We start from the raw sequence: 57,671 nt of genomic DNA on the forward strand, positions 1-57,671 counted from the left end.
CAGGCCTTCGTCGGCCATCAGCTGCAGGGTCGGGTAGACCGAGCCGGGGCTCGGCCGCCAGAAGCCGCCGCTGCGCTCGGCGATCTCGCTGATGATCTCGTAACCGTGCCGGGGCTGTTCGGCCAGCAGGGCGAGGATGGCGGCGCGCACGTCGCCTCGTCGTCCCCGCCGCCCGCCGTGCGGGCCGCGGGGACCGCGTCCCCGGAACTCGCCGCGCGGACCGCCCGGGCCCCAGCCCGGGGGGAACTCTCCGAAACCACCGCGGGCGAACGGGCCGAAAGCGGGCCGCCCGTGCGGCGGGGGGAAATGTCCGTGTCTCATGTCGGTTCTCCTTCCGTACTGTTCCGACATTCTCACGATATATCGGAAACAGTCGTAAGGCAACCCGGCTGTCGGTCCGCCGGGTCGTCGACCTGGATGACCTGTGGAGACGGTGTGGCGCCAGTGGCCAGTGCGGCACCCCGGCGCGGGTTCCCCGGGCGGTGGCGTGGGACAATGTGTGGTTGTGTCGACATTGCCGCTGCTCTTCGAGGCTCCCCGGCGTGGGATGCCGCCTCGCCACCTCGCCGATCTGACCGCCGCCGAACGCGCGGCGGCCGTCAGCGACCTCGGCGAGAAGCCCTTCCGCGCCAAGCAGCTGTCGAACCACTACTTCGCCCGCCTGACCGCCGACCCGGAGGCGATGACCGACATCCCGGCCGCGTCCCGGGAGCGGCTGGTGTCCGAGCTGATGCCGCCGCTGCTGACCGAGGTGCGGGCGCTGGCCTGCGACGACGGCACGACGCGCAAGACGCTGTGGCGGGCGCACGACGGCACGCTGCTGGAGAGCGTCCTGATGCGCTACCCGGACCGGGCGACGCTGTGCATCTCCAGCCAGGCCGGCTGCGGCATGGCGTGCCCGTTCTGCGCCACCGGCCAGGCCGGGCTGACCCGGAACCTGTCGACCGCGGAGATCGTCGACCAGGTGCGGTCGGCTGCCGCGGTCATGCGGGACGGGTTGATGCCCGGCGGCCCGGGGCGGCTGTCGAACATCGTGTTCATGGGCATGGGCGAGCCGCTGGCGAACTACAAGCGGGTGGTGGCCGCGGTGCGCCGCATCACCGACCCGGCGCCGAACGGGCTGGGCATCTCGCAGCGGTCGGTAACGGTGTCCACGGTCGGGCTGGCCCCGGCGATCCGGCGACTGGCGGACGAGAAGATGCAGGTCCGGCTGGCGGTGTCGCTGCACACCCCGGACGACGAGCTGCGCGACACGCTCGTGCCGGTCAACAACCGCTGGTCGGTGGACGAGGTGCTGGAGGCGGCGCGGTACTACGCCGACTCGACGGGCCGCCGCGTGTCGATCGAGTACGCGCTGATCCGGGACGTGAACGACCAGCCGTGGCGGGCGGACCTGCTGGCGAAGCGGCTGCGCAAGCACCTGGGCCAGCTGGTGCACGTGAACGTGATCCCGCTGAACCCGACGCCCGGTTCGAAGTGGGACGCCTCCCCGAAACCGGTCGAGAGGGAGTTCGTGCGGCGCGTCAACGAGGGCGGCGTGGCGTGCACCGTGCGGGACACGCGGGGCCAGGAGATCGCCGCCGCGTGCGGGCAGCTGGCGGCCGAAGGCTGATCGAAGGCGCGGCGAGACGGGGGGATTTCGCTGGTGCGGACTCGTCCACCGGACTTCTCGGTTCCCTTCCGGGCGGCCGGTTTTCCCACCGTAACGTTCCGGGCGAGCGCGTCGGCCTTCCGGGGCGCATCGCCGAGCGGCTTCGCCGGGCCGAGTCCGGTCGTGTGGACGGGTTGTTCGAGGGCTGAGCAGCAAAGAAGGGGCCCCTCGCCGAGGGGCCCCTCCTCACGTCGCCTGCGTCAGCGGCGCCAGGCCGTGCGCTTCTTCCGCATCTCCCAGAGCAGCCCGAACGCGATGCCGGCCGCGATGCCGACCAGCCACACGTTCTCGGTGTTGTTCTCGTGGTTGTTGTAGATCATCGCCAGCAGCACGACGACCGTGACCCAGCCCGCGATGCGCCCGCCCTTCGGGAACCCGCCGTGCCAGCCCCACTCGGCCGACGGCTCGTCCCGCGGGTCCACCTTCGCCGGAGCGGCCTGCCGCCGCTTCTCGACCGCCTTGCTCGCCACGATCACTCCTCCAGGCCCTGCTGAACGTCCAACCGGATGATTCCACACCGCGACCGGCCCCGCGCCGATGACCCGCTCGGACGGGTTCGCGACAATGACCCCGATGAACGCACCCCGCACCGTCCTCGTGCTCGGCTCGACCGGCTCGATCGGCACGCAGGCCCTCGACGTCGCCGCCCGCAACCAGCACCTCTTCCGCATCGCGGGCCTCGCCGCGGGCGGGTCCGATCCGGCGCTGCTGGCCGCGCAGGCGCTGGCCCACCAGGTCGACGCGGTGGCCGTGACGAAACCCACGGTCGTCGAGGACCTGCAGCTCGCGCTGTACGCCGAGGCCCAGAAGCGCGGCTACTCGCGGGGCGAGTTCAAACTGCCGCGCATCTTCGCCGGCCGGGACGCCGTCGTCGAGCTGATCAACACGGTCCGGGTCGACGTCGTCCTCAACGGCCTGCCCGGGTCCCAGGGCCTCGAACCGACGCTCAAGGCCCTGGACACCGGCGCGACGCTGGCCCTGGCGAACAAGGAGTCGCTCATCGCCGGCGGGCCGCTCGTGCTCAAGCAGGCCAAGCCCGGCCAGCTCGTCCCGGTCGACTCCGAGCACTCGGCGATGGCCCAGGCACTGCGCGGCGGCCGCGCCGAGGAGGTCGACCGCTTCGTGCTGACCGCCTCCGGTGGGCCGTTCCGCGGCCGCAAGCGCGCCGATCTGGCGAACGTCACAGTCGAAGACGCGCTGGCCCACCCCACCTGGGCGATGGGCCGGCTCATCACCATCAACTCGGCCACCCTGGTCAACAAGGGCCTGGAGCTGATCGAGGCGAGCCTGCTGTTCGGCGTCGCGTGTGACCGGATCGACGTGGTCGTCCACCCGCAGTCGATCGTGCACTCGATGATCACCTTCACCGACGGCTCCACCCTGGCCCAGGCCAGCCCGCCGGACATGCGCCTGCCGATCGCGCTCGCCCTGAACTGGCCGGACCGGGTGCCCGGCGCGGCCCCGGCCTGCCGCTGGGACCAGGCCGCCCAGTGGACGTTCGAACCCCTGGACAACGAGGCCTTCCCGGCGGTCGAGCTGGCCCGGCACGCCGGTACCGTGGGCGGCTGCCTGCCCGCGGTCTACAACGCGGCCAACGAGGTGTGCGTCGAGGCGTTCCTGACGCAGAACGCCGGCTTTACGGCGATTGTGGACACTGTTACCCAGGTGGTGGAGGCCGCCGACGAGTGGCGTCGCGAGCCTGGCGACGTCGCGGAGGTACTGGCGGCCGAGCAGTGGGCACGAGCCCGGGCCGCGGAGATCTTGACCGGAGGGAAGTAGCGGGTGGCCTACGTTTTCGGAGTCGTGCTGTTCGCGCTGGGCATCTGCGTGTCCGTCGCGCTGCACGAGGCGGGGCACATGCTGACCGCCAAGGCGTTCGGCATGAAGGTCCGCCGCTACTTCGTCGGGTTCGGCCCGACGGTGTTCTCCTTCCGCCGCGGCGAGACGGAGTACGGCCTGAAGTGGATCCCGCTGGGCGGGTTCTGCGACATCGCGGGCATGACCGCGCTGGACGAGGTGAAGCCGGACGAGGCGCCGCGCGCGATGTGGCGCTTCAAGACCTGGAAGCGCACCGTCGTGATGGCCGCCGGCTCGGTCACGCACTTCATCCTCGGTTTCGTGGTGCTCTACCTGATGGCCGCCACGATGGGCCTGCCCAACGCGGTCGGCAAGCCGCAGATCTCCACGGTGTCGGAGTGCGTGCGCAGCGCGACCACCGACGAGGAGTTCGCCAACCCGGTGTGCCGGCCGGGCGACGCGGCCCCGGCGAAGAGCGGCGGCATCCAGCCGGGCGACGAGATCGTGTCGGTCAACGGCACCCGCACCCCGACCTACTCCGACGTCACGGCGGCGATCCAGCAGCTGTCCGGCCCGACCCGGTTCGAGGTCGAGCGCGACGGCCGGATCGTGCCGCTGACCGTGGACGTGGTGCGGGTCGACCGCCCGGTCACCGACCCGGCCAACCCCAACGGGCCGGAGAAGGTCGTCTCCGTCGGTTCGATCGGCGTCACCTTCCAGCGCATGTTCGAGTACAACGCGATCACCGCGATCGCCGGCGCGGCCGGCTTCACCGGCGACATGTTCGTCCAGACCTGGCAGCGCCTGCTGGAGTTCCCGGAGCGCATCCCGGCCGTGGTGTCGTCGATCTTCGGCGGCGAGCGCGACCCCAACACGCCGGTCAGCGTGGTCGGCGCGAGCCGCATCGGCGGCGAGGCCGTCGAAGCCGGGCTGTGGTCGCTGTTCCTGCTCCTGCTGGCGAGCCTGAACTTCTTCGTCGGCGTGTTCAACCTGCTGCCGCTGCTGCCGCTGGACGGCGGGCACATCGCGGTCATCTGGTACGAACGGGTCCGCGACTGGATCCGCAAGCTGCGCGGCAAGGCCGCGGGCGGCCCGGTCGACTACTCGAAGCTGTCCGCGGTCACCGTCGTGCTGGTGCTGATCGGCGGGGCCGTAACCCTGCTCACCGTCACCGCCGACATCGTCAACCCGATCAGGCTGCAGTAGCAGTACGTTTCACCAGGTCAGGGCCTTGTGCGGGGGAACTCGCTCCGGCCGGTCGCCACCGTGCCGGGCCCGGCCTGTGAGTAAGCTGGACAACGTCAGCAGCCCGTCTCACGCCGTAGAGGATTCGATGAGCGTCGAGCTTGGTATGCCCGCCCTCCCCGCCCCCGTGCTGTCCGAGCGCCGCAAGACGCGCCAGCTCATGGTGGGCAACGTCGGTGTCGGCAGTGAACACCCGATCTCGGTGCAGTCCATGACGACCACCCTGACCGCGGACGTGAACGCGACGCTGCAGCAGATCGCGCAGCTCACCGCGGCCGGCTGCGACATCGTGCGCGTGGCCTGCCCGTCCGCGGACGACGCCGAGGCGTTGCCGGCGATCGCGAAGAAGTCGCAGATCCCGGTCATCGCGGACATCCACTTCCAGCCCAAGTACGTGTTCGCCGCGATCGAGGCCGGCTGCGCCGCGGTGCGGGTGAACCCGGGCAACATCAAGAAGTTCGACGACAAGGTCGCCGAGATCGCCCAGGCGGCGAAGGACCACGGCACGCCCATCCGGATCGGCGTCAACGCCGGTTCGCTGGACCCGCGGCTGCTGAAGAAGTACGGCAAGGCCACCCCGGAGGCGCTGGCCGAGTCGGCGCTGTGGGAGGCGTCGCTGTTCGCCGAGCACGACTTCCACGACATCAAGATCTCGGTCAAGCACAACGACCCGGTGGTCATGATCCGGGCGTACGAGATCCTGGCCGAGCAGTGCGACTACCCGCTCCACCTGGGCGTCACCGAGGCGGGCCCGGCGTTCCAGGGCACGATCAAGTCGGCCGTGGCGTTCGGCGCGCTGCTGCGGCAGGGCATCGGCGACACCATCCGCGTGTCGCTGTCCGCGCCGCCGGTCGAGGAGGTCAAGGTCGGCATCCAGATCCTGCAGTCGCTGAACCTGCGGCCGCGGAAGCTGGAGATCGTGTCGTGCCCGTCGTGCGGCCGGGCGCAGGTGGACGTCTACAAGCTGGCCGACGAGGTCACCGCGGGCCTGGAGGGCATGGAGATCCCGCTGCGCGTCGCGGTGATGGGCTGCGTGGTGAACGGCCCCGGTGAGGCGCGCGAGGCCGACCTCGGCGTGGCGAGCGGCAACGGCAAGGGCCAGATCTTCGTCAAGGGCGAGGTCATCAAGACCGTGCCGGAGCACCAGATCGTCGAAACGCTGATCGAAGAGGCGATGCGCATCGCCGAGGAGGCGGGGGACGCGGAAGGAAGCGGTTCTCCCGTCGTCACGGTGAGTTAGGCTCCCTCACCGAGGGCACATCCGGGCCCTCCGGCCGCTATCCTTCGGGACGGCGCGTGGACGGCAGGAACGGGGTGGGTCGATGAGCACCGCATTCGCGGGTTCGGCGATGACCTGGGAACGGCTGCTGGACACCTGGCGCGAACTCCAGGTGCCGGAGGGCTGGCGCCCGGAGCTCACCGCCGAGGGGATTCAGATCACGCCGCCGCCTGGGGGAAAGCACAACCTGATCGCAGATCTGGTGGACGATGCACTGCGCCGGGCACGCCCTGCGGGGTGCGGCATCGTCCAGACGCTGGGTGTCGGTATTCGCGCGATCGGGAGCATCTACGTGCCGGATCTCTGCGTGGTGCCGCGCGACGTTGTGCCGGAGAACTCCGATCCGGTCCCGGCCGAGCACGTGCTCCTGGCCGTGGAGATCACCTCGCCGAGCAACGGTGAGCACGACCGGAAGAAGAAGTGGGCGTACGCCCACGGCGGCATTCCGCAGTACCTGCTGATCGACGCCTACGACGAGGACGGCCCCGCGGTCTCGCTGTTCACCGAGCCGGTTCAGGGCGTCTACAGCCGGACCGTCCGGGTCCCGTTCGGGCAACCCGTCGAGATCGGCGAGCCGTTCGGGATCCGGTTGGAGACCACCGGGTTCTGAGCCCGTGACGGCCGAGTGGGTTGTTCGTGCGCCGCACCCGCAGTTGCGGCCCGCGATCACGCGGTACATCGGCTACACGCAGCACGGCGTGACCCTCGAAACCCACCGCGGGCTGCCCTCGCGGCACGTCACGCTCGTCATCAGCCTCGCCGAGCCGATCCGCTTCACCGGCCTGCCCCGCCCCGGCCAGTCGCCGGGCCGCTACACCGCCGCGCTCGGCGGGATGCACACCGCGCCCGCCCTGATCGCCCAGGACGCCTTCCAATCGGGCGTCCACGTCGAGATCGACCCGCTCGCCACGCCCGCCCTGTTCGGCGTCCCGGCCACCGAGCTGAGCAACCTCGTCGTCGACCTCGCCGAGCTGGGGCCGAAACACCTCGCCGAACGCCTCGCCGACGCCCCCACCTGGGCCCACCGCTTCGCCATCCTCGACGACGTCTTCCGCCGCGCCCGCGCCGACCGCGAACCGGCCCGGGAGGTCGCCTGGGCGTGGCGCCGCCTCACCGCGGCCGGTGGGCTGATCCGCGTCGAGGACCTCGCCGCCGAGGTCGGCTGGAGCCGCCGCCACTTCGCCGAACGCTTCCGCCGCGAGCTGGGCCTGCCGCCCAAGCAGGCCGCCCGCGTCCTCCGCTTCGAGCGCGCCATCGCCAGGCTCCGCCAGGCCCCCACCGACCTGGCCACGCTCGCCGCCGACTGCGGCTTCTACGACCAGGCCCACCTGTCCAACGAGTGGCGCGCCCTGGCCGGGTGCTCGCCGCGCACCTGGATCGCCGAGGAACTCCCATTCCTCCAAGACCAGGACGCCTCGGCGGGCCCAGACTCGGGGACATGACCGAGAACCCACCCACCGTCTGGCCCGCCTTCCGCTACGACGACGCGCACGCCGCGCGGAAGTTCCTCACCGAGGTGTTCGGCTTCCGCGAGACGCTCGTCGTGCCGGGCGAGGACGGGCAGATCGCCCACGCCGAGCTGCGCTGGCCCGAAGGCGGCGGCTTCATGTTCGGCAGCACCGGCCACACCACAGGCGTCCACGGCGAGACGAAGAACGCCGGCTCCGCGTACGTGGTCACCGACCACGTCGACGAGATCCACGAGCGGGTGCGCCAGGCCGGTGCGGAGATCGTCGAGCCCCTCCACGACACCGACTACGGCTCGCACACCTTCACCGCCCGCGATCCGGAGGGCAACCTGTGGACCTTCGGCACCTACCGCGGCGCCGCCTGATCCCCCACGATTTCCCGATCCACCACTCCATCTGGCAATCTGGTGGACGTGTTGCGGCTTGCCGGTGCACGGCTGCTCAGTGATCGGGACGATGCCGTGGTCCGTGCCGTGCTCGCGGCGGACCCGGTGGCCAGTTGCATGGTCAGCGCGCGCGTCGAGGTGGCCGGTCTGGACCCCTGGCGCCTCGGCGGGGAGCTGTGGGCCGCCGACTACCGGGGCGCCCGCGGCGGCCGCCTGCCCGGCCTGTGCTTCTCCGGCCCGAACCTGATCCCGTTGCGCGGCAACGCGGCGGCCCTGCGGTCGTTCGCGGACCGGGCCCTGCGCAAGCAACGCGTGTGCTCGTCGCTGGTCGGCCCGGCCGAGCAGGTCCTGGGGCTGTGGGACGAGCTGGCGGGGGAGTGGGGCCCGGCGCGCGAGGTGCGCGACGACCAGCCGCTGATGGCGATGGACGCCCAGCCCGCGGTGAAGCCGGACCCGCTGGTGCGCCCGGTGCGTCCGGACGAGCTGGAGCGGTACCTGCCGGCGGCGATCGCGATGTTCATCGAGGAGGTCGGCGTCGACCCGCGCGCCGGTGACGGTGGCGCGAGCTACCGCGCCCGCGTCGCGGAGCTGATCTCCAGCGGGCGCGCGTTCGCCCGGTTCGAGAACGGCGAGGTCGTGTTCAAGGCCGAGATCGGGGCGATGTCCCGCAGCGTGGGCCAGATCCAGGGCGTCTGGGTGCGGCCGGACCGGCGCGGGCACGGTCTGGGCGCCTCCGGCACGGCGGCGGTGGTGAGCCGGCTCGTCAACGGGCTCGGCCGCACGGCCAGCCTGTACGTGAACAGCTTCAACAGCCCCGCGCTGGCCGCCTACCGCCGCATCGGGTTCAGCCAGGTGGGCCGGTACGCGACCGTGCTGTTCTGACCGGGCTCACAGCCGCCGCGCCCGTCGGGGGTCGTAGGGTGGAGTCATGTCCCAGCGTGCTCCGTTGACCCCTGGCGTCCAGACGCCGCGCCGCCCCGTGCCCGCCAGCATTCCGCGCCCCGAATACGTGGACAGGCCGGCGCCGAAGCGGGACACCGGCAACGGCGTGCGCACGCCCGAGGTCATCGAGGCCATGCGCGTGGCGAGCAAGATCGCCGCGCAGGCGCTGGAGGAGGGCGGCAAGGCCGTCAAGCCGGGCAACACCACCGACGACGTCGACAAGGTGGTGCACGAGTTCCTGCTCGACCACAACGCCTACCCGTCGACGCTCGGTTACCGCGGCTTCCCGAAGTCCTGCTGCACCTCGCTGAACGAGGTCATCTGCCACGGCATCCCGGACTCGACGGTGATCCAGGACGGCGACATCTGCAACATCGACGTCACCGCCTACATCGGCGGCGTGCACGGCGACACGAACGCGACGTTCTGCGCCGGTGACGTGTCGGAGGAGGTGCGGCTGCTGGTCGAGCGCACCCACGAGGCGACGATGCGCGCGATCAAGGCCGTGCGGCCCGGCCGCCAGCTGAACGTGATCGGCCGCGTGATCGAGTCCTACGCGAAGCGGTTCGGCTACGGCGTGGTGCGGGACTTCACCGGCCACGGCGTCGGCCCGGCCTTCCACACCGCGCCGACCGTGCTGCACTACGAGGACCCGTCGGTGACCACGGTCATCGAGGAGGGCATGACGTTCACGATCGAGCCGATGATCACGCTCGGCTCGATCGACTACGACATCTGGGACGACGACTGGACGGTCACCACGAAGGACAAGAGCTGGACGGCCCAGTTCGAGCACACCCTGGTGGTGACCGCGGACGGCGCGGAGATCCTGACGCTGCCCTGACCACGGTCGGCCCGCGGAGCCGCGCGCCGGGGCGGGCCGCGCACCACGGTGGGTTCGTGCGGGGCTGTCGCGCAGCCCCTGGCGATCGCACCGTGACTACGCTCGCCCCGCCGCCGGTCAGGCGTCGGCGATCAGGTTGTCCAGGAAGCCGGCCGCCTCGGTCATCGCGCGCTCGGTGTCCCGCGCCGCGATGGCCTCCAGCAGGCCGCGGTGGCCGATCGCCTCGGTCTCGGGCAGGCGGGTGTCCGTCGTGGCCGCGACACTGGCCGTCACGGCCTCGAGAATCCCGCGGTACAGCTCGGTGAGCAGCGCGTTGTGGCTGGCCCGCACGACCGCGAGGTGGAACTCGGTGTCCGCCCGCACGTACGTTTCGATGTCCTCGCCCCGGTAGGCCTCGTCGCGCTGGTCGAGCAGCTCGGTGATCGTCGCCAGCTCCTCCTCGGTGCGGACGGTCGCGGCCAGCCGCGCGGCCTCCACCTCCAGCGCCCGCCGCACCCCCAGCACCTCGCGCAGCTCGGAGCCGCACAGCCGGCGGATCGCGCCGGAGACCTCACTCGTGGCGCGGACGTACGTGCCGTCGCCCTGCCGCACCTCCAGCAGCCCGCTGTGCGCGAGCGCGCGTACGGCCTCCCGGACCGTGTTGCGTCCCACCCCGAGGCTCTCGGCGAGTGCCGCCTCGGTGGGTATCCGCTGGCCGATGGCCCATTCGCCCTCCGCGATGGCGTCCCTGAGCTGCCCGATCACCTGGTCGACGAGACCGGTCCGGCGAGTAGTGGCGAGTGGCACGGGGATATCCCTTCACCCGATCATCCTATGTTTGTCATACTAGCCGCTGTGACCGTCAATGATGAAGCATCGGTGGAGGAGAAGACGCGCGTCCCCGCGCCTCGCGTGCTCATCGGCAGCGGGCTGCTCGCGGTGGCGGTCCTGCTGGCGGCGATGAACCTGCGCCCCGCGGTGACCAGCGTCGGCGCGGTGCTCGACGAGATGCAGGACACGCTGGGCGCGTCCGCCACCTGGGCGGGGGCGCTGACGACCATGCCCGGCCTGTGCTTCGCGCTCGCCGGCCTGACCGCGCCGGTGGTCGCCCGGCGCCTGGGCATCGCCACGGCCGTGTCGCTCGCGCTCGTGCTGCTGGCCGGTGGCCTGGTGCTGCGGGTGCTGGACGGGCCGCTGGTCGTGCTGGGCGGGACGTTGATCGGGACCGCGGGGATCGCGCTGGCGAACGTGCTGATCCCGGTCGTGGTCAAGGAGTCCTTCGCGACGCGGATCGGCCTGATGACCGGGCTCTACACCGGCGCGCTGCAGGCCGGTGGCGCCCTCGGCTCGGCGCTGACCCCGCCGCTGGACAGCGCGTTCGGCGGCTGGCGTCCCGGGCTCGCCAGCTGGGCGGCCCTGGCCGTCGCGGCGCTCGTGCTGTGGCTGGCGTCCGCGCGGACCCGTCCCGGCGGGGCCGCCTCGGGCGAGAACGCGACCGCCGCGCGGTCGCTGTTCCGCAGCCCGCTGGCCTGGATCGTGACGGTCTTCTTCGGGATGCAGGCCTGCCTGGCCTACATCGTGATGGGCTGGCTGCCGCAGGTGCTGATGGACGCGGGCGTGACCCGCGCCGACGCCGGCCTGATGATGGGCCTGGTGTCGCTCCTCGGCCTGCCGGTGAGCCTGATCGTGCCGCCGCTCGCCGCGAAGCAGGGCAGCCAGAGCGGGTGGATCCTGCTGCTGGGTGTGTTCGGCATCGCCGGCGTGACCGGCCTGATGGTCGCGCCGAGTGCGGCGCCGCTGCTGTGGTCGATCTTCATCGGCATCGGGATGGCGGTGTTCTCGCTGGCGCTGACGACGATCGCGCTGCGGGCGCGCACGGGCGCCGAAACGGCGAAGCTGTCGGCGATGGCGCAGGGGATCGGCTACCTGCTGGCCGCGGTGGGCCCGTTCCTGTTCGGCCTGCTGCACGACGTGACGCACGGGTGGACCGTGCCGTTCGCGATGCTGCTGGCCGTGGTGGCGGGGCAGATGGTGTTCGGCTTCTTCGCCGGCCGGCCACGCTACGTCTGATTCCCGCCAGCGCTCAGCCGCGCCGTGATCCACAGTAGCGATCATGGAAACCAGTGATCTGTCGGTGCTGCGCGGTATGTACGCGGCCGAGGCCGCGTACCTGGCCGCCGGTGGTCCCGGCCGCGCCTCGTTCGAACCGCTTGCCCCGTTCTTCGCCCCGGACGTGGTCCTCCACCAGGCGGAGGCGCTGCCCTATGGCGGGGTTTGGCGCGGGCACGAGGGACTGGAGCGGTTTTTCGCCGCGATGAGCGGTGCGTGGGAGACCTTCGAAATGGTGGCCCAGGAGTTCCTCCGCACCAGCAGTCCGCTCGTCGTGCTCACCCACGTCCACGCCCGGGCCCGGGCAACCGGGCGCGAGCTGCGGTTCCCGATCCTGCAGACCGTCGCGATCGTGGACCGGCGGATCGCCGAGGTGCACCCGTTCTACTGGGACACCTCGGCGATCGCCGGCGCCTGCTCGCCCCGCTGACCGGTCCCGCTACGGCTGACCGCTCACAGCGGCAGGTTCAGCAGCGCGTTCTCGATCAGCTCGGGCATCGCCGGGTGGATCCAGTACTGGCCGCGGGCCATGGACTTCGCGTCGAGGCCGAAGCTCATCGCCTGGATCAGCGGCTGGATCACCGTCGACGCCTGCGGGCCGATGATGTGCGCGCCGATCAGCTGCCCGGTCGACGGGTCGGCCAGCAGCTTCGCGAACCCGCTGGTGTCCTCCATCGCCCAGCCGTAGGCGATGCCGGCGTAGTCCTGTGTGGACGTCACGTACTCCACGCCCCGCGCCCGTGCCTCCTGCTCGGTCAGGCCGACCGAGGCGATCTGCGGCGAGGTGAACACCGCGTGCGGCACGAACCGGTGGTCGGCCGTCATCGGCGAGTCCGGGTTCAGCAGGTTGTGCTGCACGACCCGCGCCTCGTGGTTGGCGACGTGCTTCAGCTCGTACGGCGACGAGATGTCGCCCAGCGCGTAGATCCCCTCGACCACCGTTTCCTGGTGGTCGTCGACCACCACGTGCCCGCTCTCGGTCGTGGTCACGCCCGTCGCGGCCACGTCCAGCAGGTCGGTGTTCGGCCGGCGCCCGACCGCGATCAGCAGCTCGTCCGCCTCGACGGTCTCCGCGCCGCCGGGGCCCTCCAGCTCCAGCGCGACCCCCGTCCCGGACGGGCGCACCCGCACGGTCTTGCGGTTGAGCCGCACGTCGAACCGGCGCTCGGCCAGCTCCGTGAACCGCTTGCTGAGGTCGAAGTCCTCGCTGCGCAACAACGCGCCGGACCGGGCCACCATCGTGACCTCCACCCCGAACGAGCGGAACACGTGCGCGAACTCCGCCGCGATGAACCCGCTGCCGACGATGACCATCCGCGCGGGCAGCACGTCGAGCCGCATCACGGTGTCCGAGGTGTGGTAGCGCACGTCCTCCAGGCCCGGCAGGTCCGGCACCACCGGACGCCCGCCCGCGGCGAGCACGAACCGGTCCGCGGTGACGACCTCGTCCGGCCGCCCGTCCGCGAACGACACCGTCAGCTCCTTGTGCCCGGTGAACCGCCCCTGGCCCTCGTACACGGTGACGCCGGCGTTGTCCTCGTGGTTCTTCCGGTACTCGCGCCCGCCCTCGGCGATCGGGTCGATGCGGCCGAAGATCCGGTCGCGCACGTCGGTCCAGCGCACCTTGTCCAGCGTCTCGTCCACGCCGAACCGGCTGGACACCGACGGGGTCGCGGCCACGTCCGCGGCGTGCACGAACATCTTGGTCGGGATGCACCCGACGTTCAGGCACGTGCCGCCGAACACACCCTTCTCCACGATCGCCGTCTTCCAGCCCGCGAACCGGGGGTCGAGGATCGAGTTCCCCGAGCCGGTTCCGACGATCACCAGGTCGTAGTGGGGCACGTGCGGTTACCTCCCAAGTAGTCCGATCCGGTACAACCGGTCCGGACCCGAAATCTGTTCCCGTTACTACCCGCCGGTCGCGGTGAAATGCATCCGGTCCTTCGGCTCCCGCCAGGCCCCGCCCCAGCTCCAGCCGGCCGCGGCGAACGCCCGCACCGTCGCGTCACCGGCCTCCACCATGCCCGGCCGCACCCACGAGCGGTCCAGGTACGCCGAGGAGAGTTCCGGCAGCACCAGATCGTCCTTGGTGTAGGGGTTGCAGAACGGGTTCAGGTCGATCGCCAGGCCGTACGCGTGCGCCGACCAGTTCGTCTGGCCGCGCACCGGGCGGCAGACGAACGCGCTGGTGTTGTTGCCGTCCCCGGTCGGCGGAGCGTCGAGTTCGGCGGGCGAGGTGACCCGCATCTCCTCGATCGGGAACCGCGCGGCGAACAGCTGCCCGAACACGCGCGTGACCTCCCGCGCGACCGAGGCGCCGACGAGCATCTCACCGGTGTGCGGCTTCCCGTCGAAGCCCCAGAACGACATCGTCAGGTAGCGCAGCTCGGACGCGGCCACCGGACACGCGGGCCGCCAGGTGCTGCGCGTCAGCACGTCCGCCGGGACCGCGCTCACCGTCGAGGCGTAGCGGCCGTCCGCGGGCGGCGGCAGCAGGTCCGTCGTCGGGAGGCGGCGGTCGCGCAGCACGGCCGGGGTCGGCCGGATCTCGCCGAAGCCGTCCGGGCGGCGGGGCAGCGGGGTGGCGCCGACGGTCCAGGCCGGTGCCGTGGACGTGGTGGGCGGCGGTGCAGGGGGCGTGGTGGTTGTCGTGGTCGCCGGGACCGTGGGCGAGGGCACGGGTGCGGGTGGCGGCTCGGGTGGGGCGCCGCACGCCACGAGCCCGAGCGCCAGCAGGAGCGCCACGATTCCTCGCACGTCTCCAGCTTCGCAGAACCGGATACCACCCGATTCAGTGACACCGGTTCCGGGTCCTTGTCGATTACTGTATGTGCGGCAATCTCACGCCCCGAAGCCGGTTTTTCGACCATCGGGTGTGACACCGGGGGATTCATCGAGCTCTTCCGAAAGGAGCGCGCGCATGGCGAAGCACCGTCGACGCGACCGCAAGTTCCGCCTGGCGCTGACGGCGGTCATCGCCGCCGCCGCGTTCCTGCCGGTGGTGGCCGCGGCCGTGCCGAGCACCGGCGCCCGTCCGAACATCGTCGGCGGTACGGAGGCGTCCACCAGCAGCTACCCGTACGCGGTGTACCTGACCGACAAGAGCGGCAACCAGTTCTGCGGCGGGGTCATCGTCAGCTCGACCGCCGTGGCCACCGCGGCGCACTGCGCCGGCGCCGTGAAGCGGGCGGACCTGCGGGTCGTGGCGGGCCGCACGGACAAGCGCACCAACGAGGGCAAGACCGTGTCCGTGCGCGAGGTGTGGATGCCGGACTCGTTCTCCGACCCGGGCAAGGGGGACGACGTCGCGGTGCTCAAGTTGTCGCAGAGCCTGCCGTACCAGCCGGTGAACCTGCCCGGCGACGACTCGCTCTACGCCGAGGGCACCCGCGCGACGGTGCTGGGCTGGGGCCGCACCTCCGACGGCGGGGCGCGCTCGGACGTCCTGCGCAAGGCCGAGGTGCCGGTCATCAGCGACTCCGGCTGCCGGGCCAGCTACTCGAACTACGACTCCCGGTCGATGGTCTGCGCCGGTTACCCCGAGGGCAAGGTGGACGCCTGCCAGGGCGACTCGGGCGGGCCGCTGGTCGTGGGCAACACGCTCATCGGGCTGGTGTCGTGGGGCGACGGCTGCGCGCAACCGGGCAAACCGGGCGTCTACACCCGCGTGATCACCTACGTGAACGAGATTCGCAGCGAAGCCGAGTCGTCGCGGGTCGTGTTCTGGTAGTCAGGAGTCCGTGAACCCCGACAGAGGCGTCCGCGGACCGGACCTGACCACGCAGCAGCTGTACGACATCCTCCGGCTCCGGGTGGAGGTGTTCGTCGTGGAGCAGAACTGCCCGTACCCCGAGCTGGACGGGCGTGACCTGCACCCGACGACCCGCCACTTCTGGATCGACGGCCCCGATGGCATCGAGTCCTACCTCCGGGTCCTCGACGACGGGGACGGCGTCCAGCGCATCGGCCGCGTGGTCACCGCGAAGCACGCCCGCGGCAAGGGGCTCGCCGCCCGCCTGATGACCGCGGCGCTGATCTCGGTCGGCGACGCGGACAGCGTGCTCGACGCGCAGACCTACGCGCGCGGCTTCTACGAGAAGTTCGGCTACGTCGCCGAGGGCGACGAGTTCGACGAGGACGGCATCCCGCACATCACGATGCGACGCCGGCTGGCGCCGACTCGCTGATCACCTTCACCGCGGTGTCCACATCGGACTCCGTGAGGTCGGCCCTGGCGGTCAGGCGCAGCCGCGAGACGCCGTCCGGGACCGACGGCGGGCGGAAGCAGCCGACCCGCACCCCCTGCTCGGCGCAGCGGCCGGCCCATTCGGCGGCCGACTCGGGGGAGGGCGCCTGAACCGAGATCACGGCCGCCTCCGGGTTGCTCACCCGGAACCCGGCCGCGCGCAGTCGGCTCGACAGCGTCACCGCGTTGGTGAGGACCTTCTCCGGCAGGCCAGGCTCGGACTTGAGCACCCCGAGCGCGGCCAGTGCCGCGGCCGCGCTGGCCGGGGCGAGGCCGGTGTCGAAGATGAAGCTGCGCGCGGTCTCCACGAGGTGCCGGATCACCCGGCGCGGCCCGAGAACGGCGCCGCCCTGCGCGCCGAGCGCCGTGGACAGGGTGATCGTGGTGACCACGTCCGGCTCGCCCGCCAGCCCGGCCGCGTGCACCGCGCCGCGGCCGCCCTCGCCGAGCACGCCGAACCCATGCGCGTCGTCGACCAGCAGCGCCGCGCCGTGCTCGCGGCAGACCTGGGACAGCTCACGTAGCGGGGCGAGATCGCCGTCGACGGAGAACACCGAATCGGTGACTACCAGCGCCCGCGGTTTGCGGCGGGTCGCGAGCGCGTGCTTGATCGCCGCCGGATCGCAGTGGTTGATCGCCGCGACGTCGGTGCGGGACAGGCGGCAGCCCTCGATCAGCGACGTGTGCACGTACTTGTCGGTGACGATCGCGGATTCGGCCCCGGACAGGGCGGTGACGGCGCCGAGGTTGGCGGTGAAACCCGAGGAGAACACCAGCGCGGCCTGCGCGCCGCAGAAGCGGGCCAGCTCGTATTCGAGTTCGGTGTGCAGCTCGGTGGAGCCGGTGCCCAGGCGCGACCCGGTCGCGCCGGCGCCCCAGCGGAGCGCGGCCGCCGCGGCGGCCCCGGCGACGCGCTTGTCGCGGGCCAGGCCGAGGTAGTCGTTGCCGGCGAGGTCCAGCTCGGTCGAGGAGGCTCCCCGCGGCCGCAGCCGGCGGGTCAGCCCGGCCGCCGCGCGCTTCTCGGCCGCGGTGTCGAGCCAGTCGAAAACCTGCTCTGGAGAGGAGGAAGCCGGTAGGTTCACGTCACGCAGTGTCGCACCGAGCCCGCGCTGGGCAGTGGAGGGGCCATGACCGACCCGAGACCGGCCGCGATGCCGGAGGACTGGAACCGGGCGCTCGCGGTGGTCGCGCACCCGGACGACCTGGAGTACGGCGCGGCCGGGGCGATCGCCCGGTGGACGGGCCAGGGGAAGTCGGTGGTGTACGTGCTCGCCTCGCGGGGCGAGGCCGGGATCGACAGCCTGCCGCCCGAGGAGGCCGGGCCACTGCGGACGCAGGAGCAGCTGGCCGCGGCCCGGGTCGTCGGGGTCGAGGAGGTCGAGTTCCTGGACCACCCGGACGGCCTGATCGAGAACGGGATCCCGTTGCGGCGGGACATCGCGGCGGCGATCCGGCGGCACCGCCCGGAGCTGGTGGTGACGCTCAACCACCGCGAGTCGTTCCCCGGCGGCGGGTACAACATGGCCGACCACCGCAACGTCGGCGTGGCGACGCTGGACGCGGTCCGGGACGCGGCCAACCGCTGGCTGTTCCGCGACCTCGGGCTGGAGCCGTGGAGCGGCGTGCGGTGGGTGGCCGTGTGCGGCTCGCCGGTGCAGACCCACGCGGTGGACATCACGGACACCTTCGACGCGGCGGTCGCTTCGCTGCGGGAGCACAAGGCGTACCTGGCCGCGCTGGGCGGTGACATGGCCGAACCGGAGCCGTTCCTGCGCCAGTTCGCCGCCCAGGCCGGCGAGTCGTTCGGGGTGCCGCTGGCCTGCACGTTCGAGCTGTTCCCGATCTAGCGCCGGACGCGGTAGGTCACGTGGGTGGCCAGCGTGGTGGTGCGTGACGACACGGGTTCGAGGTCCAGGCTGGTCACACCGGCGAAGAGCCGGGCGCCGTCGCCGAGCACCGTCGGCGCGATGGTCAGCCGCAGCTCGTCGATCAGCCCGGCGTCCAGGTACTGGTCGATCGTCGCCGCACCGCCCATGATCGCCACGGACCGCTCACCCGCGGCGGCACGCGCCTGGTCGAGCGCCGGCTCGATGCCGTCGGTGACGAAGTGGAAGGTCGTGCCGCCCGCCATCTCGATCGGCTCCCGCGGGTAGTGGGTCAGCACGAAGACCGGCGCGTGGTACGGCGGCTCGTCACCCCACCAGCCGTGCCACCCGGGGTCGTCCCACTCGCCGCGGATCGGGCCCAACATGTTGCGTCCCATGATGTAGGCGCCGTGGCCGAGGATCGCGTCGCGCTCGGCCCGGTTCTCCTCCGCGGCTTCGAACATCCACCGGTGCAGCCGCTCACCGCCTTCGCCGAGCCCGAGCTCGCGGCTCTGGCGGGGACCGGCCAGGTAGCCGTCGACCGAGATGGTGGGGCTGCTGATCACCGTGCTCATCGCGGCTCTCCTGACTGAGTCGGTTCTGGGAATGCCGACCAACCTGTCAGTCGAGGTCCCGGGTGACAAGTGGTCATGGGGGAGCCGGCCGCCCCAAGCCGAGCGGAGCGCAGGAAAAAAACCGCCGCGACCCCGGGCTGGGATCGCGGCGGTTCTCGGTTTCAGCGCGTCAGCTGGCGGACGGCGTGCTGCGGCGCGGGCCGCGGCCCGGACGCCCCTGCCGGTAGCCGGCACCGTGCCCGCGGTCGCGGTCACCGTAGCCGTAACCGCCGCCCCGGCGCGGCCGCGGCGGCCCGCCGAAGCCACGCGAGCCGCCACCCCGGCGCGGGGCGGTGTCACGCGGCCGCTCCACGAACGGCACCCCGCTCGGCTCGCGAGCACCGGTGATGTCGGACAGCTTCGCGTCACCGGGCCGCACGACCAGCTGGTCGGCGCGCACGCCGGCCTTGTCGGTCATCCGGCGCACGGTGCGCCGCTGGTCCGGCGTGATCAGCGTGACCACGACACCCGACGCCCCGGCGCGCGCGGTGCGGCCGGCGCGGTGCAGGTAGTCCTTGTGGTCGGCCGCCGGGTCGACGTGCAGCACCAGGCTGACGTCGTCGACGTGGATGCCGCGCGCGGCGACGTCCGTGGCGACCAGCACCGTGGTGTGGCCCTCGCGGAAGTCCTGCAGGACCCGGTTGCGCTGGCCCTGCGACTTGCCGCCGTGCAGCGCACCGGCCCGCACACCGCGCTCACGCAGCCGGTCGGTCAACCGGTCCACGTGGTGCTTGGTGCGCACGAACATGATCGTGCGGCCCTCGCGGGCGCCGATCTCGGTGATCACCGTCTGCTTCTCCTGGCGCGAGACCTGGAACACGTAGTGGTCCATGGTGTCGACGCTGGCGGTGGCCGGCGCGACCGAGTGCTCGACCGGGTCGTGCATGTACCGGTTGACCAGCTGCCCGACGTCGCCGTCGAGCGTCGCGGAGAACAGCAGCCGCTGCCCGTCGCGCGGGGTCAGGTCCAGGATCTCCCGGACCTGGGGCAGGAAGCCCATGTCCGCCATCTGGTCGGCCTCGTCGATGGCGATGAACTGGACCTCGCTGAGGTCCGCGGTGCCCTGCCGGACGTGGTCGGACAGACGGCCCGGCGTGGCGATCAGCAGGTCGACGCCGCGGTGCAGCGCCTCGGCCTGCCGGGGGAAGGCCATCCCGCCGACGGCGGTCCGGCACCACAGGCCCAGCGCGCGGGCCAGCGGGGTGAGCGCGTCGCTGACCTGGAGGGCCAGCTCACGGGTGGGAACGAGGACCAGGCCGCGGGGCTTCCGCGACCGGGCCCTGCCGCCCTCGAGGCGGGCCAGCAGGGCCAGCCCGAAGGCGAGGGTCTTCCCGGACCCGGTCTGCGCCCGGCCGAGCACGTCGCGCCCGGCGAGCGCGTCCGGCAGGGTCGCCGACTGGATCGGGAAGGGTGCGTCGATGCCGGCCTTGCGCAGAGCCCCGAGCAGGGGCTCCGGCAGGTTCAGGTCGGCGAACGACTGCACGGTGGAAGTGGACTCAAGGGTGATGCTCACGCATTGCCTCTCGGACGTGGTGGTACGTCGCAAGGGAGGCCCGGTGTGCCTGCGCGCAGGCAGGCGAAAGACATGTTCGGCGGGCTTTCACAAGGACGAACCCGGCGCGGCTGCGCCATCGGTGGTTAGTGCCGCGTTCCAGGAAGGGGGCGACCCGAATTCACGTCGCCGGTCGCGGACTGTGATCAGACTACCTGAAGACCGTCCGGTACTTCACGCCAGCCCCGCCCGCTCCAGCAGGTCCCGAGCCAGGTCATCGGCTCCGACCTGCAATCCCCGCGCGGCAAACCACGCGGAGATGTTGTGGACGTCACGGGTGAGGTACTCCGCTCCTCTCGGATTGGCCACCACATCCACGACCTGTGGCAGATCGATGAGCACGATCCGGCCGTCGTGGACGAGGATGTTGTAGGCGGACAGGTCTCCGTGCGCGAGCCCCTCCGACGCCAGGACGTCGAGCGCCCCGACCGTCTGGAACCACAGTTCGCGTAGTTCCTCCGGTTCGGGCCGCAGCTGTGCCAGGCGTGGCGCCGCCGTGCCGTCGGGCTCTCCGATGAACTCCAGCAGGAGTTCCGTGCCGTCCCGCTGCACCGGGTACGGCACCGGCACGCCGATGGTCCACAAGCGACTGAGCGCGGCGAACTCGGCGACCGCCCACTGCTCGGCGATGAGATTGCGGCCGAACGAGGTCCGTTGTGCCATGGCCCGGTTCTCCCGGGACCGGCGCATGCGCCTGCCCTCGAGGTAACCGGAGTCGCGGTGGAACTGGCGGTGCTCGCTCAACCGGTAACGCTTCGCGGCGAGCAGGCATTCCCGGCTGCCGTCCGGCAGGCCGCGGCGCAGCAGGTGCACCTCGGCCTCCTTGCCGGTCTTGAGGACACCCAGCTCGGTGTCCACGGCGGCCAGTTCGGTGATCACCCAGGCCGGGTGCGGGCGTGGGCCGTGCTCGGCGCTGTCCCAGGTCGAGTAGCGGTCGGCGCCACCCGGGATCTCGGGTTCGGCGTAGCTGTCCTCGCGCAGGCGGGCCAGCCGCTCACGTTCGTCCTGCGTGAGGCGGCCGCTGCGGATCGGATTGAACTCGTCGTCGGACCGCGGGCGGCGACGACGGGAGCGCGGGGTGGGGTCTTCGGCGAAATCGTGCTGGCGCACTGGTGGGTCTCCATGGCTGAGGTGCCCCACCGGCGCCGTGATGATCAGGCGGGCGGGGCGGGTGGATGGGCGAGGAAGGCACGGCCCAGGACAACGACGGACACGACGCACCTCCCTTCTCCACCACCGGGCCCAGCGCACCGGCGTACGGGTGATCATGCCCGCGGCGGCGCTGCGGCCGCAACCGAATTACCGGCAGACTGGCGGCATGCGCGTGATCGTGATCGGCTCCGGCATCACCGGGGCGAGTACCGCCCACCAGCTCGCCCGCCGTGGCGCCGAGGTCGTCGTGGCCGACGCGGGCCGTCCGGGAGTGGCGACGGCCGCGGGCGCCGGGATCGTGTGCCCGTGGACCAGCCGCCGCGGCGACGACGAGTACCGCTTCGCCGCCGCGGCCGCGGCGTACTACCCGGAGCTGGTCGCGCAGCTGGCCGAGGACGGCGCGGGGGACACGTCGTTCGAGGTGGTCGGCGGGATGGTGGTGTCGGCGGACCCGGCCGAACTCGACGAGGCGTTCGCCCGGGTGAGTGAACGCGTGGCCGGGGAACCGGTGGCCGGCGAGGTGTCCCGGCTCGATCCGGCGCAGGCCCGCGAGCTGTTCCCCGCGCTCGCCCCCGGCCTGGCCGCGGTGCACGTCAGCGGCGGCGGCCGGGTGGACGGGCGGCGCATGCGGCAGGCGCTGCTGGACGCGGCAGTGACGCGGGGCGCCCGGATCGTCGAGGGCGCGGCGGAGCTGACCCGGCGCGGGGTGCGCGTCGCGGGGGAGGAGCTGGCGGCGGACAAGGTCGTCGTCGCGGCCGGGGCGTGGAGCGGTGAGCTGGTGCCGTCGGTGTCCGTGGCGCCGCAACGCGGACAGATCAGTCATTTCGAACTGCCCGGGGTGGACACCGCACGCTGGCCGGTCGTGCTGCCGGTGTCCAGCCACTACCTGCTGGCCTTCCCCGGCTCGCGGGTCGTCGCGGGCGCCACGCGCGAGACCGGTTCCGGGTTCGACCACCGGATCACCGCGGCCGGGCAGCGCGAGGTCCTGGACCACGCCCTGACGGTCGCACCGGGCCTGGCCGACGCGACGCTGCTGGAGACGAGGATCGGTTTCCGCCCCGCCTCGCCCGATGGCCTGCCGCTGCTCGGCGCGCTGGCGGAGCGTCCGGACGTGCTGGTCGCCACCGGGTTCGGTCCCGGCGGGCTCACCGTCGCGCCGTTCGCCGGGCGGCTCGTCGCGGGTCTCGCGCTCGGTGAGGAGGCGCCGGTCGACCTGACGCCCTACCGGCCGGAGCGGTTCACCGGTCGGTGATCAGCTCCAGTTCCTGCTCGCCCACCCGGTCGAGCGTGATGCCCGCGCGCTCGGCGGCGCCGATCAGGCCTTCCACTGTGGAGGGTTCGCGCGAGGCGGTCGCCAGCGCGGCGGCGAGCTTTCCCTTGTACGCCTTGTTGAAGTGGCTCACCGTCCGCCCGCTCGCGGTGACCACGCGCACCGTGATCGCGCGCGGGATGCGGGCCAGCGCGGCGTAGGCGCCCGAGCGCAGGTCGACGATCAGACCGTCCACTTCGGCCAGCGCGGGTTCCAGGACCGGGCGCCACAGCGAGCGCAGCGTGCCGAGGGCGGGCAGGGTCGTGCCGCCGGAGAGGCGATAGGCCGGGATGCGGTCGTCGCCGCGGGCGATGCCGAACAGGGCGGACGCGACGGCCAGCCTGCGGTCGGCCTTGGCCCGCGCGGCCGGGCGCAGGCCGCCGTAGTCGAGGGCGTCGTAGAGCACGCCGGTGTAGCGCTCCAGCGCGGGCAGGGTGGGTGCGCTCCAGAGCGCGGCGTTGCGGGCGACCTCTTCCTCCTGCCGCCCCGACAGCCCCAGCACGTTCAGGCTCTCCGGCACGTCTCCGGCCAGCTCGGCCAGTGCGTCGGCGAGCTTGCGCCGCAGCGGGTTCAGCTCGGGGAACGACAGCGCGTCCAGATCCAGCGGAGGGCCGTCCCCACCGGCGGCTTTGGTTTCCGAAGGAGGCAGCAGCACCAGCACGGCCAGCAGGGTAACCCGCGCCCGGGAAATCATTGGGGACGGGCCAGCGGCAGTGCCTACGCTGCGTGGATGACTGTGACTTGGCGCGCACTGCGACGCGACGATGCCGAAGCGGTGGCGGAGTTGTTCGCCGCGGGGGAGACGGTGGAGCCCACGGGGGAGGAGCACAGCGTCGCCGACATCGGGGAGAGCCTGGAGTCGCCGAATTCGCCCCTGCCCGACGCGGGCGTGGCCGTGGTGGAGGGCGACCGGCTGATCGCGTACGCGATGACGGCCCGGCGCACGGAAGCGGACCCGGTGCACCGCATGCGGGTGGAGTCGATGGTGCACCCGGACCACCGGAGCGACGCCCTCGGTGCGGAGTTGCTCCGGTGGTACGAGGAGGCGAGCGCGAAACTGCACGCGAAGGTGTTCCCGGGCGCGCCGCTGGAACTGCACGCCGCGGCGCACGAGAACCAGCGGTGGTACGCGTCGGTGCTGTGCCGGGGCGGGTACGAGGTGGTGCGCACCATCGCCGACATGGCCGCGGACCTGTCCGCGTTGCCGCCGATCGAGTCCACGGTCGAGCCGGTGCCGTACGAGGCGCGGTACGAGGAGGCGACCCGGCTCGCGCTCAACGAGGCGTTCCGGGAGCACTTCGCCAGCACGGCCTTGACGCCCGAGCTGTTCCGCCACTGGGTGACCGGCAGCGCGGGTTTCCAGCCGGACCTGTCGTTCCTGCTGCTCGACAGCGATCGGGTGATCGCGTTGGTGCTGTGCCTCGAGCGCGGTGCCGCCGACGGGGAGGTGGTGGTCGAGTACGTCGGCACGCTTCCGGAAGCGCGTGGCCGCGGTGCCGCCAGGAGCCTGGTCGCCGCCGCGTTGCGGGCGGCGCGCGCCCGCGGATACCGGCGTGCCGTGCTCGGCGTGGACAGCGAGAACCCCACCGGCGCGCAGCGCGTGTACGAGCGGTGCGGGTTCGTGGTGACCGGTCACTGGCACGTGCACGCGCGGCCGGTCAGCGGACGGTAAGCCGGCGGTCAGCGCTCCTCGCGAAGCTCGGGGCAACCGAGTGGAGGAGTCCCGATGAGCAAGACAGTGCTGATTTCCGGTGCGAGCATCGCCGGCCCGTCCGTGGCGTTCTGGCTGAACCGCCTGGGGTACTCGACGACCGTGGTCGAGCGGGCGCCCGCGCTGCGTGCGGGCGGGCAGGCGGTCGACTTCCGCGGCGAGCAGATGAAGGTGCTGCGGCGGATGGGGTTGCTGGAGGAGATCCGCGCGCACCAGACGGCGATGGGGGAGCAGCACATCCTGGACGCCTCCGGCCGGCGCGTGGCGAGCCTGCCGGCGTCGATGATCAGCGGTGAGGTGGAGATCCAGCGCGGCGACCTGAGCCGCGTGTTGTACGAAGCGACGAAGGACCGGACGGAGTACGTGTTCGGCGACTGGATCACGTCCCTGACCGAGACCGGTTCGGGTGTCGAGGTGACGTTCGCCCACGGCGCCCCGCGGACCGTGGACCTGGTGATCGGCGCGGACGGGCTGCATTCGGGTGTGCGGGCGCTGGCGTTCGGCCCGGAGTCGCGGTTCCGGACCGAGATGGGGTACGCGTGCGCGGGTTTCAGCGCGCCGAACCACCTGCGGCTGGACCACACCGGGTTGATCTACAACGTGCTCGGCCGGGGCGTGACGTACGCCGCGCAGGACCCGGACGGCCCGGCGAGCGTCGGTTTCGTCTTCGCGGCGGACGGCCTGAGCTACGACCGCAAGGACGAGGCCCAGGTGAAGAAGGTGATCGCGGAGGTCTACGCCGGGGTCGGCTGGGAGGTGCCGCGCCTGCTGGAGGGATTGCACGCCGCCACTGACCTGTACTTCGACGAGCTGGCGCACGTGTACCTGCCGCGCTACACGAGCGGCCGGGTGGCGTTGGTCGGCGACGCGGGATGGGGCGTGGGCCCGGGCGGCAGCGGAACGGGCCTGGCGATGATGGCGGCGTACGTACTGGCGGGCGAACTGTTCGCGGCGGCGGGCGACCACCGGCTGGCGTTCTCGCGGTACGAGGCGGCGGTACGCCCGGCCGCCGAGGCGGGTGCCAAGCAGGCCAAGGGAACCGGCCCGTTCCTGGCCCCGCGCACGGCGCGTGGGCTGTGGCTGCGGAACCAGTCGCACCGCATGCTGACGACCCGGATGTTCTCGGGAGTCTTCGACAGGATGACCCTGAAGGCGGCGAACACGCTGAAACTGAAGGACTACGGGATGTGAGGGTTGCCCGACGCGGCCGCCGGGCCCCAGCCGCGACGTACCCGGTTCAGGACGAGGCGACGGCCACGGTGGCAAGCATCGGCGCCGAGGTTCTTCCGAGCACCCCATGTCTGCCGCAGCGGGCATCCCTCGGCCGGGCGATCCCCGCCGCGCCGCCCGTCCACGGTTGCGTGGCCGGGCGGCGCCCGTCGTGTCCAGGTGTCCGGCCGGTCACCCCACCCGGTGGTCGTGTCCGTGGTCGGTCGGGCGAGCCTGGTGATCTCCTTGTAGGGCCGTGCCGTGCCGTGTTCGTAGGCGGTGGCGCAGGTGCCGGCGCCAGGAGCTTTTTCACCCGCTGCCCGCCCGGGGTCACCCCACCTGGCTCTCGTGTCCGTGGTCGGTCCGGGCGAGCCGGGTGATCTCCTTGTAGGGCCGTGCCGTGTTCGTAGGCGGTGGCGTAGGTGCCCCCGCCGCAGGAGGTTCTGCACCCCGCCGCCCGCCCGGGGTCACCCCACCGGGCTCTCGTGTCCGTGGTCGGTCCGGGCGAGCCTGGTGATGATCTCCTCGTAGCGCAGTGCCGCGCCGCGGTCGTAGGCCGTGGCGAAGGCGTCGGGGCCCAGCAGCTTCTGGCACCCCGCCGCCACGCCCGCCACGTCCTGGTCGCCCGGTCGCGCTGCGCCCCGCAGCGCTACCGCCATCCCCAGCTGCTCGGCCGCCCCCTCGGCGTCGCCGTCGAGCAGGGTCATCCCCGCCTGCCCCTCCAGCGCGTCCGCGATGCTGGAGCGGAAGTGCTGCGTCAGCGTGATGTCCAGCGCCTGCCGGTGCCGCGCCCGCGCCTCGGCCAGGTCGCCCGTCGCCTCGGCGAGCCGGCCCAGCGCGGTCAGGGTCTGCGCGCTCGCCGCGTCGCTCTGCCAATCCGCGCCCAGCGTGGCCAGCGCCCGCTCGTAGTGCTCCCGCGCACGCGCGAAGTCCCCGCGGTGCCGGGCCAGTTCGCCGAACCCGCGCTCGGTGAGGGCGAGCACGGTGGACGCCCCCGCGCGCCGTGCCAGGTCGGCCGCGCGGTGGTAGCCGGCTTCGGCGTCGGTCAGGTCACCGTCGCGCAGCAGCCGGTCCGACCGCCGCGCCCCCAGCTCGGCCAGCTCCTCCGTCGCGTTGAGCTGCCCGAGCAGGGCCATCGCCTCGTCGGTCAGCGCCAGCGACCGCTCCCGGTCACCGCGCAGGTCCGCGAGCTCGGCCAGCCCGTCGAGCACCTGCGCGGTACCCCAGCGGTCGCCGATTTCGCGGAACAGCTCGAGCGACTTGCCGAACGTCTCCTCCGCGCCCGGGGTGTCGCCGTTCAACAGCCGGATGTAGCTCGCCGAGAAGTGGTGCAGCGCCTGGAACCACGGATCCTCGTCGTCGAACATGGCCTGTTCCAGCTCGTTCGGCCGGCTCGCCGGATCCGGCGGCCCGGCGAACAGCGCCCAGTAGACGAGCAGGTACGGCTGACGCAGCGGCCACGCCAGCGACCGCATGATCGATTCGACGCGCCGCAGGTGCTCGTCCAGCCCCGGCGGTTCCGCGGGTGCGGCGTTGAGCACGCACAGTGCGTACTCCTCCGCCAGGCCGTCCGGCGGTTCCGCGCCGAGGTTGTCCAGCAGCCGCGCGGCCAGCGGCGCGATCTCCGTGCGCACGCCCAGCAGCCGCCAGTACGACGACAACGCGCCGACGAGCCGCAGCGCCAACCCGGTGTCCTCCTCGACCGCCCAGCGCAGCGCGCCGTGCAGGTTCGCTCGCTCGGCCGTCAGACGGGCGAGCCACTCGACCTGCTCGGTGCGGCGCAGGTGCGGGTCGGCGGTCTGGGCGAGAGCGAGGAAGTGCTCGGCGTGCGCGCGTGCCACCGCATCCCGTTCGCCCGATTCATCCAGCCTTTCACCGCTGAACGCCCGGATCGTCTCCAGCATCCGGTACCGGTCGCCGGACATCTCGAGGAGCGATTTGTCGACGAGGCTTTCCAGGAGGTCCTCGGTGTCCGGTTCGTACAGTCCACAGACGCCCGCGACCGCCTCCGCCGTGGCGCCGCCGGCGAAGATCGCGAAGCGCCGCACCAGGTCCTGCTCCTCCGGTTCGAGGAGGTCCCAGCTCCAGCCCACGACCGCGCGCAACGTCTGGTGCCGCGGCGCGGCGGTGCGGCTGCCCCTGGACAGCAGGCGGAACCTGTCGCCGAGACGGGCCTCGAGCTGATCCAGGGGCAGGGTCCGCAGGCGCGCCGCGGCCAGTTCGATGGCCAGGGGCAATCCGTCGAGCGCGGCGCAGATCCGCAGCACCCGCGCGGCCGAGTCGTCGTCGAGCCGGAAACCGGGGCGCACCGCGGCGGCCCGTTCGGTGAACAGCCGCACCGACTCGTAGCCGGTCGCCTCGGCCGCGCTGGTCGCCGGCGGAGGCGAAGCGAGCGGCGGCACGGCGCACAGGGCCTCGCCGGTGATTCCCAGGGGTTCGCGGCTGGTGGCGAGCACGCGCAGTCCGGGAGCCGACGAGAGGAGCCGGTGGACGAGCTTCGCGGCGTCGGTGATGACGTGCTCGCAGTTGTCGAGGATCAGCAGCATGCGGCGGTCGGTCAGCGCCACCTCGATGCGCGCGACCGGGTCCGGCGCGGCCCCGGCGGCGGGGAACAGACCGGTCTCCCGCAGGCCGAGCGCGGTGAGGACGGCTTGGGCGACGCTGGTGCCGCTGGTCACGGGTGACAGGTCCACGAAGCACACTTCGCCGTCGGCCCGGCCACCGGCCTCGATGGACAGACGGGTCTTCCCCGCGCCGCCGGGGCCGGTCAGGGTGACCAGGCGTCCGGTCGCGAGCAGGCCGGCGATGCGGGCCAGTTCCGGTTCGCGGCCGATGAAGCTGGTGAGCTGGGCGGGGAGCTTCGGCGGTTCGGGCACCGGTTCGGCGCGCAGCACGGCGAGGTGAGCGGCGGCGAGTTCCGGGGACGGGTCCGCCCCCAGTTCGTCGGCGAGCGTGCGGCGGGCGTCCTCGAAGACGGTGAGCGCCTCGGCGTGACGGCCGTTGGCGGCGAGCGCGCGCATGAGCAGGACGCGGGGCCGTTCGCGGAGGGGGTGGGCGGCGCACAGCTCGGTGAGTTCGTCGATCACCGCGCGGGATTCGCCGAGCGCGAGGTCGGCTTCCGCGCGGTCCTCGAGCGCGGTGGTGCGCAGCTCGTCGAGGCGTGCGGCCTGCGCTTCGGCGAAGGGGGCGTCGCGGATGTCGGCCAGCGCCGGGCCGCGCCAGAGGTCCAGCGCTTCGCGGAGCAGCTTCGCCGCGCGGGCGGGTTCGCCGCCGGTCAGGGCTTGACGGCCGTCGCGGGCGAGCCGGGTGAAGCGGTGCAGGTCGACGCGATCGGGTTCGACCGTGAGCCGGTAGCCGGCGGACTGGGACTCGATGCGTGCCCCGGCACCGAGCTTGCGGCGCAGGCGGGACACCTGGGCCTGCAGTGCGTTGGCCGCGTCGCCGGGTGGGGCGTCGCCGTAGAGGCCGTCGATGAGCCGGTCGGTGCCGACGACGCGACCGGCGTCGAGCAGCAGGAGGGCGAGGAGGGATCGCGGTCGTGGCCCGCCGACGGGCACGGGGTCGCCGGCCGCGGAGCGCGCCTCGACCGGACCCAGGACGGCGAACCACACCCGGTGATTGTGGCGCATGGCGCCTTGGACGGGGTGAGGCTGTGCCGTGGTTCGCGGCCCGCTGCTTTACTTCACGTATGGAACCTGGGCCGCTGACGATTTCCTACGCCGTGGCTTCCGACGTCGGACAGCGACGCGAAGCGAACGAGGACTCGGTCTACACGAGTCCGCGTCTGCTCGCCGTCGCCGACGGGATGGGTGGGCACGTCGCCGGTGAGGTCGCCAGTTCGGGCGCGGTCGCCGCGATCGCCGCCCTGGACGAGCGCCTCGAGGCCGAGTCCGCGAAGGCCGGCGTGGAGGCGCTGGCGGAAGCCGTTTCCGACGCGGGGCGCCGTCTGCGGGCGCTGGTCGAGGAGGACAGCCGGCTGCAGGGCATGGGGACCACGCTGACGGTCCTGGCGTGGGACGGGGCGTCGTTCGCGGTGGCTCACGTGGGCGACTCGCGGGCGTACCGGCTGCGCGAGGGTGAGCTGGTGCAGGTGACGCGGGACCACACGGTGGTGCAGGAGCTGGTGGACCAGGGGCGGATCTCGCCGGAGCTGGCGGTGAGCCACCCGCAGCGTTCGGTGCTCACCAGGGCGCTGCAGGGCGCCGGCGAGCCCGAGCCGGACCTCTTCGTCCTCGACACCCGAGCCGGCGACCGATACCTCATTTGTTCCGACGGCCTCTCGGACGTCGCGACGCCGGAGCAGCTGACGGAGGTGCTGACGACGGTGCCGGACCCGGAGGAGGCCGTGCAGAAGCTGGTCGAGCTGGCCAACGCCGGAGGCGGACCGGACAACATCAGCTGCATCGTGGCGGACGTCGCCGCCTGACGGCGGTTGCCCGGCGTCACTGTTCGCGGGCACTGGTTTGACACGCGGGGGTCGCTCGGCCGCTTTGCACTCTGGACGCTGATCGACCGCACTGAGCCCGGGACGCCGCTCGACCTGGAGATGCGGAACCCCGGCGAGGGGCCGCCATGGCCACAGTCGCTCTGTCGTGCCGCTGCCGGATGGCGATGAGCCGCGGGAGGTGCGCGAGCACGTGGCCGTGCCAGCCCCGCGCTCTTCCGAGGCCGGTGGGGCGTTCGCTGCCTGCGGGGACTGCGGCGGGCGCCCTCGCTGCCTGCGGAGACGGTGGCGGGCGCCCTCGCTGCCTGCGGAGACGGTGGCGGGCGCCCTCGCTGCCTGCTGCGACCGGCAGCCGGCGGTGTGTCTTCGCCGCCCGGCGGCGCGGGCAGGACCGGCCCCCGGTCCGTCGGCGGATCACGCACTCCCCCCAACCGGATCCGGATCTTGAAAACCGGTTCGCCGGTCGCTTGGCCGCAGGTACGGTCGAGGCCATGGCCTCACCGGAAGCGCTGGTCTCCGCGCTGGCGGACCCCGAACGTCTGATGCTCTTCGCCCGGATCTGCACCGCACCTGACGGGCTCCCGGTCGCCGACGACCGGCACACCGGCAAGCTCGCGAAGCGCCTCATCTCGGCCGGGATCGTCACGGTCAGCGAGAACCGCTACCGAGCCGTACCGGAAGCCTTCCGCGACTCGCTCGCCCGACCCCCGTCCGATCCGCTCGAAGCACTGTTCAACCACGGCCGGCTCACCGCGATCCCTCGTCCGGGCAAGCTTCGCCAGGCTCTGCTCTCGAAACTCGCCGAGCGGTTCGAGCCCGGACGTGTCTACACGGAGCCGGAGGTGCGCGAAAAGCTCGCCGCGATCCACGACGACCACGCCGCGCTTCGCCGTTACCTCGTTGACGAAGGCCTCCTCCAGCGCAGCAACGACGGCCGCGCATACGGCCGTCCAGCCGAAGCCCGCCCAGACGCGGAGACCGACGGAGAGCGTGCCCCTGCCTGAGAGCCCCGCGTCGTCCCTGGGAAGGGATGGCACGGGAGGTGGCGGCCACAGGCCTACCGGGGGATCACGGCGCGGCCGGGCGTCCTTTCTGCGCGGCGAACGGCCAACGCGGTTGTCACGGCGTCGAAGCGGGCAGTTCGTGGTGCGATGCTCAATCCTCCTTCCTGTCGTAGGGTTTTCGTCATGATCGCCGCCGACCCGGACCGTCTGTGCCCACGACCGCAACTCGTCCGGCCCGAGTGGTTCGACCTGAACGGCTCCTGGGGCTTCGCCTTCGACGACGACGATCGCGGCCTCGCCGGCCGATGGTTCGCCTCGGCCGATCCCTTCGACCGGACGATCACCGTTCCGTACCCGCCGGAGTCGGAACTCTCCGGCCTGCACGCGACCGAACCGCACACCGTCGTCTGGTACCGGCGCGAGTTCGACGCCCCGGCGATCCCCGACGGCCACCGGCTGATCCTGCACTTCGCCGCCGTGGACTACGCGGCTTCGGTGTGGGTCAACGGAATCCACCTGGGCAGCCACGAAGGCGGACAGACACCGTTCTCCTTCGACATCACCTCCGCTCTGCGGGCCACTGGTCCGCAAGTCGTCGTTCTCCGGGCCGAAGACCGGCCGGACGAAGGCACTCAGCCCCGGGGCAAGCAGGACTGGCACCCCGAGCCGCACGACATCTGGTACCACCGCACCACGGGGATCTGGCAGCCGGTGTGGGCGGAGGTCGTGCCGGCCCTGCACCTCCGCGAACTGCACTGGACGCCGGATCTCACCCGTGCGTCGGTCTCCTGCGAGGGCGAGCTGTCCGCGGCGCCGGGCGAGGCCGTCACGGTCCGCGTGGTGCTGCGGCACGGGGACGAGATCCTGGCCGAGCAGTCCGTGCGCGTCGACCGGCGGCGGTTCCGGTTCGACGTCGCCGTGCCCGCGCTGCGGCACGGTCAGGACCGGTCCCGCCTGCTGTGGTCTCCGGAGAACCCGGTACTGGTCGACGCCGCGGTGGAGCTGCACGCCGCCGAAGCGCCGTCCGACGCCGCATCGAGCTACCTGGGTCTGCGTGAGGTCGGGGTGACCGACGGTCGCTTCCTCCTCAATCACCTCCCGTACTACCCGCGAATGGTTCTGGAACAGGGCTACTGGCCGCAGTCACACCTCGCCGCGCCGGACGCGGTCGCGCTGCGCCGGGAAGTCGAGCTCATCAAGGAACTCGGGTTCACCGGTGTCCGGGTGCACCAGAAGGCCGAGGATCCGCGGTTCCTCTTCTGGTGCGACCGGCTCGGCCTGCTCGTCTGGGGCGAGACCGCGAACGCCTACGAGTTCGCGCCCGAAGCCGTCGAACGGCTGACCCGGGAGTGGCTGGAGATCCTGCGCCGGGACCGCAGCCACCCGTGCATCGTGACCTGGGTGCCGGTCAACGAGAGCTGGGGCGTTCCCGACATCGCCTCGGCACCCGCTCAAGCCCACTTCGTGCGATCTCTCTACCACCTCACCAAGAGTGTCGATCCCAGCCGTCCCGTCATCGGCAACGACGGCTGGGAGATCCCGGAAGCCGACATCGTCGGCGTGCACGACTACGCCCCGATGGGCGAGGCATTGTCCACTCGCTACGGCGACACCGACACGTTGCGCCGCACCCTGGCCGACGGACGGCCCGGCGGTCGCCGCCTCCTGCTCGACGACCTTGCCGAGGCCCGCGCCGTCATGCTCACCGAGTTCGGCGGCCTCTCCTACGTTCCCGCCGAGGACGAGAAGTGGTTCGGCTACTCGACCGTGGCCGACGAGGAGGAGCTGGTCGCCCGGCTGGACCAGCTCGTCACCGCCGTCCTGTCGTCCCCGGCACTCGCCGGCTTCTGCTACACCCAGCTGACCGACACCGAGCAGGAACGCAACGGACTGCTCACCGCCGACCGCACACCGAAGGTCGACCCGGCGCGGATCCAGGCCATCCTCACCCGCCCAGCGGCGGCCGTGCCTCCGGAGGAGCTGAACCCCTACCGGGAGCGCAGCTGACCGCGACTACATTGCCTGAACCAGACCGGAATCTCACCTCCACGGCACGGCAGTGGTCCCCAGTGTGCGGGGCCTGTGGCGAGCGGTAGGTCTTTCCCACCCCTGGCGGTTCCGGGAGGAGCTGAACCTCTACCGGGCCACAGCTGACCGTCGAGTTCCCACTGTGATCAGGACAGGGCCGACTACATTGCCTGAACCAGACGGAATCACCTCCACGGCAAGGCAGTGGACCCAGCGCGCGGGGTCCGCGGTGAACGGTAGGTCTTTCCCACCCTGGCGGCTCCGGAAGAGCGGAATCCCTACCGGGACCACAGTCGACCGTCGAGTTCCCACTGCGATCAGGCCAGGAGAGACCACGACCCGATCACGCCTGAACCGGACGGGAACTAGCCTCCGCTCCCAGGCAGCGGGCCACAGCGGGGTCCGTCAAACCTGACGACAGCGGCTCCGACATCTCAGCTGTGACCTGGGTGACCCGCGGGCGCGCCGTGTGCCTGCGCCGCGCCCGCGGGTGGGAACCGCGCGGTGCGGGTCCCGGACCGGCGTCCGCTCGGACTCACGTCCCCAGGAGCGAGCGGGCGCCGGCCCCGTCCGTGGGGATGCGGCCTAGTAATCCCAGATCTGGATGGCCCGCACGACGAACGGTGCGTGCGGTACGAACGTTCCGCCGCCCGGGTACGTGGTGAAGTCACCTTCGGTGGAGCAGTCCTCGCCCTGGTACACCGTCACTTCGCGCTCCAGCCGGTTCACGAAGGAACGTGCGTCACCGCTGAGCGGGATGCATTCACCCGGGTTGGCGGTGCGCAGGTCGAGGAACTGCACCGCCCCGCCGTAGAACTCCTCCGACCACGCGCAGAACTCGCCCTGCTCGCAGCCGTACCCCACGGGCGGCGCGGTTTCCGCCTCGGCGATGCCTCCCGCGGTCAGCAGTCCCAGCGCGGCCAGGACGAGCACTCTCGGCAGGTACGCGCGAACTTTCCCGAACATTTCTCATCTCCCCTGTGAGTGGGTTTTCCGCACTGCGCGGTTCCGGGATCCACAATGGCCGGTGCGGGAAAGCTTGTCAGCAGGGATTTCTACTCGTGTGGATAAGTAGGTTCCGTTAACTCGATCGAGACCGCCGAACCGCAGTTGTCCACAGGATCGCGAACTCGCTCTTGCCGAGCGGGCGAATCTTCTGCTATTCGGCGGGACCCGTGGAACCGCGCACCACGAGTTCGACGTCCAATGTGGTCGGCTTCGGTGCGCGGTGCCCGGCGAGCAGGTGCAACGCGAGCTCCCCGGCGAGCTGTCCCTTGCGCACGAGGTCCTGCCGCACCGTCGTCAACGGCGGATCCGACCACGCCGCCGGCGGGGTGTCGTCGAACCCGACGATCGACAGATCCCGCGGCACGCGCAGACCGCGTTGCCGCGCCACCGCCAGCGCCGCCAGTGCCAGTTCGTCCGACATGCACAACAGCGCGGTCGGTTCGCGGTCGAGCAGGCGCGCCGCGCCGGGCATCGCCGCCTCCCGCGACAGCCCCGACACCTCCCAGATGGGCACCGCGTCCGGGGCGATCCCCGCCGCCGCCAACGTTTCCAGATATCCCGCGAGCCGCTCCCGGTTGTCCAGGAACCGGCTCTGCGCCGCCTCGGCCGCGCTCAGCGGACCCCCGCGCGGCTCGGACAGGCACTGGGCGGACAGGATCGCGAACCGCCGGTGTCCCAGTTCCAGCAGGTGCCGGGCCGCGGCCGTCGCGCCACCCCGGTCGTCCGTCGACACCCGCGCCGATCCGGGAACGATCGGCTGGTCGATCACCACCAGCGGCAACCCGCGCTGCTTGACCGCCCGCAGCGCCGGCGCGTTGTCCGCCAGCGAGTACGCCACCGCGAGGTCCGCCTGCGCCGCGAGCACCCGGTCCGCCCGCGGCCCGCCGTCGTGCCCGCCCGGCAGGAGCAGCAGCGCGTGCCCCTCCGGATCCACCCGGCTCGCGAGCGCGTCGAGCGTGATCGACAACGCCGGATCGGAGAACGCCGCCGACAACCCGGTGTCGAGCATGAAGGCGATCGCGCCCGACCGCTGGGTGGCGAGGCTGCGCGCGGTCGGGTTGGGACCCGCGTACCCGAGCCGCTTCGCCACGCGCAGCACTTCGTCGCGGAGGCCGGCCGAGAGCTGGTCGGGGCGGTTGTACGCGTTGGACACCGTCGCCCGAGACACGCCCACCGCGCTGGCGACGTCGTCGAGCGTCGGGCGGCGCCGACGGGTACCGGTCATCGCCGCAGTCTAGACCGAACCAGAACCCGGTTGACGTTCTGAAGCGCTTAAGTCATTGTGGGACGGGTGATTGTGGTCAGCGACCGGGCAGCGGTCTTCGTGGTCTTCGCGCTCAACGGCGCGGTGTACGGGTCGTGGGCGCCGCGTGTGCCCGCCCTCGCCGAGCAGGTGGGCGCCAGTCCGGGCGAGCTGGGTCTGGCGTTGCTCGGGGGCACCGCGGGGCTCCTCCTCGCGGCTCCGCTGTCCGGCCGGCTGTCGGAGCGGTTCGGCGCGCGTGCCGTCATGCTCGCCGCGACGCTGCTGTCCTGCGTCGTGCTGCCCCTGACCGGGCTCGTAGGTTCGGTGGCGTGGCTCGCGGTCGCCCTGTTCGGCCTCGGTTTCGCCAACGGCGGGCTCGACGTGGCGATGAACATCGGCGGCGTCAGCGTCGAACGGCGCACCGGCAAGGCGATCATGCCGGTCTTCCACGCCGGGTTCAGCTTCGGCGGCCTGGTCGCGTCGGCCGCGGCCGGGCTCGCCGCGGCGCTGCGCTGGTCGCCCGAGCGGCACTTCCTGGTCGCCGCCGTCGTGACGGCGCTCGTGATGCTGGCCGTCCACCACGGCCTGCCACGGGCGGTGCCCCGATCCGAGCGGCCCGCCCGCGCGGCGACCACGGCACCCACCCGCCGGCCGGTGCTGTGGCTGCTGGCCGTGGTCCCGCTGTGTTCCGCGATGGCCGAAGGCGCCAGCTCGGACTGGTCCGCGCTGCTGCTGGTCACCGAGCACGGCGCCGGTCAGGGCGCGGCCGCGCTGGCCTTCACCGCGTTCTCGCTGGCCATGGCCGTGACGCGGCTGGGCAGCGCGTGGGTGCAGCGCCGCCTCGGGGCCACCCGCACCCTCGCGATCGGTGCGGTCGTGGCCGCCGCCGGCCTGCTGATGTCCGCGCTGGTCCCGATCGCCGCGCTGGCCTTTGCCGGGTTCGTCCTGGCTGGGATGGGTCTGGCCGCCGCGTTCCCGGTCGCGCTCAGCCTCGCCGGCGAGGCGGGCAAGCGTGCGGACGGCAGCGGCGGGGAGCGGGAGATCGCGTTCGTCACCACCGTCGCCTACACCGGGTTCCTGGCCGGTCCGCCGCTGATCGGCGGTATCGCCCAGCTGACCTCCCTGTCCGCTTCGTTCGTGCTGGTAGCGGTCCTCGCGGCGCTCATCGCCCCGGCCGCCGCCGGCGCGAGTCGCGCAGGTCACCGTGAACGGACCGCTGCCGAACTCCGCGTTTGACGCGGGCCTACCCTCGACGTGTGCCCTCCGAAGTTTCCGAGACCGCGACCCGGCGCCGGGTGAGCGTCCTCCCGCTGCTCCTGGTGTGCGGGTTGCTGGCGGCGGTGGTGGCCGTCGCGCTGCTCGCGCTGTCGGGCGGGGCCACCTACCAGATCGCCGGCCTCCCCGAGCCCGGGCTCGTCACCCAGTACGGCGTCGGCGTGGTCCGGGTGCTCGCCGACGCGGCGTCGGTCGTGTGCGTGGGATCCCTGCTGCTCGCGACGTTCCTGGTGCCGCCGCAGAAGTCCGGCGTCCTGGCGCGTGACGGGTACGCGGCCCTGCGCGCCGCCGGGATCGCCGCGTGGGTGTGGTTCTTCGCCGCACTCGCCTCGGTCCTGTTCACCGCGGCGGACGCGGCGGGCAAGCCGGTCACCGAGCTGTTCTCGCCGCAGGTCCTGCTGGACCTGGTGGACGCGATCGAGCAGCCCAAGGCCTGGCTGTGGACGGCGGCCATCGCGCTCGTGCTGGTGCTCGGCTGCCGCCTCGCGCTGTCCTGGGGCTGGACCGCGGTGCTGTTCGGGCTGTCCGTCGCCGGGCTCGTCCCGGTCGCCGTGACCGGCCACTCGGCCAGCGGCGGCTCGCACGACCTCGCCACGAACAGCCTGCTCTACCACCTGATCGCCGCCTCGCTGTGGGTCGGTGGCCTGGTCGCGCTGCTCGCGCTCGGCTGGCGGCGCGGGGAGCACCTGTCGCTCGCGGCGCGCCGCTTCTCCCGGCTCGCGCTGGTCTGCTGGATCGTGATGGCCCTGTCCGGCGTGATCAACGCGCTGGTCCGGCTGCCCCTGTCCGACCTGCTCACCACCGAGTACGGCCTGCTCGTCCTGGCGAAGATCGTCGCGTTGCTGGTGCTCGGCGTGTTCGGCCAGCAGCAGCGCAGCCGCGGCGTGCGGGCGGTGGTCGACGGCCAGGGCGGCGGGCAGTTGCTGCGGCTGGCCGCGGTCGAGGTGCTGATCATGTTCGTCACGATCGGCATCGCCACCGCGCTGGGCCGCACCCCGCCGCCGCAGGAAGCCGTGCAGCCGTCGACGACGGAACTGCTCATCGGCTACGACCTGCCCGGCGCGCCGACCCTGCTGAGGCTGCTGTTCGACTGGCGCTTCGACCTGATCTACGGCACGGCGGCGATCGTGCTGGCCGCGCTCTACCTGGCGGGCCTGCGGCGGCTGCGGCGCAACGGGGTCGAGTGGCCGGTGGGGCGGACGGTGGCGTGGCTGGCGGGGTGCTTCGTGCTGCTGATCGCCACGTCCTCGGGCATCGGGCGCTACTCGCCGGCGATGTTCAGCGTGCACATGGGCAGCCACATGCTCCTGTCGATGATCGCTCCGGTGCTGTTCGTCCTGGGCGGGCCGGTGACGCTCGCGCTGCGGGCGTTGCCGGTGGCGGGCCGGGACGCCCCGCCGGGGCCGCGCGAGTGGCTCCTGGCGGCAGTGCACTCACCGGTGTCCCGGGTGCTCACCCATCCGATCGTCGCGCTGGCCTTGTTCGTCGGTTCGTTCTACGCGCTGTACTTCTCCGGCCTGTTCGACGCGGCGCTGAACTACCACTGGGCACACCTTCTGATGAACGCCCACTTCCTCCTCGCCGGTTACGTCTTCTACTGGCCGGTGATCGGCGTCGACCAGGCTCCGCGGCGGCTGCCGCACCTCGGCCGGCTCGGGATGATGTTCGCCGCCATGCCCTTCCACGCCTTCTTCGGCGTGATCCTGATGTCGAAGCAGACGATCATCGGCGACAACTTCTACCACGCGCTGCACCTGCCGTGGGTGTCCGACCTGCTGGCGGACCAGCGGCTGGGCGGCGGGATCGCGTGGGCGTCCGGTGAGGTGCCGGTGCTGCTGGTGCTGATCGCGTTGCTCGTGCAGTGGTCGCGGGCGGACGCGCGGGAGGCGAAGCGGAAGGACCGCCGGGAGGAGGCCAGCGGCGACCAGGAGCTGGCGGCCTACAACGCGATGCTCAAGCAGATGGCGGACCAGGGCAAGCCCCGCCCCTAGCACACGCCACCGACATTTTCGGTGCCACGAACGGTTTTCCCCGCGAGTTGTCCACACGGCGCGAAACCATCCACAGATTTCGGCCGATTTCGCTTTCGCTCTCCCCATCGCTCGTTCCCGGGGCACTCTGGTGTCAGGCCGGTGACGACGAGTGAGAAGGAGAACGGCGATGGCGATCGGGGAGACGATGGTGACCCTGGTGGGCACGATGACCAGCGACATCACGGTCAAGCGGGTCGGGCAGGACCGGCGTGAGCTGGCGATCTTCTGGGCACGCAGTGACGAGCGCCGGTTCGACAGGCGCAGACAGGAGTGGGTGCCGGGCAGGCGGTTCTCGGTGCGGGTGGTGTGCCATCGCGCACTGGCGGCCTCGGCGGCGCAGGCGTTGCGCCGGGGCGATCCCGTGGTGGTCAACGGGCGGCTGCACACCGGCGATCCGGACGTCGACGGGTCTCGTGCTCAACTTGAACTCGAGGCTTTCGCGCTCGGGCCCAACCTCGCCCAGTGCGGCGTCTCGCTGAGGCGGGGTCCCGGGGCCGAACCCGATGTGCCGTCCCAGATCCCGTTGTGGGACCCTGCCTGCCTCACCGACGAAGCCCTGGAGAACCGGCCCGTCGGGGCCCGCGCGCCGGTGCTGGCCGGGCCGCGGGGAGGGCAGGGCCCGTGACGCGCCGGAGGTTCTCCACGGTGACGGGGGGTTGACTGTCCGTCGCGGGATGGTGACCGGCGTTCGGTCGCGCGTGACACGGCTCTACGATCGTGGGCATGGCCGAGTTCATCTACACCATGAAAAAGGTGCGCAAGACCGTCGGGGACAAGGTCATCCTCGACGATGTCAGCACCGCGTTCTACCCGGGCGCCAAGATCGGTGTCGTGGGTCCGAACGGTGCCGGCAAGTCCACCGTGCTGAAGATCATGGCGGGACTCGATCAGCCGAGCAACGGCGAGGCCTTCCTCCAGCCGGGCGCGAGCGTCGGAATCCTGCAGCAGGAGCCGCCGCTCAACGAGGACAAGACCGTGCGCGGCAACGTCGAGGAGGGCCTCGGCGAGATCAAGGTGAAGCTCGACCGCTTCAACGAGATCGCCGAGCTGCTGGCCACCGACTACAGCGACGAGCTGATGGAGGAGATGGGCCGGCTGCAGGAGGAGCTCGACCACGCCGACGCCTGGGAGCTGGACTCCCAGCTCGAGCAGGCGATGGACGCGCTGCGCTGCCCGCCGCCGGACGAGCCGGTCACCCACCTCTCCGGTGGTGAGCGCCGCCGGGTGGCGCTGTGCAAGCTGCTGCTGTCGAAGCCCGACCTGCTGCTGCTCGACGAGCCCACCAACCACCTGGACGCGGAGAGCGTGCTGTGGCTGGAGCAGTTCCTGGCCGGCTACCCGGGCGCCGTCCTCGCCGTCACCCACGACCGGTACTTCCTGGACAACGTCGCCCAGTGGATCATGGAGCTCGACCGCGGCCGCGTCGTCGGCTACGAGGGCAACTACTCCACGTACCTGGAGAAGAAGCGCGAACGCCTCGAGGTCCAGGGCAAGAAGGACGCCAAGCTCGCGAAGCGCCTGAAGAACGAGCTGGACTGGGTGCGGTCCAACGCCAAGGCGCGCCAGACCAAGTCGCGGGCCCGGCTCGACCGCTACGAGGAGATGGCCGCGGAGGCCGAGCGCACCCGCAAGCTGGACTTCGAGGAGATCCAGATCCCGCCGGGGCCGCGGCTGGGCAGCGTGGTCGTCGAGGTCTCGCACCTGAAGAAGGGCTTCGAGGACCGCGTCCTGATCGACGACCTGTCGTTCACGCTGCCGCGCAACGGCATCGTCGGCGTGATCGGGCCGAACGGTGTCGGTAAGACGACCCTGTTCAAGACCATCGTCGGGCTGGAGAAGCCGGACGACGGCGAGGTCAAGATCGGCGAGACGGTCAAGCTGTCCTATGTGGACCAGAATCGGGCCGGGATCGACCCGAAGAAGACGGTGTGGGAGGTGGTGTCCGACGGGCTCGACTACATCAACGTCGGGCAGACCGAGATGCCGTCGCGCGCCTACGTCAGCGCGTTCGGGTTCAAGGGGCCGGACCAGCAGAAGCCGTCGGGTGTGCTCTCCGGTGGTGAGCGCAACCGGCTGAACCTGGCCCTGACCCTCAAGCAGGGCGGGAACCTGATCCTGCTGGACGAGCCGACCAACGACCTGGACGTCGAGACGCTGGGCTCGCTGGAGAACGCGCTGGAGCAGTTCCCCGGCTGTGCCGTGGTCATCTCGCACGACCGGTGGTTCCTGGACCGCGTGGCGACGCACATCCTCGCGTGGGAGGGCACGGACGAGAACCCGGCCAAGTGGTTCTGGTTCGAGGGCAACTTCGAGGGCTACGAGAAGAACAAGGTGGAGCGGCTCGGACCGGACGCGGCCCGGCCGCACCGGGTGACACACCGCAAGCTGACGCGCGACTGAGCGGGGAAGCCCCGTGCTAGCACGCTCGAGCCGACACGGAAGCGGAGTCCCCTTGGTAGCCACCCAGCACAGCCGAACCGGTTCGCGTCCGCAGGACGGCGGCCGGAGCGCCGAGATCGCGGCGGTCGAGCGGTTGCTCGGCCAGGCGGCCGACTTCGAGCTGCGCGCGCCCGAGCTGGCGCTCGTGCTCGGTGAGCGGGCCGCTGCCCTGGCCGAGGCGGCCGGAGCGGAGGAGCTGTGGGTCCGTGGCGAGGGGCTCGCGGTGTCGGCGCGGGTTCGTCTCGGTCTGCGGGCGCCGACGGTGGGCCGTGCCGTGGCTGCCCTGCGTGCCGCGGAGGACACGGGGCAGACGACGCTCGCGGCCCAGTTGCGCACCGACCTCGCCGTGTGTGCGCGCAGTGTCGGCGCGCCCTTGACCGGGCTCGCCGCGCTGCGGCCGGTGCTGGACGCGTCCGGCTTCGGTGGCGCGCGCAAGGCGGCGGCGCTGAGCCAGCTGGTCGGGTGCCTGTCGCAGTTCGGGCGCAAGCTGGAACTCGACCGGACCCTCGCCGAGGCCGACCGGCTGTGCGGGGCGGACGACGACCTCGACGGTGACGGGCGGCTGCTGGCGCGGTCGCTGCTGCGGGTCGCGGTGTCGGCGCACCGGCGGCGTCACGGGGACGTCATCGGCGCGGCCGACGCGGCGCGGACGGGGCTCGGTTTCCTCGAACAGCTGGAGGACGCGCAGCACGACGGTGGTGTGGTGCGGATCCGGCTGGTGCTCCAGCTCGTCTGCTCGCTGCTCGACCGCGGGGACGGCACCAACGCGCTGGACCTCGCGCGACCGGTACTGGACGAGCCGGCCCGTGCGGCGTCCGTCGCGCCGGCCGGGTGGCTCCGGATGGCGATCGCCACCCGGGTCCTGCTGCCCTCTGGCAGCGTGGAGGCGGCCGCGCGGATGCTGCGTGACGCCGTGCACGCCACCGAGCGGCACGAGCTGCACGCGCTGACCGCGCGCCTGTGGACTGAGCTGGCGCACGTGGAGGAGCGCCTCGGCCGGTACGCCGAGGCGATCGAGTGCCTGCAGCTGGCCCGGGCCGCCGAGCACATCCACGCGCGTGCCCGGCGTCAGGCGGTGGGCCTGCTGGCCGGTGAGTTCGGTGGCGGCGGGCACGCCGATGTCGATCTCGACCACGTCCTGGGGTCGGTGCCGGCGAGCGAGGTTGCGACCGCTTCGGTTGCGGTCGCGCCGTTGTCGGTTCCCGAGCCGGCGAGCATCGAGGCGACGAGCCAGGAGACGCCGCGACCGCGTGAGGCGGCGGAACAGGCTCGGCCGCAGAGCGCCCGGCCGAGCTGGTCGCTGGCGCCCGAACCCGCCGACGAGCGGCCGGCGGAGGTCGCGAAGACCGAGCGCTTCGAAGACGTGGTGCGGGCTTCGCGATCGGACGACACCATTCCAGGCTCGCGGTCCGAGGAGCGCGGCCGGACATCGCGCTCGGACGAGGTCGTGACGGCGTCGCGGTCCGAGCAGCGTGAGTCCGAGAAGCCGCGGGAGGATGCTGCGGCGGCATCGCGGTCCGAGGCTTCGGACGTGGTGCGGTACCGGCGGTCCGAACCGGTCGTGGATGTGTCCCGGCTGGGGGACGCGGTTGTGAAGGCGCTGCCGGATCGATCGCGTGAGGGATCGGCGGGGCGTCGGCGGGCCGAGGACAAGCCGGACGGGCGGTCCGAAGAGGTTGCGTCGCGGGACGACGTGACGTCGGAGGACGTGGCGGTTTCGCGCTCCGAGCGCGCCGAGACGCGGGCGGCCCGGAAGACGCGGCACGACTCGGAGCACGGGTCGGTCGCGGCGCGGAGCGTGCTGGACAGGCTGGGCGTCAGCACCGGGGCGGGTGGCGGTCGCCGCCGCGCAGCCGGAACGGGTGAGCCGGGACGCCCCGAGACCGCCGGACGCCGCCGCGCCGGGGACGACACGCTCGGCGACTCCATGGCGCCCGCGGAGGCCGGCCGCGATGGACGCGGGGACAACGGCCGTGAGTTCGGTGAGCGCGCGGATGTCGGCCGGGACTTTGCTGGCCTCGGCGACGCCGGCCGGGAGTCCGGTGGGCGTGCTGGCCTGGACGATGCCGGCCGGGAATCCGGTGGGCGTGCCGGCCTCGGCGACGCGGGCCGGGAGTCCGGTGGGCGTGCTGGCCTCGGCGACGCGGGCCGTGAGTTCGGCGGGCGTGCGGAGACTGGCCGCGATTCTGCTGGACGCGGCGGCGTGAGCCGTGAGCCCGACGGGCGTGAGGAGTTCGCCGCGCGGGACGACGGTGACGCCTCCAGCGAGTCGTGGTTGAGTGCGGAGGCGGAGCCGGTCAGCCGCGCCGAGGTCGCTCCGGCTGCGCGTTCGGACAGCGCTTCCGAGCCCGAGGTTCGCGGCGAGAACGAGCCGGCGCCGAGCGTGCCGGTCATCGACAACTGGTTGCCTCGCCTGCGGCTGCCACCGTCGCTGGCGCCGTGGGACGACTTCTCCGGCACGGACAGCGAACCGGCCACCAGCAGCAGCACGTCGGAGACCCCGTTCACGAACGCGCCCGTGCTGCGGGACGACGATCTCGGCGAGCCGTTCCGCACCGAGCTGACCGGCGTGCCGGACGACGATCTGCCCGAGGACGCCGGCCTAGCCGACCTGCTCGCCCGCGCGCTCGCCGAGCACCAGGCGGGCACCGCGAGCGCGGCGGCCCTCGTGAAGCGACTCGGCAACCAATCATCGTCCGAGCCGCGACCGGTCAACGGCCACGGACGCAACGGCAGCGAGCCCGGAAACGGCCGCCACCGCGGCGACGGCTGACCTTTCACCGGCGGCTGCGCGGCTGTGGGCGCGACGGCTGCGAGTCGGGCAACGGCCGCGACCGCGGCGACGGCTGACCTTTCACCGGCGGCTGCGGCTGTGAACGCAACGGCTGACCTTCACCGCGGTTGCGCGGCCGTGGCCGCAACGGCTGTGAGCCGGACGCTGGTTTCCGCGGTGTCGAGGGTTGAGGGTGCACTGTGGCGTGGCTGGGGTGCGGCCGTGCGTAGCGGTAGTGCGCCGGGTGCCGGTTGGCATCGCGGGGGAGCCGGGTGCCGCCGCTGGGGTGGCTTGGCTTCAGTCGACGGGTGGTCCAGGGCGTAGCGACGGAAGTGCTCGGTGACGAGAACGGCCGCCACGGTGGTATGGGCCGTGTGAGGCCGCTGACGGGGTGAAGTTGCGGCTTGACTGCCGCCGTTGGTGGGCCGAGGTTGTGGCGGGGCGTGGCTGCCGCCGTTGGCGGGGCGAGCTCGTGGGGTGGCGTCGCTGCCGTCGGGCTGGGGCGAGCCGGGGTGGAAGGGCGTCGCGAAACCTGGCCGCCGTAGCCGGGGGAACGTGCCGTAGCGGCTGGCGCACCGTGCGCCGAGGGGTCGCCATCGTGTTTCGGGGGGCCTGCCCTCGGCCATCCCTCCAACGTGAAAACCCGCTTCCATCCCTGTGCCAATCCGCCTCGATTGTGCATCGATTCTACGATCCGGCGGTCGGGCGTCAGTGGGTTTTTCGGGCTGGTTATGGTGGTGTTCGTTCAGCGTCATGCGCGCGATCAGACTCGGTGGAGAGTTGCCTGAGATGAGCTCGTCAAGAGTGTCCGTCCGCCCCGGGACCACGTCCGGAACCGACCGTCTACGCCCTGCCAGCCCGGAGCAGATCCGCGACGAGCTGATCGAAGCCGCGGCCCGGCACGCGCCGGACATCGCCGACCTCATCCGCCTCTACTACCGCCACATCCCCGCCGACGAGATCCTCGGCGACGACCCCGTCGACCTCGTCGGCGCCGTCCGGTCCCACCAGGAGTTCGCGCGCAACCGCGTGCCGGGGGGCCCCGCGGTCCGCCTCCTCAACCCGACCACCGCCGAGGACGGGTGGACCCGCGACGCCACCGTGGTCCAGATCGTCACCGACGACATGCCCTACCTGGTCGACTCGGTCACCGCCAAGCTCGCCCGCGACGGCGTCCAGGTCCAGCGCCTCGTGCACCCCATCGTCGCCGTCACGCGGGACATCACCGGCGAACTCGTCAAGGTCCACCCGGCCGCCGACGTCGCCAACCCGCCCGAGGGCGCGATGGTCGAATCGTGGATGTACGTCGAGATCGACCTGATCACCGACCCCAACCGCGGCCGCGAGCTGAGCACCCACCTCGCCTCCGTCCTCGGCGACGTCCGTGAGGTCGTCGAGGACACCGACAAGATGATCCAGGCCGCGGAAAGCCTCGCCGCCGAACTCGACGCCACCCCGCCGCCGCTGCCCGACGACGAGGTCACCGAGGGCGCGAACCTCCTCCGCTGGCTCGCCGACGGCCACTTCATGTTCCTCGGCTACCGCCGCTACGAACTGGTCGAGGACCCCGACCCGGGCACCGACGGACCCGCCCTGCGCGCCGCCCTCGCGTCCGGGCTCGGCGTGCTGCGCCAGGACAGCCTCGCCGCCCGCAGCCTCACCGCCGGCCCCGACATGGCCGCCACCGCGCTCGCCCCGCACCTGCTCGTCCTCACCCAGGCCAGCGCACCGTCCACAGTGAACCGTCCGGTCTACCCGTACTACGTGGGCGTCAAGACGTTCGACGAGCGCGGCAACGTCACCGGCGAGCACCGGTTCCTCGGCATGTTCACCACCTCCGCGCTGCACGAGGACGTCCTCGACGTGCCGGTCATCTCCCGCAAGGTGTGCGAGGTCATCCACCGCGCCGGCTTCCCGATGGAGTCCTACTCCGGCCAGCGCATGCTGGAGGTCCTGCAGAACTGGCCGCGCGCCGACCTGTTCTCCGCCGACCTCGACTCGCTCTACTCGACCGCCATCGGCGCCATCACCCTGTCCGACCGGCGCCGCCTGCGGCTGTTCCTGCGCCGCGACACCTTCGGCCGCTTCTACTCGTGCCTGGTGTTCCTGCCGCGCGACCGCTACACCACCCGCTCGCGCCTGGCGATGCAGGAAGTCTTGCTCGCCGAACTCGAAGGCACCCACCTCGAGTACGGCACGCGCGTCGGCGAGACCGCGCTCGCCCAGGTGCACTTCACCGTCCACACCGACCCGGCCACGCGCGTCGAGCCGGACGTGCTGCGCATCCAGGAACGCCTCAACGCCGCGGTGCGCAACTGGGACGATCTGATGGTCGAGGCGATCCTGGCGGAACGGCGCGAGCGCGCCGGCGAGGCCGCCCGCACCACGGCCACCCTCGGCGAGGAGTCGGCCGGTGAGCTCGGCCAGCGCTACTCGGGCATCTTCCCCGAGGCGTACAAGGAGGACTTCACCGCCACCGAGGCGCTCGCCGACCTGCGCAAGCTGGAGAGCCTGACCGGCCCGGACGACCTGGCCATGTCGTTCTACACGCCGGACGGCGCCGAGCCGGGGGAGCGGCGGTTCAAGCTCTACCTGCTCGGCGAGGGCGTCACGCTGTCGGCCGTGCTGCCCGTCCTGCAGCGGATGGGCCTGGAGGTCGTCGACGAGCGGCCCTACGAGCTGCGCCGCTGGGACGGCACCCGGTCCTGGGTCTACGACTTCGGGCTGCGCATCGGCCTGACCGACCTCGGCGAGGCCGAGCGCGACCTGCGCGAGCGCTTCCAGGACGCCTTCGCCGCCGCGTGGCGGGGCGACTGCGAGGTCGACGACTTCAACGCCCTCGTGCTGCGCGCCGGGCTGTCCTGGCGCCAGGCCGCGGTGCTGCGCGCCTACTCGCGCTACCTGCGCCAGGCCGGCACGCCGTACTCGCAGGAGTACATCCAGCGCGCCGTCCTCGCGCACACCGACATCGCCAAGATGCTGGTGAAGCTGTTCGAGCACCGCTTCGACCTGACCACGGACCCGGACGCGGACGAGCAGACCGAGGCGCTGGTCGGTGAGATCTCCGCGATGATCGACGCGGTCACCAGCCTGGACGAGGACCGCATCCTCCGCCGCCTGCTGTCGGTCATCTGCGCCACGCTGCGCACCAACTACCGGGTCACCGACGCCGACGGCCGCCCGCGCCCGTACCTGGCGCTCAAGCTGGACCCGAAGAGCGTGCCGGACCTGCCGGAGCCGCGGCCGCGGTTCGAGATCTTCGTGTACTCGCCGCGCGTCGAGGGTGTGCACCTGCGCTTCGGCTCGGTCGCCCGCGGTGGCCTGCGCTGGTCGGACCGCCGGGAGGACTTCCGCACCGAGATCCTGGGCCTGGTCAAGGCGCAGGCGGTGAAGAACGCCGTGATCGTGCCCGTGGGCGCGAAGGGCGGGTTCGTCGTCAAGCGCCCGCCGGTCCCGACCGGCGACCCGGGCGTGGACCGCGACGCGCACCTGGCCGAGGGCATCGCCTGCTACCGCATGTTCATCTCCGGCCTGCTCGACCTCACCGACAACCTCGTCGAGGGCCGCACGATCCCGGCCAGGGACGTCGTGCGCTACGACGGCGACGACAACTACCTCGTGGTGGCGGCCGACAAGGGCACCGCGACCTTCTCCGACATCGCCAACGAGGTGTCCGCGGCCTACGGCTTCTGGCTGGGCGACGCGTTCGCCTCCGGCGGGTCGGTCGGCTACGACCACAAGGCCATGGGCATCACCGCCCGCGGCGCGTGGGAGAGCGTCAAGCGGCACTTCCGCGAGCTGGGCGTGGACACCCAGACCCAGGACTTCACGGTCGTCGGCATCGGGGACATGGCCGGTGACGTGTTCGGCAACGGCATGCTGCTGTCCGAGCACATCCGGCTGGTGGCCGCGTTCAACCACCTGCACGTCTTCCTCGACCCGAACCCGGACGCGGCGGCGTCGTTCCGCGAGCGCAAGCGCCTGTTCGAGCTGCCGCGCTCGTCGTGGGAGGACTACGACCGCTCGCTGATCAGCGAGGGCGGCGGCGTGTTCTCCCGCAGCGCCAAGACGATCCCGGTGTCGCCGCAGGTGCGTCAGGCGCTCGGCCTGGCCGACGACGTCACCCAGCTCGCCCCCGCCGACCTGATCCGCGCGATCCTGCTGGCGCCCGTGGACCTGCTGTGGAACGGCGGCATCGGCACCTACGTCAAGGCCGAGACCGAGACCCACGCCGACGCCGGGGACAAGGCCAACGACGCGGTGCGCGTCGACGGCAACCAGCTGCGGGTGAAGGTGGTCGGCGAGGGCGGCAACCTGGGCCTGACCCAGCGCGGCCGCATCGAGTTCGCCCGCGCCGGTGGCAAGATCAACACCGACGCGCTGGACAACTCCGCCGGGGTGGACTGCTCCGACCACGAGGTCAACATCAAGATCCTGCTCGACCACCTGGTCGGCAGCGGCGCACTGGACCGCGAGCAGCGCAACGAGCTGCTGCACGAGATGACCGACGAGGTCGGCCGCCTGGTGCTCGCGGACAACTACCACCAGAACGCGGTGCTCGGCGTGAGCCGGGCGCACGCGCCGCAGATGCTGCCCGTGCACGCGCGGCTGGTCGCGAGCCTGGAGAAGGCCGGGGCGCTGGACCGCAAGCTGGAGGCGCTGCCGAGCAAGCAGCAGTTCCAGGCGCTGGAGAAGGCCAGTGAGGGCCTCACCTCGCCGGAGCTGGCGACCCTGCTCGCGCACGTGAAGCTGGAGCTGAAGGACGAGCTGCTGGCCAGCGACCTGCCGGACGCGGAGGTGTTCGCCCGGCGGCTGCCCGAGTACTTCCCGAAGCCGCTGCGCGAGCGGTTCGCCGACCGCATCGGCGAGCACCCGCTGCGCCGCCAAATCATCACGACGCTGCTGGTGAACGAGGTCGTCGACGGGGCGGGCGTGTCCTACGCCTACCGCCTGGCCGAGGAGATGAACGCGACCGCCACCGACGCGGTGCGCGCGTACACGATCGTCACGCGCGTGTTCAACCTCAACGCCCTGTGGAACGACATCCACGCGCTCGACAACTCGGCGCCCACCGAGGTGCAGGACGCGATGATGCTGGAGTCGCGGCGGCTGCTGGACCGGGCCGCGCGCTGGTTCCTCGCCAACCGGCCGCAGCCGCTGGCCGTCGGCGCGGAGATCTCGCGCTTCGGTCCGGTCGTCGCCGAGCTGGCGCCGAAGGTCGACACGCTCCTGCGCGGCCGGGAAGCCGAGGCCGTGCGCGAGCAGGCCGACCGCTACGCCGAGGCCGGGGTGCCGCGTGAGCTGGCGCTGCGGGTCGCGGTCCTGCTGGACGCCTACGGGCTGCTCGACGTCGTCGAGGTGGCCGAGCTGGCGGTGCGCGAGGCCGGGGTGGACGCGGAGAGCAGCCCGGAGGAGGCGTCGCAGCTGTACTACGCGCTGTCCGCCCACCTCGACGTCGACCGGCTGCTCACCTCGATCAGCGCGCTGGAGCGCGGGAACCGGTGGCACGCGCTGGCCCGGCTGGCCCTGCGCGACGACGTGTACTCGTCGCTGCGGGCGATCACGCTGGACGCGCTGCGGCACAGCGATCCCGAGGACGACACGGACGCCAAGATCGCGCAGTGGGAGAAGGCGAACGCCTCCCGGCTGGCCCGGGCCAGGGTGTCGCTCGACGAGATCAACCAGTCCGGCCGCCTCGACCTCGCGACGCTGTCGGTCGCCGCGCGCCAGCTGCGGAGCACGGTGAGGTAGGAATATCGGGGTGTACGTAGCGAAGGTGCGGCCCCGCTGGTCGGACATGGACGTGTTCGGGCACGTCAACCACGCCAACATGGTGACGTTGCTCGAAGAGGCACGCGTGCCGTTGTTGTTCGACGAAGCGGGCCGCGCCGGGCTCGCGGAGTTCGCGAAGGGCATGGTCGTGGTCAAGCTGGCCGTGCACTACCGCGCCCCGATCGTGGTGGACGGGCAGGAGATCCGGGTGGAGATCTCGCTGAAGGACCTCAAGTTCGCGTCGCTGACCCTGGACTACCGGGTGCACGACGGCCCGGACGCCGGATCGCCGGTCGCGGTCACCGCCGAGACCGTCCTCGCGCCCTACGACGTCACCACCAGCCGTCCGCGCCGCCTGACCGCGGAGGAGCGGGCGTTCCTGCAGACCCGGCTGACGGAGGCGGGCGCGTGACCGAGCTGCGCGTCCCCGACCGGGGCGACCGGGAGACGCTCGGGGCCTTCGTGGCCCGGGCGGTGCGGCTGGACGGCCAGGCCGCCGTGCGGCTGCGCAACCGCGGTGGCGGCATCGTCGAGGCGTGGGTGTCCACGCCGTTCGACTGCCTGGCGACCCGCGCGGTCCACGGCGAGGTCGAGCCTGGTGACGTGACGGTGTCCGGCAACGAGCTGCTGGCCGCCCTCACGGTCGCCGGCGGCGAGCGGATGGATCCCGGCCCGCCGCGGGACCTGCTGTGGCACAGCGAACTGCCGGCCACCGGTCCGTGGCAGCTGGTCGACGAGCTGCCGACGAAGGTGATCAGCGAGCTCACCGACCGCGGTGTCGCGCTGGCCCGGGAGAACGCCGGCCCGCACGGCACCCCGCCGGCGTCGCTGATGGACCAGGCGGTCCTGACGGTCAGCGAGGGCGACGTCGAGGTCAAGGTCCAGATGCGGTGCCTGTTCGCCCTGTCCGGAATGGGGTTCTTCGATTCGTCCATTCCGGATGACGTCATCCGGGTGACGGCGACGAACTCGTGGATGCGCCTGGACGCCCGCTACGGTGCCGTGGTCCGGCGGCGGCACGCGTTGCTTCCGCTGCTGTTCTGACTTGCGCTGGAGCTGCTCCAGGTCGCTAGGGTCGCGACCATGCGCTTCGCGTTCAAGACCTCACCCCAGAACACCGAGTGGTCCGACATGCTCGCCGTGTGGCAGGCGGCCGACGACATCGAGATCTTCGAGTCCGGCTGGACCTTCGACCACTTCTACCCGATCTTCTCCGACCCGACCGGCCCGTGCCTGGAGGGCTGGGTCACGCTGACCGCGCTGGCGCAGGCGACCAAGCGGCTGCGCCTGGGCACGCTCGTCAGCGGCATCCACTACCGGCACCCGGCGCTGCTGGCGAACATGGCCGCGACGCTCGACATCGTGTCGAACGGGCGGCTGGAGATCGGCGTCGGCGCCGGCTGGAACGAGGAGGAGTCCGGCGCCTACGGCATGGAACTCGGCACGGTCAAGCAGCGCAGCGACCGGTTCGAGGAGGCCTGCGAGGTGCTGGTCGGCCTGCTCACGCAGGAGACGACCACCTTCCAGGGCGAGTACTACCAGCTCACCGACGCCCGCAACGAGCCGAAGCCGATCCAGCGCCCGCACCCGCCGATCGTGATCGGCGGCAGCGGAGAGAAGCGCACCCTGCGCACCGCGGCGCGCTTCGCCCAGCACTGGAACTTCGTCGGCGGCACGCCGGAGGAGTTCGCCCGCAAGCGGGACGTGCTGCACCAGCACTGCGCCGACATCGGCCGCGACCCGAAGGAGATCATGTTGTCCAGCCACGTGCGGCTGGACACGGACCTCGACTACGCGAAGGTCGCCGACGAGGCGGCCGCGCTCGGCGAGCAGGGCCTGGACCTGGCGATCGTCTACCTGCCGCCGCCGCACACGCCGGACGTGCTGGAGCCGCTCGCCAACGAGCTGGCCAAGCTCTGACGCCGGGAGCCCCGTGCCCGCTCAGGCGGGCGCGGGGCTCAGACCCAGCTGTTCATCATGCTGTGGGCGGCCATCTCGAGGTAGTTCCACAGCTGGGTCTCCAGCGGCTCCGGCAGCCCGGCCTCGTCGACCGCGACGCGCATCGCGCGCAGCCACGCGTCGCGCTCGATGGGGCCGATCTTGAACGGCGCGTGCCGCATCCGCAGGCGCGGGTGGCCGCGCTGGTCGGAGTAGGTGTGCGGGCCACCCCAGTACTGCATCAGGAACAGGCGCAGCCGGTCCTCGGCCGGCCCGAGGTCCTCCTCGGGGTACATCGGCCGCAGCACCTCGTCCTTCGCCACCTCGGCGTAGAACCGCGCGACGATCTTGCGGAACGTCGGTTCCCCGCCGACGGCCTCGAAGAAGGACTGGGGGTCGCTCATACCGGTCACCCTCTCATTGTGCCGTGGTCGCGGCGGACAGGAAGCCGGCTTCCTCCAGCGCCGTGAGGCACGCCGCACGCAGCTGCCGCTGCACGGCCCACTGCCGGCCCGGCCGCACCTTGACCGTCAGCCGCAGCTCGATGCTCTCCGGCGTGACCTTCTCCACGCCGAGCACCTCGGGCTCCTCCAGCAGGTCGACCGACAGCGGCTCGGTGGTCGCGGCGCTGTGGGCGGCCTCGGTGAGGACGGCGGTGGCGCGCTCGACGTCGGCGTTGTAGCTCAGCGGCACGTCGACCAGGGCGATCGCGTAGCCCTGGCTGGAGTTGCCGACGCGGGTCACCTCGCCGTTGCGGACGTACCAGACGGTGCCCTTGACGTCGCGGATCGTGGTGATGCGCAGGCCGACCGACTCGACCGTGCCGGTGGCCGGCCCGATGTCGACGACGTCACCGACGCCGTACTGGTCCTCCAGCATCATGAACATCCCGGACAGGAAGTCCTTGACCAGGTTCTGGGCGCCGAACGCGAGCGCGATGCCGACCACACCGGCCGAGGCGAGCAGCGGCCCGAGGTTGATGCCCAGCTCGCCCAGGATGTAGATGGCGGCGAGCCCGAGCACGACGAACGAGGTCAGCGACTTGAGCACCGAGCCGATCGTCTTGGCCCGCTGGCGGCGCCGCTCGGCCACGACCGGGCCGAGGATGTCGGGGGCGCGCTCGCGCAGGGGACGCAGGATCGTGGGCAGCTTCCCGCCGTTGCCACGCGGCATGGTGGTGACCCGGTCGATCAGCTTGTGCAGCAGGAACCGGATGATCATCGCGACGAGCAGGATCAGGATGATCCGCAGCGGCTTGGCGATCAGCCAGTTGGCGGAGGCCGCCAGCCACTCGTTGTGCGTGATCTGGAACACTTGATAGCACCAGGTGCCGGGTTCGTTGATGCACTCGGGTGCTTCGTTGAGCAGCGGCGTCACGGGGCTCGGGGATCCCTTTCTGGCCGTTTCCGCCCGTCGTCACGCAGACGTCGAACGAATTTCACAGGACACGTCTTCTAACACAGGTGCGCATCGGGTGTGATCTGTGGTCGACTATGGCTGCACCGGTGGAGGTGGTCGAGTGCCAGACCGACAACCGATCCCCCTCGGCGCCCCCGACCAAGCGGTGGGCGGGCAGGCGCCGGAGGTAGCCCTGTGTTCTACGCATGATCAGGGCGCTCACCAGGGTCAGGGGCCGCCCGGAGGCGGACCTCAGCCCAGTGGGCCACCCCCGCGAGGCGGCCGCGTGAGCCGACCCTCGGGTCAGCGTAGAGGGCGGGATCCGGCCGGTTCCGGCGGCCCCGGCACGTTCTCCATGGGCAGGCGGCGGGTGCTGCTGCTCAACGCCACGTTCGAACCGCTGACCGCGCTCCCGCTGCGGCGGGCCGTGGTGCTGGTCATGTGCGGGAAGGCGGAGGTCGTGCACGGCGACCCGGCCGGTCTGACGTTGCACGCGGCGACGCTGTCGCTGCCGGTGCCGTCGGTGATCCGGTTGTCGACGTACGTGCGGGTGCCCTACCGGGCGCAGGTGCCGCTGACGCGGGCCGGGCTGATGCACCGGGACCGCTACAAGTGCGCGTACTGCGGCGGACGGGCCGAGACGATCGACCACGTGCTGCCGCGCAGCAAGGGTGGTCCGCACAGCTGGCAGAACTGCGTGGCGTGTTGTGCGAAGTGCAACCACCGCAAGGCCGACCGGCTCCTGGAGGAGCTGGGCTGGCAGCTGCGGGTGGTGCCGACGGCGCCGCGGGGCCCGCACTGGCGGTTGCTGGTGCACTCCGGGGACGCGGACCCGCTGTGGAAGCCCTACCTCGGCGTGGCGGCCTGATCGGACGCACACCGGCGCCCCGGCTGTGGTGGTGAGCCGGGGCGTTCCGACGTCTTCGACTTGGTGGTGGTTCGGGTCAGTTTCCGGGACGGGACGGGTCTCAGGCGGCGGTGACGCGCGTGCCGCGGGTGACTCGGGTGCCACGCGTGACGCGGGTGCCCATCGTGACGCGGGTGCCACGGGTGACTCGCGTGCCACGGGTCACGCGGGTACCGGCGGTGACCCGGGTCCCCCTGGTGACGCGGGTGCCGCGGGTGACTCGAGTACCGGCGGTAACCCTTGTGCCGCGCGTCACACGCGTGCCCCGCGTGGAGCAGCCGTCCGCTGTGTCGATCAGTGACGGAGCGTGGTCGTCGTTGCTCTGGGCGAGGGTACGGAGCAGGTACATGATCTGTCCTCCAGGGACCTGTGCGTTACTCATTGGGAAGGGGAGCGGGGCGCAAGGCCCGTACAGGTGAAAAAGCTACGAGGAACTGGGCCACCGGACAAGGCAATCGCGCCGGGTGCGGCCGGCTGTACGTTGAGTTGCAACCTTTCGTCCGACCGCTCTTCAGCCCATCGCCCCAATGACGTCGCGACGCTCGGCGGACGGTGGCCCGGATGCGACGAGCGGTCGTGACCGGCTTCGGCGGGCCGGGGCTGCTCGGGCTACTCTTCACGCGTGAACATCGGAGAGACGATCCTGATCTTCGCGCTGATCCCGGCCGCGATCTACGGGGTGATCAGCGTGCTCACCCTGCGGTCGAAGCTGACCGGCACGCCGCGCTACCGGCCCGGCCAGGCCTGGGAGTACCCGCCGATGTGGTGGAGCGGCAACCCGGAAGGTATCGGGACCGTGCACGACACGCACTCCGGCGAACCGGTGGAGAACAGGGACGCGAGCGGGAACGCGCGCGTGACGGCGGCAGGAGGAGCCCGTGGCAGCTGGTGAGCTGACCCGACAGCCAGGATCGGACGAGGAGCTGGAGATCGGGGTCGCGATTACCGCGACCGGTCGCCGCTCGGTGGCCCGGATGTACGAGCCCGCTGCTCCATCCAGCCCATTCAGCACCGTCCAATTGGCCCGTCTGGACGAAGCGCTGACCCTCGCGAGCCGGGAGACCGGGCTCGACTTCAGCGTGTACCTGGGCGAGCTGGGTTCCGAGAGCCGCGCCCGGGCGGAGGAGCTGCACGCGCGGATCGAGCCGGACTCGGCGAACGCCGTGCTGATCGCCGTCTCCCCGGGCGAGCGGGTCGTGGAGATCGTGACGGGCTCCGACGCGATCCGCCGTCTCCCCGACCGCGGCGCGAAGCTGGCCGTGATGAGCATGGTGGCGTCCTTCAAGGAGGGCGACCTCATCGGCGGCTTGGTCTCGGGCCTGCGCATGCTGGCCGACCAGGCCGGCTCCGCACCCAAGCACTAGGCAGAAAAGAGGGGCGGTCGCGCAGCGGCCGCCCCTCTTTTTGCACCCAAGGTAGCTGGGTGGTCATCCCGTCGCCTGACACGCAACGATCACCTTGAGCCAGGGCCGCAACCCAGGCCGCCAACCGGCGGCCGACCATGCCAACCTTGCGGCCCTGGCTCAAGGTGATATGCACAAACCGGAAGGCGACGGGATGACCACACAGCGACCACCTCGCCAAGGCGAGGTTCCTGCATTCCCCGTCATCCCGGAGCCTGCCCGTCCGGCGAGGACATCTTTTGATCTTTAGAGGTGACGTTGGGCAGGCGACGAGCCCGCTCCGCGGGCGGGAGCGCCTCACGGCGCCAAAAGGTCACCTTACGACCACCCCCGCCCCCGATGCCTGATTGTGTTTCAGTCGCCGACCAGGCGTGTCAAGGCGGGAAAGAGTACCTTGACACGCCTGGTCGGCGACCAAAGACCGGCTGTGGATCGGGGGCGGGGGAGGTCTGGTTGGGGTAGTCGGTGCTGTTGCGTTGCCGGCTTGCGGTTTGTCGCAAAGAAAGAAAGGGCGCCGGCTTGTGCCGGCGCCCCTCTCCTTTTGTGTCCTTAGGCCTCGTCGAATTCCCGTGCCGCCAGGGCCCGCACGATGCCGGCCCGGCCCTCCGAGACCAGCCGCCGCAGTGCGGCCGGGTGCTCGCCCGCCAGCCACTCGTCCGCGGCCTGCACCGTGGCGTGCTCGACCGCCCATGCCGGGAACAGTCCGACGACCGTCGGCTGGGCGCGTTCGCTCGAGCGGCGTGACCAGACCTCGTCGATGGCGGCGAAGTACGTGCTCACGTAGCCCGTCAGCAGGTCCTTCTGCCCGGGGTGGGAGAAGCCGCCGATGATGGCGTTGCTCGTCGCGTTCGGGAGGTCGTCGTCGTAGACCGCGCGCTGCCACGCCTCCGCCTTGGCCTCCGGGGTGGGGCGCAGGGCTCGGGCGTGCTCGGCGTGGCGGCGGCCCGTCGCGGTGTCGTCGCGGGCCAGTTCGGCGTCGATCTCCTCGTCCGCCGCCCGGCCGTGCGCCACCAGCGCGTTCAGCAGGCGCCAGCGCAGGTCCGCGTCGACGACCAGACCCTCCAGCGGCTCCGAACCGTCGAGCCAGCCGGCCAGCACGTCGAGCGTCGCGTCGTCGAGGACCGAACCGGTCAGCGAGTTGACGAACGCGAGCTGGTGGTCCGAGCCCGGCTCGGCGGCGCGGGCCAGCTCCAGCAGCTTCCGGGTGAACTGCGGCCACCCCTCGGCCGCCGCCCAGGACGGCTGCGCGTACGAGTTCAGCGCGGTCTGCGCCTGCAGCAGCAGCCGCTGCACGACACCGACCTCGGTCTCCGCGTGGATGCCGTGCAGCACGATCTGCAGGAAGTCCCGCGCCTTCAGCTCGGCCTCGCGGGTCATCTCCCACGCCGCCGACCAGCACAGCGTCCGCGGCAGCGGCTCGGTGATGTCGGCGATCCGGTCGACCAGCGTGGTCAGCGAACCGGCGTCCAGGCGCATCGTGCAGTAGGTCAGGTCGTCGTCGTTGACCAGCACCAGCTTGCCCGCCGGCTGCCCGGCCAGGTCCGGCACCTCGGTGCGCTCGCCCTCGACGTCCAGCTCCACCCGCTGCTTGCGGACCAGCTTGCCGTTCTCGTCGTCGTAGATGCCCACCGCGATGCGGTGCGTGCGCAGCTCACCGGCGCCCGGCTTCGCGCCCGTCTGCAGCACCGCGAACGAGGTGAACCGGCCTTCGGCGTCGACCTCGAACTTCGGCCGCAGCGAGTTCAGGCCGGTCGTCTCCAGCCACTGCGCGCTCCAGCCGGACAGGTCGCGGCCGGAGGCCTCCTCCAGCGCGCTCAGCAGGTCGGCCAGCGTCGCGTTGCCCCACGCGTGCTTGCCGAAGTACACCCGCAGCCCGGCGAGGAAGTGGTCCAGCCCGACGTAGGCGACCAGCTGCTTGAGCACGCTGGCGCCCTTGGCGTAGGTGATGCCGTCGAAGTTCACCTCGACGGCCTGCAGGTCCACGATGTCGGCCGCGATCGGGTGCGTCGAGGGCAGCTGGTCCTGCCGGTAGGCCCACGACTTCTCGATGTTCGCGAAGCTGGTCCAGGCGTGCACGTACTCGGTCGCCTCGGCCTGGGCCAGGACACTCGCGAACGTGGCGAACGACTCGTTCAGCCACAGGTCGTCCCACCAGCGCATGGTGACCAGGTCGCCGAACCACATGTGCGCCATCTCGTGCAGCAGCGTCTCGGCGCGCCGCTCGTAGGCGTAGCGGGTGACCCGGCTGCGGAAGACGTAGTCCTCCAGGAACGTGACCGCGCCCGCGTTCTCCATCGCGCCCGCGTTGAACTCCGGCACGAACAGCTGGTCGTACTTGCGGAACGGGTACGGCGTGCCGAACGCCTTGTGGTAGAAGCCGAAACCCTGCTTGGTCTCGGTGAACAGCCGCTCGGCGTCCATGTGCTCGGCCAGCGACGCGCGGCAGTAGATGCCCAGCGGGATCGTGCCGTGCTCGTCGGTGTACTGGTCGTGCCATTCCGCGTACGGGCCGGCGATCAACGCGACGAGGTAGGTGGAGATGCGCTCCGAGGTGGCGAAGACCGTGCGCGTGGCGCCCTCGGCGGTCTTCTCGGTGCTCTCGACCGGCGCGTTGGACACGATCTTCCAGTCGCTCGGCGCCGTG

At 71.8% G+C, this 57,671-nt stretch carries 48 protein-coding genes (2 of these 48 only partly in view); 32 read left to right on the plus strand and 16 right to left on the minus strand.

All coding sequences use genetic code 11. The annotated features are described in order from the left end of the window. Positions 1-150: the 5' end (the start) of a PadR family transcriptional regulator gene (locus tag L1857_RS10890; protein ID WP_094007881.1), read on the minus strand. It extends 297 nt beyond the left edge of the window; 150 of the gene's 447 nt are visible here — the first part of the coding sequence; its start codon is at positions 148-150; the stop codon falls past the left edge of the window. 355 nt (positions 151-505) lie between these two features. On the opposite strand from L1857_RS10890, the gene rlmN reads away from it, so the two are divergent. Then, the gene (rlmN, locus tag L1857_RS10895) at positions 506-1,612 is read left to right on the plus strand and encodes a dual-specificity RNA methyltransferase RlmN (protein ID WP_094007882.1); all 1,107 of its coding nucleotides are present in this window, start codon (positions 506-508) and stop codon (positions 1,610-1,612) included. A gap of 239 nt (positions 1,613-1,851) precedes the next feature. Here the strand turns inward: rlmN and L1857_RS10900 are convergent, their stop codons facing one another. After that, entirely contained in the window at positions 1,852-2,127 is a 276-nt protein-coding gene (locus L1857_RS10900) for a DUF2631 domain-containing protein (RefSeq protein WP_116111271.1), read from the minus strand. Positions 2,128-2,224: 97 nt separating this feature from the next. Here L1857_RS10900 and dxr point away from each other — a divergent pair, with 97 nt between their 5' ends. From dxr to map, 8 genes are all read left to right on the plus strand, one after another. Continuing rightward, on the plus strand, positions 2,225-3,430 hold the full coding sequence (gene dxr, locus L1857_RS10905) for a 1-deoxy-D-xylulose-5-phosphate reductoisomerase (protein WP_233157448.1): 1,206 nt from the start codon (positions 2,225-2,227) through the stop codon (positions 3,428-3,430). Between the two features lie 3 nt (positions 3,431-3,433). Beyond that, positions 3,434-4,654 (plus strand): M50 family metallopeptidase, encoded by a 1,221-nt coding sequence (locus L1857_RS10910; protein WP_249464948.1) that lies wholly within the window; start codon positions 3,434-3,436, stop codon positions 4,652-4,654. Positions 4,655-4,781: 127 nt separating this feature from the next. Continuing rightward, a complete protein-coding gene (ispG, locus tag L1857_RS10915; RefSeq protein WP_094007886.1) occupies positions 4,782-5,933 on the plus strand; it encodes a flavodoxin-dependent (E)-4-hydroxy-3-methylbut-2-enyl-diphosphate synthase in 1,152 nt (383 codons plus the stop codon). A gap of 82 nt (positions 5,934-6,015) precedes the next feature. After that, complete coding sequence (locus L1857_RS10920; RefSeq protein WP_116111274.1) at positions 6,016-6,582, plus strand: Uma2 family endonuclease; 567 nt, start codon at positions 6,016-6,018, stop codon at positions 6,580-6,582. A gap of 4 nt (positions 6,583-6,586) precedes the next feature. Continuing rightward, a complete protein-coding gene (locus tag L1857_RS10925; protein ID WP_249464950.1) occupies positions 6,587-7,414 on the plus strand; it encodes a helix-turn-helix domain-containing protein in 828 nt (275 codons plus the stop codon). Next, positions 7,411-7,806, plus strand: coding sequence for a VOC family protein (locus L1857_RS10930; RefSeq protein ID WP_116111276.1), 396 nt, complete (start codon positions 7,411-7,413; stop codon positions 7,804-7,806). The genes L1857_RS10925 and L1857_RS10930 overlap by 4 nt, the downstream gene beginning before the upstream one ends. 48 nt (positions 7,807-7,854) lie before the next feature. Further along, a complete protein-coding gene (locus L1857_RS10935; protein ID WP_116111305.1) occupies positions 7,855-8,709 on the plus strand; it encodes a GNAT family N-acetyltransferase in 855 nt (284 codons plus the stop codon). A 46-nt stretch (positions 8,710-8,755) separates the two neighbouring features. After that, positions 8,756-9,613: a type I methionyl aminopeptidase gene (gene map, locus L1857_RS10940; RefSeq protein ID WP_094007890.1), complete on the plus strand. Its 858-nt coding sequence runs from the start codon at positions 8,756-8,758 to the stop codon at positions 9,611-9,613. 117 nt (positions 9,614-9,730) lie between these two features. On the opposite strand, the gene L1857_RS10945 is transcribed toward map, so the two are convergent. Continuing rightward, positions 9,731-10,399 (minus strand): FadR/GntR family transcriptional regulator, encoded by a 669-nt coding sequence (locus L1857_RS10945; protein WP_249464952.1) that lies wholly within the window; start codon positions 10,397-10,399, stop codon positions 9,731-9,733. 48 nt (positions 10,400-10,447) lie between these two features. Here L1857_RS10945 and L1857_RS10950 point away from each other — a divergent pair, with 48 nt between their 5' ends. Both L1857_RS10950 and L1857_RS10955 read left to right on the plus strand, forming a co-directional pair. Beyond that, the gene (locus tag L1857_RS10950; protein WP_369806819.1) at positions 10,448-11,662 is read left to right on the plus strand and encodes a CynX/NimT family MFS transporter; all 1,215 of its coding nucleotides are present in this window, start codon (positions 10,448-10,450) and stop codon (positions 11,660-11,662) included. Between the two features lie 43 nt (positions 11,663-11,705). Continuing rightward, positions 11,706-12,131, plus strand: coding sequence for a nuclear transport factor 2 family protein (locus L1857_RS10955; RefSeq protein WP_240323248.1), 426 nt, complete (start codon positions 11,706-11,708; stop codon positions 12,129-12,131). Positions 12,132-12,154: 23 nt separating this feature from the next. Here L1857_RS10955 and L1857_RS10960 read toward each other — a convergent pair whose 3' ends face one another. Further along, on the minus strand, positions 12,155-13,546 hold the full coding sequence (locus tag L1857_RS10960; protein WP_094007894.1) for a mycothione reductase: 1,392 nt from the start codon (positions 13,544-13,546) through the stop codon (positions 12,155-12,157). A gap of 66 nt (positions 13,547-13,612) precedes the next feature. Further along, complete coding sequence (locus L1857_RS10965; RefSeq protein ID WP_249467408.1) at positions 13,613-14,449, minus strand: M15 family metallopeptidase; 837 nt, start codon at positions 14,447-14,449, stop codon at positions 13,613-13,615. Positions 14,450-14,624: 175 nt separating this feature from the next. Here L1857_RS10965 and L1857_RS10970 point away from each other — a divergent pair, with 175 nt between their 5' ends. Together L1857_RS10970 and L1857_RS10975 are read left to right on the plus strand one after the other, a co-directional pair. Further along, positions 14,625-15,434 carry a S1 family peptidase gene (locus L1857_RS10970; RefSeq protein WP_116111281.1) on the plus strand — a complete coding sequence of 270 codons (810 nt, stop codon included), beginning with the start codon at positions 14,625-14,627 and terminating at the stop codon, positions 15,432-15,434. 10 nt (positions 15,435-15,444) lie between these two features. Beyond that, a complete protein-coding gene (locus L1857_RS10975; protein ID WP_094007896.1) occupies positions 15,445-15,891 on the plus strand; it encodes a GNAT family N-acetyltransferase in 447 nt (148 codons plus the stop codon). On the opposite strand, the gene L1857_RS10980 is transcribed toward L1857_RS10975, so the two are convergent. Further along, positions 15,857-17,032, minus strand: a complete 1,176-nt coding sequence (locus L1857_RS10980; protein ID WP_116111282.1) for an 8-amino-7-oxononanoate synthase — start codon at positions 17,030-17,032, stop codon at positions 15,857-15,859. The two genes, L1857_RS10975 and L1857_RS10980, sit on opposite strands and share 35 nt — an antisense overlap. A gap of 45 nt (positions 17,033-17,077) precedes the next feature. Here L1857_RS10980 and L1857_RS10985 point away from each other — a divergent pair, with 45 nt between their 5' ends. After that, a complete protein-coding gene (locus L1857_RS10985) occupies positions 17,078-17,797 on the plus strand; it encodes a PIG-L deacetylase family protein (RefSeq protein WP_094007898.1) in 720 nt (239 codons plus the stop codon). Here the strand turns inward: L1857_RS10985 and L1857_RS10990 are convergent. The 3 genes from L1857_RS10990 to L1857_RS11000 all read right to left on the minus strand — a co-directional run bounded on the left by L1857_RS10990 (position 17,794) and on the right by L1857_RS11000 (position 21,091). Next, positions 17,794-18,390 carry a dihydrofolate reductase family protein gene (locus tag L1857_RS10990; protein WP_116111283.1) on the minus strand — a complete coding sequence of 199 codons (597 nt, stop codon included), beginning with the start codon at positions 18,388-18,390 and terminating at the stop codon, positions 17,794-17,796. The genes L1857_RS10985 and L1857_RS10990 overlap by 4 nt on opposite strands. Positions 18,391-18,559: 169 nt before the next feature. Beyond that, positions 18,560-19,942, minus strand: a complete 1,383-nt coding sequence (locus L1857_RS10995; RefSeq protein WP_094007900.1) for a DEAD/DEAH box helicase — start codon at positions 19,940-19,942, stop codon at positions 18,560-18,562. A 213-nt stretch (positions 19,943-20,155) separates the two neighbouring features. After that, entirely contained in the window at positions 20,156-21,091 is a 936-nt protein-coding gene (locus L1857_RS11000; RefSeq protein ID WP_116111285.1) for a serine protein kinase RIO, read from the minus strand. A 208-nt stretch (positions 21,092-21,299) separates the two neighbouring features. On the opposite strand from L1857_RS11000, the gene L1857_RS11005 reads away from it, so the two are divergent. Next, positions 21,300-22,385: an NAD(P)/FAD-dependent oxidoreductase gene (locus L1857_RS11005; RefSeq protein WP_249464955.1), complete on the plus strand. Its 1,086-nt coding sequence runs from the start codon at positions 21,300-21,302 to the stop codon at positions 22,383-22,385. On the opposite strand, the gene yaaA is transcribed toward L1857_RS11005, so the two are convergent. Next, the gene (yaaA, locus tag L1857_RS11010; protein WP_094007903.1) at positions 22,372-23,103 is read right to left on the minus strand and encodes a peroxide stress protein YaaA; all 732 of its coding nucleotides are present in this window, start codon (positions 23,101-23,103) and stop codon (positions 22,372-22,374) included. The genes L1857_RS11005 and yaaA overlap by 14 nt on opposite strands. Before the next feature lie 69 nt (positions 23,104-23,172). Here yaaA and L1857_RS11015 point away from each other — a divergent pair, with 69 nt between their 5' ends. Beyond that, positions 23,173-24,114: a GNAT family N-acetyltransferase gene (locus L1857_RS11015; RefSeq protein ID WP_094007904.1), complete on the plus strand. Its 942-nt coding sequence runs from the start codon at positions 23,173-23,175 to the stop codon at positions 24,112-24,114. Between the two features lie 54 nt (positions 24,115-24,168). Further along, on the plus strand, positions 24,169-25,344 hold the full coding sequence (locus L1857_RS11020) for an FAD-dependent monooxygenase (RefSeq protein WP_205413290.1): 1,176 nt from the start codon (positions 24,169-24,171) through the stop codon (positions 25,342-25,344). A 485-nt stretch (positions 25,345-25,829) separates the two neighbouring features. Here the strand turns inward: L1857_RS11020 and L1857_RS11025 are convergent, their stop codons facing one another. After that, entirely contained in the window at positions 25,830-28,973 is a 3,144-nt protein-coding gene (locus L1857_RS11025; protein ID WP_240323249.1) for an AfsR/SARP family transcriptional regulator, read from the minus strand. Positions 28,974-29,050: 77 nt separating this feature from the next. Between L1857_RS11025 and L1857_RS11030 the strand changes: the two genes are divergently transcribed. The 3 genes from L1857_RS11030 to L1857_RS11040 all read left to right on the plus strand — a co-directional run bounded on the left by L1857_RS11030 (position 29,051) and on the right by L1857_RS11040 (position 32,817). Beyond that, positions 29,051-29,788: a PP2C family protein-serine/threonine phosphatase gene (locus L1857_RS11030; RefSeq protein ID WP_094007906.1), complete on the plus strand. Its 738-nt coding sequence runs from the start codon at positions 29,051-29,053 to the stop codon at positions 29,786-29,788. Positions 29,789-30,297: 509 nt separating this feature from the next. Next, positions 30,298-30,810, plus strand: coding sequence for a DUF2087 domain-containing protein (locus L1857_RS11035; RefSeq protein ID WP_094007907.1), 513 nt, complete (start codon positions 30,298-30,300; stop codon positions 30,808-30,810). Positions 30,811-30,993: 183 nt separating this feature from the next. Continuing rightward, the gene (locus L1857_RS11040; protein WP_116111288.1) at positions 30,994-32,817 is read left to right on the plus strand and encodes a glycoside hydrolase family 2 protein; all 1,824 of its coding nucleotides are present in this window, start codon (positions 30,994-30,996) and stop codon (positions 32,815-32,817) included. Positions 32,818-33,423: 606 nt separating this feature from the next. On the opposite strand, the gene L1857_RS11045 is transcribed toward L1857_RS11040, so the two are convergent. Next, entirely contained in the window at positions 33,424-33,804 is a 381-nt protein-coding gene (locus L1857_RS11045; RefSeq protein WP_094007909.1) for a peptidase inhibitor family I36 protein, read from the minus strand. 193 nt (positions 33,805-33,997) lie between these two features. After that, a complete protein-coding gene (locus L1857_RS11050) occupies positions 33,998-35,071 on the minus strand; it encodes a LacI family DNA-binding transcriptional regulator (protein ID WP_249464958.1) in 1,074 nt (357 codons plus the stop codon). 66 nt (positions 35,072-35,137) lie between these two features. Between L1857_RS11050 and L1857_RS11055 the strand changes: the two genes are divergently transcribed. The 9 genes from L1857_RS11055 to L1857_RS11095 all read left to right on the plus strand — a co-directional run bounded on the left by L1857_RS11055 (position 35,138) and on the right by L1857_RS11095 (position 51,301). Then, a complete protein-coding gene (locus L1857_RS11055) occupies positions 35,138-36,325 on the plus strand; it encodes an MFS transporter (RefSeq protein ID WP_116111290.1) in 1,188 nt (395 codons plus the stop codon). 20 nt (positions 36,326-36,345) lie between these two features. Further along, on the plus strand, positions 36,346-38,355 hold the full coding sequence (locus L1857_RS11060) for a bifunctional copper resistance protein CopD/cytochrome c oxidase assembly protein (protein ID WP_249464961.1): 2,010 nt from the start codon (positions 36,346-36,348) through the stop codon (positions 38,353-38,355). A gap of 169 nt (positions 38,356-38,524) precedes the next feature. Beyond that, positions 38,525-39,022 carry a single-stranded DNA-binding protein gene (locus tag L1857_RS11065; protein ID WP_116111292.1) on the plus strand — a complete coding sequence of 166 codons (498 nt, stop codon included), beginning with the start codon at positions 38,525-38,527 and terminating at the stop codon, positions 39,020-39,022. Positions 39,023-39,120: 98 nt separating this feature from the next. Next, positions 39,121-40,797: an energy-dependent translational throttle protein EttA gene (gene ettA / locus L1857_RS11070; protein WP_116111293.1), complete on the plus strand. Its 1,677-nt coding sequence runs from the start codon at positions 39,121-39,123 to the stop codon at positions 40,795-40,797. 52 nt (positions 40,798-40,849) lie between these two features. Then, entirely contained in the window at positions 40,850-43,609 is a 2,760-nt protein-coding gene (locus L1857_RS11075) for a hypothetical protein (RefSeq protein WP_249464964.1), read from the plus strand. Between the two features lie 789 nt (positions 43,610-44,398). After that, a complete protein-coding gene (locus L1857_RS11080) occupies positions 44,399-49,360 on the plus strand; it encodes an NAD-glutamate dehydrogenase (protein ID WP_116111294.1) in 4,962 nt (1,653 codons plus the stop codon). A 10-nt stretch (positions 49,361-49,370) separates the two neighbouring features. Then, complete coding sequence (locus tag L1857_RS11085) at positions 49,371-49,793, plus strand: acyl-CoA thioesterase (protein WP_094007916.1); 423 nt, start codon at positions 49,371-49,373, stop codon at positions 49,791-49,793. Then, entirely contained in the window at positions 49,790-50,425 is a 636-nt protein-coding gene (locus L1857_RS11090) for a DUF8010 domain-containing protein (RefSeq protein WP_116111295.1), read from the plus strand. The genes L1857_RS11085 and L1857_RS11090 overlap by 4 nt, the downstream gene beginning before the upstream one ends. A 39-nt stretch (positions 50,426-50,464) precedes the next feature. Then, the gene (locus L1857_RS11095) at positions 50,465-51,301 is read left to right on the plus strand and encodes an LLM class F420-dependent oxidoreductase (protein ID WP_116111296.1); all 837 of its coding nucleotides are present in this window, start codon (positions 50,465-50,467) and stop codon (positions 51,299-51,301) included. A 38-nt stretch (positions 51,302-51,339) separates the two neighbouring features. Here the strand turns inward: L1857_RS11095 and L1857_RS11100 are convergent, their stop codons facing one another. Both L1857_RS11100 and L1857_RS11105 read right to left on the minus strand, forming a co-directional pair. Further along, positions 51,340-51,723 carry a globin gene (locus L1857_RS11100; protein WP_094007919.1) on the minus strand — a complete coding sequence of 128 codons (384 nt, stop codon included), beginning with the start codon at positions 51,721-51,723 and terminating at the stop codon, positions 51,340-51,342. Between the two features lie 13 nt (positions 51,724-51,736). Further along, on the minus strand, positions 51,737-52,696 hold the full coding sequence (locus L1857_RS11105; protein WP_116111297.1) for a mechanosensitive ion channel family protein: 960 nt from the start codon (positions 52,694-52,696) through the stop codon (positions 51,737-51,739). Between the two features lie 391 nt (positions 52,697-53,087). On the opposite strand from L1857_RS11105, the gene L1857_RS11110 reads away from it, so the two are divergent. The 3 genes from L1857_RS11110 (at position 53,088) to L1857_RS11120 (ending at position 54,988) form a co-directional block, all read left to right on the plus strand. After that, positions 53,088-53,585 carry an HNH endonuclease gene (locus L1857_RS11110; protein WP_094007929.1) on the plus strand — a complete coding sequence of 166 codons (498 nt, stop codon included), beginning with the start codon at positions 53,088-53,090 and terminating at the stop codon, positions 53,583-53,585. 661 nt (positions 53,586-54,246) lie between these two features. Beyond that, entirely contained in the window at positions 54,247-54,516 is a 270-nt protein-coding gene (gene ctaJ / locus L1857_RS11115) for an aa3-type cytochrome oxidase subunit CtaJ (protein ID WP_017987644.1), read from the plus strand. Continuing rightward, positions 54,503-54,988 carry a DUF5130 family protein gene (locus L1857_RS11120; RefSeq protein ID WP_094007922.1) on the plus strand — a complete coding sequence of 162 codons (486 nt, stop codon included), beginning with the start codon at positions 54,503-54,505 and terminating at the stop codon, positions 54,986-54,988. Before ctaJ ends, L1857_RS11120 begins: the two co-directional genes overlap by 14 nt. Before the next feature lie 588 nt (positions 54,989-55,576). On the opposite strand, the gene pepN is transcribed toward L1857_RS11120, so the two are convergent. Beyond that, on the minus strand, positions 55,577-57,671 hold the 3' portion of the coding sequence (gene pepN, locus L1857_RS11125) for an aminopeptidase N (RefSeq protein ID WP_249464970.1). Its footprint extends 467 nt past the window's final position; the window shows 2,095 of its 2,562 coding nt (coding positions 468-2,562); the start codon falls outside the window, past its right edge; its stop codon occupies positions 55,577-55,579.

It is taken from the genome of Amycolatopsis thermalba (genome assembly GCF_023376025.1).
Classification (GTDB): Bacteria; Actinomycetota; Actinomycetes; order Mycobacteriales; family Pseudonocardiaceae; genus Amycolatopsis_E; species Amycolatopsis_E thermalba.

Coding starts and splice junctions, on each gene's coding strand:
- L1857_RS10970 (WP_116111281.1), top strand. CDS start 14,625: ATGGCGAAGCACCGTCGACGCGACCGCAAGTTCCGCCTGGCGCTGACG.
- L1857_RS11065 (WP_116111292.1), top strand. CDS start 38,525: ATGGCGATCGGGGAGACGATGGTGACCCTGGTGGGCACGATGACCAGC.
- L1857_RS10985 (WP_094007898.1), top strand. CDS start 17,078: ATGACCGACCCGAGACCGGCCGCGATGCCGGAGGACTGGAACCGGGCG.
- L1857_RS11030 (WP_094007906.1), top strand. CDS start 29,051: ATGGAACCTGGGCCGCTGACGATTTCCTACGCCGTGGCTTCCGACGTC.
- L1857_RS11005 (WP_249464955.1), top strand. CDS start 21,300: ATGCGCGTGATCGTGATCGGCTCCGGCATCACCGGGGCGAGTACCGCC.
- ettA (WP_116111293.1), top strand. CDS start 39,121: ATGGCCGAGTTCATCTACACCATGAAAAAGGTGCGCAAGACCGTCGGG.
- L1857_RS10990 (WP_116111283.1), bottom strand. CDS start 18,390: ATGAGCACGGTGATCAGCAGCCCCACCATCTCGGTCGACGGCTACCTG.
- L1857_RS11050 (WP_249464958.1), bottom strand. CDS start 35,071: ATGACCGGTACCCGTCGGCGCCGCCCGACGCTCGACGACGTCGCCAGC.
- L1857_RS10930 (WP_116111276.1), top strand. CDS start 7,411: ATGACCGAGAACCCACCCACCGTCTGGCCCGCCTTCCGCTACGACGAC.
- L1857_RS11035 (WP_094007907.1), top strand. CDS start 30,298: ATGGCCTCACCGGAAGCGCTGGTCTCCGCGCTGGCGGACCCCGAACGT.
- L1857_RS10955 (WP_240323248.1), top strand. CDS start 11,706: ATGGAAACCAGTGATCTGTCGGTGCTGCGCGGTATGTACGCGGCCGAG.
- L1857_RS11095 (WP_116111296.1), top strand. CDS start 50,465: ATGCGCTTCGCGTTCAAGACCTCACCCCAGAACACCGAGTGGTCCGAC.
- map (WP_094007890.1), top strand. CDS start 8,756: ATGTCCCAGCGTGCTCCGTTGACCCCTGGCGTCCAGACGCCGCGCCGC.
- ispG (WP_094007886.1), top strand. CDS start 4,782: ATGAGCGTCGAGCTTGGTATGCCCGCCCTCCCCGCCCCCGTGCTGTCC.
- L1857_RS10920 (WP_116111274.1), top strand. CDS start 6,016: ATGAGCACCGCATTCGCGGGTTCGGCGATGACCTGGGAACGGCTGCTG.
- dxr (WP_233157448.1), top strand. CDS start 2,225: ATGAACGCACCCCGCACCGTCCTCGTGCTCGGCTCGACCGGCTCGATC.
- L1857_RS11100 (WP_094007919.1), bottom strand. CDS start 51,723: ATGAGCGACCCCCAGTCCTTCTTCGAGGCCGTCGGCGGGGAACCGACG.
- L1857_RS11080 (WP_116111294.1), top strand. CDS start 44,399: ATGAGCTCGTCAAGAGTGTCCGTCCGCCCCGGGACCACGTCCGGAACC.
- L1857_RS11045 (WP_094007909.1), bottom strand. CDS start 33,804: ATGTTCGGGAAAGTTCGCGCGTACCTGCCGAGAGTGCTCGTCCTGGCC.
- L1857_RS11015 (WP_094007904.1), top strand. CDS start 23,173: ATGACTGTGACTTGGCGCGCACTGCGACGCGACGATGCCGAAGCGGTG.
- L1857_RS11020 (WP_205413290.1), top strand. CDS start 24,169: ATGAGCAAGACAGTGCTGATTTCCGGTGCGAGCATCGCCGGCCCGTCC.
- L1857_RS11040 (WP_116111288.1), top strand. CDS start 30,994: ATGATCGCCGCCGACCCGGACCGTCTGTGCCCACGACCGCAACTCGTC.